This window comes from Pedobacter panaciterrae (genome assembly GCF_013204795.1).
In the GTDB taxonomy this organism is placed as follows: Bacteria; Bacteroidota; Bacteroidia; order Sphingobacteriales; family Sphingobacteriaceae; genus Pedobacter; species Pedobacter panaciterrae.
On record NZ_JABMKW010000017.1, the window covers coordinates 515372 to 571458 of the forward strand.

The 56087-nt window shown below is 37.5% G+C and carries 67 protein-coding genes (2 of these 67 running past the window's edge); 15 read left to right on the forward strand and 52 right to left on the reverse strand.

Annotated features, from left to right (window positions below):
• Positions 1 to 1933, forward strand: partial view of an aconitate hydratase gene (locus HQN86_RS13625; protein ID WP_172661492.1) — the 3' portion only. Its footprint begins 344 nt before the window's first position; the window shows 1933 of its 2277 coding nt (coding positions 345-2277); its start codon lies beyond the left edge, outside the window; the stop codon is at positions 1931 to 1933.
• 71 nt (positions 1934 to 2004) lie between these two features.
• Here HQN86_RS13625 and HQN86_RS13630 read toward each other — a convergent pair whose 3' ends face one another.
• Positions 2005 to 3969, reverse strand: a complete 1965-nt coding sequence (locus tag HQN86_RS13630) for a glycoside hydrolase family 97 protein (RefSeq protein WP_216854404.1) — start codon at positions 3967 to 3969, stop codon at positions 2005 to 2007.
• A 196-nt stretch (positions 3970 to 4165) separates the two neighbouring features.
• Between HQN86_RS13630 and HQN86_RS13635 the strand changes: the two genes are divergently transcribed.
• Complete coding sequence (locus tag HQN86_RS13635) at positions 4166 to 4603, forward strand: DoxX family protein (protein WP_172661493.1); 438 nt, start codon at positions 4166 to 4168, stop codon at positions 4601 to 4603.
• A gap of 11 nt (positions 4604 to 4614) precedes the next feature.
• Here the strand turns inward: HQN86_RS13635 and HQN86_RS13640 are convergent, their stop codons facing one another.
• The 3 genes from HQN86_RS13640 to HQN86_RS13650 all read right to left on the reverse strand — a co-directional run bounded on the left by HQN86_RS13640 (position 4615) and on the right by HQN86_RS13650 (position 8397).
• Entirely contained in the window at positions 4615 to 4923 is a 309-nt protein-coding gene (locus HQN86_RS13640) for a DUF2007 domain-containing protein (RefSeq protein ID WP_246269608.1), read from the reverse strand.
• A 252-nt stretch (positions 4924 to 5175) separates the two neighbouring features.
• Positions 5176 to 6519, reverse strand: a complete 1344-nt coding sequence (locus HQN86_RS13645; RefSeq protein WP_172661494.1) for a GH1 family beta-glucosidase — start codon at positions 6517 to 6519, stop codon at positions 5176 to 5178.
• Positions 6520 to 6555: 36 nt separating this feature from the next.
• On the reverse strand, positions 6556 to 8397 hold the full coding sequence (locus HQN86_RS13650; protein ID WP_246269610.1) for a MutS-related protein: 1842 nt from the start codon (positions 8395 to 8397) through the stop codon (positions 6556 to 6558).
• A 64-nt stretch (positions 8398 to 8461) separates the two neighbouring features.
• Here HQN86_RS13650 and rlmH point away from each other — a divergent pair, with 64 nt between their 5' ends.
• Positions 8462 to 8935 carry a 23S rRNA (pseudouridine(1915)-N(3))-methyltransferase RlmH gene (gene rlmH, locus HQN86_RS13655; RefSeq protein WP_172661495.1) on the forward strand — a complete coding sequence of 158 codons (474 nt, stop codon included), beginning with the start codon at positions 8462 to 8464 and terminating at the stop codon, positions 8933 to 8935.
• Positions 8936 to 8996: 61 nt separating this feature from the next.
• On the forward strand, positions 8997 to 9125 hold the full coding sequence (locus HQN86_RS27000) for a hypothetical protein (RefSeq protein WP_262889301.1): 129 nt from the start codon (positions 8997 to 8999) through the stop codon (positions 9123 to 9125).
• Between the two features lie 66 nt (positions 9126 to 9191).
• Here the strand turns inward: HQN86_RS27000 and HQN86_RS13660 are convergent, their stop codons facing one another.
• Together HQN86_RS13660 and HQN86_RS13665 are read right to left on the reverse strand one after the other, a co-directional pair.
• Positions 9192 to 9731: a DUF5606 family protein gene (locus tag HQN86_RS13660; protein ID WP_172661496.1), complete on the reverse strand. Its 540-nt coding sequence runs from the start codon at positions 9729 to 9731 to the stop codon at positions 9192 to 9194.
• A gap of 1 nt (position 9732) precedes the next feature.
• A complete protein-coding gene (locus HQN86_RS13665; RefSeq protein ID WP_172661497.1) occupies positions 9733 to 10170 on the reverse strand; it encodes a peptidylprolyl isomerase in 438 nt (145 codons plus the stop codon).
• A gap of 219 nt (positions 10171 to 10389) precedes the next feature.
• Between HQN86_RS13665 and HQN86_RS13670 the strand changes: the two genes are divergently transcribed.
• A complete protein-coding gene (locus HQN86_RS13670) occupies positions 10390 to 11571 on the forward strand; it encodes an asparagine synthetase B (protein ID WP_216854405.1) in 1182 nt (393 codons plus the stop codon).
• 185 nt (positions 11572 to 11756) lie between these two features.
• Here HQN86_RS13670 and HQN86_RS13675 read toward each other — a convergent pair whose 3' ends face one another.
• The 3 genes from HQN86_RS13675 to lpxK are packed head-to-tail and all read right to left on the reverse strand — an operon-like array spanning position 11757 to position 15620.
• Entirely contained in the window at positions 11757 to 13772 is a 2016-nt protein-coding gene (locus tag HQN86_RS13675; RefSeq protein ID WP_172661499.1) for a putative porin, read from the reverse strand.
• Positions 13772 to 14587, reverse strand: a complete 816-nt coding sequence (locus HQN86_RS13680; RefSeq protein WP_172661500.1) for a purine-nucleoside phosphorylase — start codon at positions 14585 to 14587, stop codon at positions 13772 to 13774. The genes HQN86_RS13675 and HQN86_RS13680 overlap by 1 nt, the downstream gene beginning before the upstream one ends.
• Positions 14559 to 15620: a tetraacyldisaccharide 4'-kinase gene (gene lpxK, locus HQN86_RS13685; RefSeq protein ID WP_172661501.1), complete on the reverse strand. Its 1062-nt coding sequence runs from the start codon at positions 15618 to 15620 to the stop codon at positions 14559 to 14561. Before lpxK ends, HQN86_RS13680 begins: the two co-directional genes overlap by 29 nt.
• A gap of 113 nt (positions 15621 to 15733) precedes the next feature.
• On the opposite strand from lpxK, the gene pruA reads away from it, so the two are divergent.
• Positions 15734 to 17362, forward strand: coding sequence for an L-glutamate gamma-semialdehyde dehydrogenase (gene pruA, locus HQN86_RS13690; RefSeq protein WP_172661502.1), 1629 nt, complete (start codon positions 15734 to 15736; stop codon positions 17360 to 17362).
• 78 nt (positions 17363 to 17440) lie between these two features.
• On the opposite strand, the gene HQN86_RS13695 is transcribed toward pruA, so the two are convergent.
• The 3 genes from HQN86_RS13695 to HQN86_RS13705 all read right to left on the reverse strand — a co-directional run bounded on the left by HQN86_RS13695 (position 17441) and on the right by HQN86_RS13705 (position 20140).
• Complete coding sequence (locus tag HQN86_RS13695; protein WP_172661503.1) at positions 17441 to 18112, reverse strand: carbonic anhydrase; 672 nt, start codon at positions 18110 to 18112, stop codon at positions 17441 to 17443.
• 6 nt (positions 18113 to 18118) lie between these two features.
• Positions 18119 to 19723 carry a SulP family inorganic anion transporter gene (locus tag HQN86_RS13700; RefSeq protein WP_172661504.1) on the reverse strand — a complete coding sequence of 535 codons (1605 nt, stop codon included), beginning with the start codon at positions 19721 to 19723 and terminating at the stop codon, positions 18119 to 18121.
• A gap of 78 nt (positions 19724 to 19801) precedes the next feature.
• On the reverse strand, positions 19802 to 20140 hold the full coding sequence (locus HQN86_RS13705) for a hypothetical protein (protein WP_048907414.1): 339 nt from the start codon (positions 20138 to 20140) through the stop codon (positions 19802 to 19804).
• 199 nt (positions 20141 to 20339) lie between these two features.
• On the opposite strand from HQN86_RS13705, the gene HQN86_RS13710 reads away from it, so the two are divergent.
• The 7 genes from HQN86_RS13710 (at position 20340) to HQN86_RS13740 (ending at position 28556) form a co-directional block, all read left to right on the forward strand.
• The gene (locus HQN86_RS13710; RefSeq protein WP_172661505.1) at positions 20340 to 21575 is read left to right on the forward strand and encodes a porin; all 1236 of its coding nucleotides are present in this window, start codon (positions 20340 to 20342) and stop codon (positions 21573 to 21575) included.
• A 25-nt stretch (positions 21576 to 21600) separates the two neighbouring features.
• A complete protein-coding gene (locus HQN86_RS13715) occupies positions 21601 to 23142 on the forward strand; it encodes an acyl-CoA carboxylase subunit beta (RefSeq protein ID WP_172661506.1) in 1542 nt (513 codons plus the stop codon).
• Positions 23143 to 24330 (forward strand): MFS transporter, encoded by a 1188-nt coding sequence (locus HQN86_RS13720; protein WP_216854406.1) that lies wholly within the window; start codon positions 23143 to 23145, stop codon positions 24328 to 24330.
• Positions 24331 to 24373: 43 nt separating this feature from the next.
• Positions 24374 to 24730, forward strand: coding sequence for a GNAT family N-acetyltransferase (locus HQN86_RS13725; RefSeq protein WP_246269612.1), 357 nt, complete (start codon positions 24374 to 24376; stop codon positions 24728 to 24730).
• Between the two features lie 51 nt (positions 24731 to 24781).
• Positions 24782 to 25897, forward strand: a complete 1116-nt coding sequence (locus HQN86_RS13730) for a M42 family metallopeptidase (RefSeq protein ID WP_048907419.1) — start codon at positions 24782 to 24784, stop codon at positions 25895 to 25897.
• Between the two features lie 108 nt (positions 25898 to 26005).
• Positions 26006 to 27550, forward strand: coding sequence for a helicase HerA-like domain-containing protein (locus HQN86_RS13735; RefSeq protein WP_172661508.1), 1545 nt, complete (start codon positions 26006 to 26008; stop codon positions 27548 to 27550).
• A 103-nt stretch (positions 27551 to 27653) separates the two neighbouring features.
• A complete protein-coding gene (locus tag HQN86_RS13740) occupies positions 27654 to 28556 on the forward strand; it encodes a nucleotidyltransferase family protein (RefSeq protein ID WP_172661509.1) in 903 nt (300 codons plus the stop codon).
• A 59-nt stretch (positions 28557 to 28615) separates the two neighbouring features.
• Here HQN86_RS13740 and dnaK read toward each other — a convergent pair whose 3' ends face one another.
• The 33 genes from dnaK to HQN86_RS13905 form a co-directional block, all read right to left on the reverse strand.
• On the reverse strand, positions 28616 to 30529 hold the full coding sequence (gene dnaK, locus HQN86_RS13745; protein WP_172661510.1) for a molecular chaperone DnaK: 1914 nt from the start codon (positions 30527 to 30529) through the stop codon (positions 28616 to 28618).
• A 164-nt stretch (positions 30530 to 30693) separates the two neighbouring features.
• Positions 30694 to 31884, reverse strand: a complete 1191-nt coding sequence (locus HQN86_RS13750; protein ID WP_172661511.1) for a class I SAM-dependent methyltransferase — start codon at positions 31882 to 31884, stop codon at positions 30694 to 30696.
• A 91-nt stretch (positions 31885 to 31975) separates the two neighbouring features.
• Positions 31976 to 32518, reverse strand: a complete 543-nt coding sequence (rplQ, locus tag HQN86_RS13755) for a 50S ribosomal protein L17 (RefSeq protein ID WP_172661512.1) — start codon at positions 32516 to 32518, stop codon at positions 31976 to 31978.
• Positions 32519 to 32609: 91 nt separating this feature from the next.
• Positions 32610 to 33602, reverse strand: a complete 993-nt coding sequence (locus tag HQN86_RS13760; protein ID WP_048907425.1) for a DNA-directed RNA polymerase subunit alpha — start codon at positions 33600 to 33602, stop codon at positions 32610 to 32612.
• Between the two features lie 76 nt (positions 33603 to 33678).
• Complete coding sequence (gene rpsD / locus HQN86_RS13765; protein ID WP_048907704.1) at positions 33679 to 34287, reverse strand: 30S ribosomal protein S4; 609 nt, start codon at positions 34285 to 34287, stop codon at positions 33679 to 33681.
• Between the two features lie 65 nt (positions 34288 to 34352).
• Positions 34353 to 34742: a 30S ribosomal protein S11 gene (gene rpsK, locus HQN86_RS13770; RefSeq protein WP_048907426.1), complete on the reverse strand. Its 390-nt coding sequence runs from the start codon at positions 34740 to 34742 to the stop codon at positions 34353 to 34355.
• 22 nt (positions 34743 to 34764) lie between these two features.
• Positions 34765 to 35142, reverse strand: a complete 378-nt coding sequence (rpsM, locus tag HQN86_RS13775; protein ID WP_048907427.1) for a 30S ribosomal protein S13 — start codon at positions 35140 to 35142, stop codon at positions 34765 to 34767.
• An 83-nt stretch (positions 35143 to 35225) separates the two neighbouring features.
• Positions 35226 to 35342, reverse strand: a complete 117-nt coding sequence (gene ykgO / locus HQN86_RS13780) for a type B 50S ribosomal protein L36 (protein ID WP_008244551.1) — start codon at positions 35340 to 35342, stop codon at positions 35226 to 35228.
• 1 nt (position 35343) lies between these two features.
• Positions 35344 to 35562 carry a translation initiation factor IF-1 gene (infA, locus tag HQN86_RS13785; protein WP_048907428.1) on the reverse strand — a complete coding sequence of 73 codons (219 nt, stop codon included), beginning with the start codon at positions 35560 to 35562 and terminating at the stop codon, positions 35344 to 35346.
• A 71-nt stretch (positions 35563 to 35633) separates the two neighbouring features.
• The gene (gene map / locus HQN86_RS13790) at positions 35634 to 36419 is read right to left on the reverse strand and encodes a type I methionyl aminopeptidase (RefSeq protein ID WP_172661513.1); all 786 of its coding nucleotides are present in this window, start codon (positions 36417 to 36419) and stop codon (positions 35634 to 35636) included.
• An 11-nt stretch (positions 36420 to 36430) separates the two neighbouring features.
• Positions 36431 to 37765: a preprotein translocase subunit SecY gene (secY, locus tag HQN86_RS13795; RefSeq protein WP_048907430.1), complete on the reverse strand. Its 1335-nt coding sequence runs from the start codon at positions 37763 to 37765 to the stop codon at positions 36431 to 36433.
• Positions 37766 to 37768: 3 nt separating this feature from the next.
• Complete coding sequence (rplO, locus tag HQN86_RS13800) at positions 37769 to 38215, reverse strand: 50S ribosomal protein L15 (protein WP_048907431.1); 447 nt, start codon at positions 38213 to 38215, stop codon at positions 37769 to 37771.
• Positions 38216 to 38326: 111 nt separating this feature from the next.
• A complete protein-coding gene (gene rpmD / locus HQN86_RS13805; protein WP_048907432.1) occupies positions 38327 to 38506 on the reverse strand; it encodes a 50S ribosomal protein L30 in 180 nt (59 codons plus the stop codon).
• A gap of 4 nt (positions 38507 to 38510) precedes the next feature.
• Positions 38511 to 39029 (reverse strand): 30S ribosomal protein S5, encoded by a 519-nt coding sequence (gene rpsE, locus HQN86_RS13810; protein ID WP_008244566.1) that lies wholly within the window; start codon positions 39027 to 39029, stop codon positions 38511 to 38513.
• Positions 39030 to 39047: 18 nt separating this feature from the next.
• Positions 39048 to 39401: a 50S ribosomal protein L18 gene (rplR, locus tag HQN86_RS13815; RefSeq protein WP_048907433.1), complete on the reverse strand. Its 354-nt coding sequence runs from the start codon at positions 39399 to 39401 to the stop codon at positions 39048 to 39050.
• Positions 39402 to 39406: 5 nt separating this feature from the next.
• Complete coding sequence (gene rplF / locus HQN86_RS13820; protein ID WP_172661514.1) at positions 39407 to 39964, reverse strand: 50S ribosomal protein L6; 558 nt, start codon at positions 39962 to 39964, stop codon at positions 39407 to 39409.
• A gap of 18 nt (positions 39965 to 39982) precedes the next feature.
• Positions 39983 to 40381 (reverse strand): 30S ribosomal protein S8, encoded by a 399-nt coding sequence (gene rpsH / locus HQN86_RS13825; protein WP_048907435.1) that lies wholly within the window; start codon positions 40379 to 40381, stop codon positions 39983 to 39985.
• A 112-nt stretch (positions 40382 to 40493) separates the two neighbouring features.
• A complete protein-coding gene (gene rpsN / locus HQN86_RS13830; protein ID WP_048907436.1) occupies positions 40494 to 40763 on the reverse strand; it encodes a 30S ribosomal protein S14 in 270 nt (89 codons plus the stop codon).
• Positions 40763 to 41329 carry a 50S ribosomal protein L5 gene (gene rplE / locus HQN86_RS13835; protein WP_216854407.1) on the reverse strand — a complete coding sequence of 189 codons (567 nt, stop codon included), beginning with the start codon at positions 41327 to 41329 and terminating at the stop codon, positions 40763 to 40765. Before rplE ends, rpsN begins: the two co-directional genes overlap by 1 nt.
• Positions 41329 to 41667 carry a 50S ribosomal protein L24 gene (rplX, locus tag HQN86_RS13840; RefSeq protein WP_048907438.1) on the reverse strand — a complete coding sequence of 113 codons (339 nt, stop codon included), beginning with the start codon at positions 41665 to 41667 and terminating at the stop codon, positions 41329 to 41331. Before rplX ends, rplE begins: the two co-directional genes overlap by 1 nt.
• Before the next feature lies 1 nt (position 41668).
• Entirely contained in the window at positions 41669 to 42037 is a 369-nt protein-coding gene (gene rplN, locus HQN86_RS13845) for a 50S ribosomal protein L14 (protein ID WP_008244575.1), read from the reverse strand.
• Position 42038: 1 nt separating this feature from the next.
• A complete protein-coding gene (gene rpsQ / locus HQN86_RS13850; RefSeq protein ID WP_048907439.1) occupies positions 42039 to 42293 on the reverse strand; it encodes a 30S ribosomal protein S17 in 255 nt (84 codons plus the stop codon).
• Between the two features lie 13 nt (positions 42294 to 42306).
• Positions 42307 to 42516 (reverse strand): 50S ribosomal protein L29, encoded by a 210-nt coding sequence (rpmC, locus tag HQN86_RS13855; protein WP_172661515.1) that lies wholly within the window; start codon positions 42514 to 42516, stop codon positions 42307 to 42309.
• A 74-nt stretch (positions 42517 to 42590) separates the two neighbouring features.
• Complete coding sequence (gene rplP / locus HQN86_RS13860) at positions 42591 to 43013, reverse strand: 50S ribosomal protein L16 (RefSeq protein WP_008244578.1); 423 nt, start codon at positions 43011 to 43013, stop codon at positions 42591 to 42593.
• 38 nt (positions 43014 to 43051) lie between these two features.
• Positions 43052 to 43900, reverse strand: a complete 849-nt coding sequence (gene rpsC, locus HQN86_RS13865; RefSeq protein WP_048907442.1) for a 30S ribosomal protein S3 — start codon at positions 43898 to 43900, stop codon at positions 43052 to 43054.
• A gap of 5 nt (positions 43901 to 43905) precedes the next feature.
• Positions 43906 to 44268 (reverse strand): 50S ribosomal protein L22, encoded by a 363-nt coding sequence (gene rplV / locus HQN86_RS13870; protein WP_037442604.1) that lies wholly within the window; start codon positions 44266 to 44268, stop codon positions 43906 to 43908.
• A gap of 7 nt (positions 44269 to 44275) precedes the next feature.
• A complete protein-coding gene (gene rpsS / locus HQN86_RS13875; RefSeq protein WP_008244581.1) occupies positions 44276 to 44542 on the reverse strand; it encodes a 30S ribosomal protein S19 in 267 nt (88 codons plus the stop codon).
• A complete protein-coding gene (rplB, locus tag HQN86_RS13880) occupies positions 44542 to 45366 on the reverse strand; it encodes a 50S ribosomal protein L2 (RefSeq protein ID WP_048907443.1) in 825 nt (274 codons plus the stop codon). Before rplB ends, rpsS begins: the two co-directional genes overlap by 1 nt.
• A 23-nt stretch (positions 45367 to 45389) precedes the next feature.
• Positions 45390 to 45680 (reverse strand): 50S ribosomal protein L23, encoded by a 291-nt coding sequence (rplW, locus tag HQN86_RS13885; RefSeq protein ID WP_172661516.1) that lies wholly within the window; start codon positions 45678 to 45680, stop codon positions 45390 to 45392.
• A 1-nt stretch (position 45681) separates the two neighbouring features.
• On the reverse strand, positions 45682 to 46311 hold the full coding sequence (rplD, locus tag HQN86_RS13890; protein ID WP_048907445.1) for a 50S ribosomal protein L4: 630 nt from the start codon (positions 46309 to 46311) through the stop codon (positions 45682 to 45684).
• A gap of 4 nt (positions 46312 to 46315) precedes the next feature.
• A complete protein-coding gene (gene rplC / locus HQN86_RS13895) occupies positions 46316 to 46933 on the reverse strand; it encodes a 50S ribosomal protein L3 (protein WP_048907446.1) in 618 nt (205 codons plus the stop codon).
• A gap of 180 nt (positions 46934 to 47113) precedes the next feature.
• Positions 47114 to 47506, reverse strand: coding sequence for a DUF1634 domain-containing protein (locus tag HQN86_RS13900; protein ID WP_172661517.1), 393 nt, complete (start codon positions 47504 to 47506; stop codon positions 47114 to 47116).
• Positions 47503 to 48339: a sulfite exporter TauE/SafE family protein gene (locus HQN86_RS13905; RefSeq protein WP_172661518.1), complete on the reverse strand. Its 837-nt coding sequence runs from the start codon at positions 48337 to 48339 to the stop codon at positions 47503 to 47505. The genes HQN86_RS13900 and HQN86_RS13905 overlap by 4 nt, the downstream gene beginning before the upstream one ends.
• Positions 48340 to 48469: 130 nt before the next feature.
• Here HQN86_RS13905 and HQN86_RS13910 point away from each other — a divergent pair, with 130 nt between their 5' ends.
• A complete protein-coding gene (locus tag HQN86_RS13910) occupies positions 48470 to 49078 on the forward strand; it encodes a hypothetical protein (protein ID WP_172661519.1) in 609 nt (202 codons plus the stop codon).
• A gap of 74 nt (positions 49079 to 49152) precedes the next feature.
• Here the strand turns inward: HQN86_RS13910 and rpsJ are convergent, their stop codons facing one another.
• From rpsJ to HQN86_RS13935, 5 genes are all read right to left on the reverse strand, one after another.
• Positions 49153 to 49458, reverse strand: a complete 306-nt coding sequence (gene rpsJ, locus HQN86_RS13915; RefSeq protein ID WP_008244591.1) for a 30S ribosomal protein S10 — start codon at positions 49456 to 49458, stop codon at positions 49153 to 49155.
• Positions 49459 to 49517: 59 nt separating this feature from the next.
• Entirely contained in the window at positions 49518 to 51632 is a 2115-nt protein-coding gene (fusA, locus tag HQN86_RS13920) for an elongation factor G (protein ID WP_048907450.1), read from the reverse strand.
• Positions 51633 to 51649: 17 nt separating this feature from the next.
• A complete protein-coding gene (rpsG, locus tag HQN86_RS13925; RefSeq protein WP_048907451.1) occupies positions 51650 to 52117 on the reverse strand; it encodes a 30S ribosomal protein S7 in 468 nt (155 codons plus the stop codon).
• 16 nt (positions 52118 to 52133) lie between these two features.
• The gene (gene rpsL / locus HQN86_RS13930) at positions 52134 to 52547 is read right to left on the reverse strand and encodes a 30S ribosomal protein S12 (protein ID WP_008244597.1); all 414 of its coding nucleotides are present in this window, start codon (positions 52545 to 52547) and stop codon (positions 52134 to 52136) included.
• Positions 52548 to 52830: 283 nt separating this feature from the next.
• A complete protein-coding gene (locus HQN86_RS13935) occupies positions 52831 to 53088 on the reverse strand; it encodes a VF530 family protein (RefSeq protein ID WP_394367893.1) in 258 nt (85 codons plus the stop codon).
• A 12-nt stretch (positions 53089 to 53100) separates the two neighbouring features.
• Between HQN86_RS13935 and HQN86_RS13940 the strand changes: the two genes are divergently transcribed.
• Positions 53101 to 53742, forward strand: a complete 642-nt coding sequence (locus HQN86_RS13940; protein WP_172661521.1) for a hypothetical protein — start codon at positions 53101 to 53103, stop codon at positions 53740 to 53742.
• 90 nt (positions 53743 to 53832) lie between these two features.
• Here the strand turns inward: HQN86_RS13940 and HQN86_RS13945 are convergent, their stop codons facing one another.
• Positions 53833 to 55797 carry a M1 family metallopeptidase gene (locus HQN86_RS13945; RefSeq protein ID WP_172661522.1) on the reverse strand — a complete coding sequence of 655 codons (1965 nt, stop codon included), beginning with the start codon at positions 55795 to 55797 and terminating at the stop codon, positions 53833 to 53835.
• A 75-nt stretch (positions 55798 to 55872) separates the two neighbouring features.
• Positions 55873 to 56087: the 3' end of a hypothetical protein gene (locus HQN86_RS13950; protein WP_172661523.1), read on the reverse strand. The gene runs 523 nt beyond the window's last position; the window shows 215 of its 738 coding nt (coding positions 524-738); its start codon lies off the right edge, out of view — the gene reads right to left on this strand; its stop codon occupies positions 55873 to 55875.

A 56087-nucleotide genomic window follows, 5' to 3' on the forward strand; every position in this document is an offset into this window, starting at 1 on the left:
CAAGGAAGTATTTGATTTCTTAGCTTCGGTTTCAAACAAATATGGTATTGGTTTCTGGAAACCAGGTGCAGGTATTATTCACCAGGTTGTTTTAGAAAACTATGCTTTCCCGGGTGGAATGATGATAGGTACCGACTCTCACACTGTAAATGCAGGTGGTTTAGGTATGGTTGCCATAGGTGTTGGTGGTGCTGATGCTTGTGATGTAATGGCAGGATTACCGTGGGAACTAAAATTCCCTAAATTAATAGGTATCAAACTTACCGGAAAATTAAGTGGATGGGTATCTGCTAAGGATGTAATCCTTAAAGTTGCTGGTATTCTTACTGTAAAAGGTGGAACTGGTGCAATTGTTGAATATTTTGGCGAAGGCGCAACAAGCATGAGCTGTACCGGTAAAGGAACCATTTGTAATATGGGTGCCGAAATTGGTGCTACAACTTCAACATTTGGTTACGACGAAAGCATGGAACGTTATCTACGTGCTACCAGCAGAGCTGAAGTTGCTGACGCTGCAAACGCAATAAAAGAACACTTAACCGGCGATGCTGAGGTATATGCAGAGCCTGAAAAATACTTTGATCAATTAATCGAAATTAACTTATCTGAACTTGAGCCTTATTTGAACGGCCCATTCACTCCGGATTTAGCTACTCCTATCTCTAAAATGAAAGAAGTTGCCGCAGCTAACGGATGGCCAATGAAAATCGATGTAGGATTGATCGGTTCTTGTACCAACTCATCATACGAAGATATTTCCCGTGCAATCAGTATTGCCAAACAAGTATCAGAAAAAGGCTTAACTGCTAAATCTGAATACTGCATCAATCCGGGTTCTGAGCAGATCCGTTACACCATTCAGCGTGATGGATTTTTAGACGTATTCAAAAGCATAGGCGCTAAAGTATTTACCAATGCCTGCGGACCATGTATTGGTATGTGGGACAGAGTTGGCGCTGATAAACAAGAGAAAAACACCATTGTACACTCATTTAACCGCAACTTTGCAAAACGTGCTGATGGTAACCCTAATACTTTTGCCTTTGTTGGTTCTCCGGAATTAGTAACAGCATTAGCTATTGCAGGCGATTTAAGCTTTAACCCTTTAACAGATACTTTAACAAACGATAAAGGCGAACAAGTAAAACTTGATGCCCCAACTGGATTTGAATTACCTACTAAAGGTTTTGCAGTTGAAGATGCAGGTTACCAGCAGCCAGCTGAAGACGGAAGCAAAGTAGAAGTACTTGTTTCTCCAACTTCACACAGGTTACAATTACTTGATCCGTTTACTCCTTGGGAAGGCACAGACCTTAAAGGACTTAAATTGCTGATCAAAGCAAAAGGAAAATGTACTACTGACCATATCTCAATGGCTGGTCCATGGTTAAAATTCCGCGGTCACCTGGATAACATTTCTAACAATATGTTAATTGGTGCTGTAAACTACTTTAACGACAAAACTGATTCAGTTAAAAATGAGCTTACTGGCGAATATGGTCCTGTACCAGCAACCCAGAGAGCTTATAAAGCTGCCGGATTAGGCTCTATCGTTATCGGTGATGAAAACTATGGTGAAGGATCAAGCCGTGAACACGCAGCTATGGAACCTCGTCATTTAGGTGTGCGTGCCGTATTGGTAAAATCATTTGCCCGTATCCACGAAACCAACCTTAAAAAACAAGGTATGCTTGGTTTAACCTTTGTTAACAAAGAAGATTACGATAAAATATTAGAAGACGATGTTATCGATATCATTGGATTGACAACATTTACACCCGATGTTCCACTTACTTTAGTATTAAACCATGCTGATGGAACTAAAGAAGAGATATCTGTTAATCACAGTTACAACGAGCAACAAATTGAATGGTTCAAAGCGGGTGGTGCATTGAATATCATTCGCAGAGAAGCAGCAGCTAAAAACGCTTAGTAGCTACATCTCTATACAAGAAAGGGGTTGATATTTAAGATATCAACCCCTTTCTTGTATAACTTGCTTGGTTACATAATTACCGCAGCCCATCCGCCATTGCGAACCATCTTAATATCAATCTTGTCTCCAGATTTAACCTGTATTGTTTTCTTTCTATAGTCCATTGCCTGGCGACCGGCATTAATTCCATCCTCAAAATAAGTCATTGTATAGGTTTTTCCTTTTTCAAGGAAATCGAAATTTAAAGAAACGTTTCTTTCTTTTTCCTTACCATTGGTTATTGCCCCTACAAACCATTTGTCCTTTTTACGCTTTGCCACTACAGCAACTTCACCCATTTTGGCTTCCAGAGCCTTCGTTTCATCCCATGTAGTTGGCACGCTTGTGATGAATTCTGTGCAATCAAGGTTTCTGTAATAAAGCGTAGGATTATCAGCCAGCATCTGTATTCCGCTTTCAAAAACAACAAACAAAGCTAGTTGATAAGCGCGCGTACCAATGCTTGCCGCATTTGGCCTATCAGCTCTATAAACATCAGGCTGCATGCTTATCATTGCACCAGGAGTATAATCCATAGGCCCCACAGCATTACGCATAAACGGCAGGTATAAACTATTATCCGGATAACATCCACCCATCTGCTCCATTCCCCTAACTCCTTCGTAAGAAATCACGTTTGGATATTTATACTCCAGGCCCGCAGGTTTGAATGCGCCATGGAAATCGACAAACAATTTATGCTTAGCCGCTTCTTTTGCAACGTCCTCATAGTAATTAACTATCCATTGATCACTGCGGTCCATAAAATCTATTTTAACCCCTTTTACACCCCATTCCTGAAAGGTCTTAAACAACTCCATGTTCTTATGAACAGTTAACCAGGTTAACCATAATACGACCCCTACGTTCTTCTCTTTACCATAACGGATCAGCTCATGCACATCAACATCTGGATTTGGGGTATAAGGATCAGTGGTACTCTTTGCCCAGCCCTCATCCATAATAATATATGGTATACCAAATTTAGCGGCAAAGTCTATGTAATATTTATAAGTTGCCAGGTTATAACCGGAAACAAAATTCACATCTGGGCCATAAGGTGCGGCATCATTCCACCACTCCCAGCTTGCCTGGCCAGGTTTAACCCAGCTAGGATCTTTAATCACACTTGACGAAGCTAGTTTTAAGGTCATCGTATTTTCAAGCAGTTGCTTATCGTTAGATGTGACCACAAAGTATCTCCACGGGAAATTACGGGTACCCGAAGTTTTTGCAATATAATCAGCCTCTTTAAGTATTTTTAGACTGCGATCGCCATCATCACCAAATTCAAGCGGAACCTTAGGAAAAGCTGCCGACATGCCATTATTCCCGGTTCCCTTGAGAAACATACAAGGATAGTCTGTCAAGTCTGATTCACTGATCAATATCTTATATTTCTTCTTTGTATCTATAAGTACTGGAAGGGTCGACATTTTATTTTCAGGCTTCCAGTCCTTTGACTGCACCTGCGAGTACAGCTCTTCATAAGCAGTTTTAAATCCGCCCGGCTGCTGCAAATGAAGAACGTATTCGCCCGGAAAGTTCACCGAAAATTCCTCATTCATCACCTCAATACTTCCTTTCTTTTTGGTAATAAAACGGTAAGCAATCCCATCATCAAAAGCACGAAACTCTACGGCATAATTACCTTTAAAATTAAATATCAACGAGTTATAGTTGCTTTTTACAGTAGAAAATTTCAAAGAAACATAGGGTTTAATGATTTCAGTACCCTGTCCTTTTTTGCTGCCGGTTAGTTTTGGATTTTGCCCTAAAATTTCATTTCTAAGGCTCATCTGCAGATGGTTATTTTCTAATAACAGATCCTCTCCGGAGGAAATGGAATAATATATTTTGTCGGATATATTAATGGAAACTTTCAATCCTCCATTAGGAGACTTAAGCTCAACACCTTTAGTTTGAGCGTTTAAAATCGCCGACAATCCAAACACGGCTACAATGGTTAGTACGAGTTTATTAATAAAATTCATGAAAATAGTGGTTTAATCTATATGGTTGAGTTTTGCGATTACGTTATATTTTGGTTCAGTTTTGTAAAATTAAAGGTAATGATTTATATGCTAAAACCATTTACTTGCAATATCTTTTCAATTCCATAACCAATTTTCTTAAAGCAAGGAATACATAATTTATTTATGTAAATTCATATAACCAAAATTCAAGATTATGAACGTGCTCACAAAAATTCAAAATTGGGGTAATCGTCATCACCCAAAATGGCTCGACTATTTTAGAATAATTCTAGGTTTAGTACTCATTTGGAAAGGTATTGCATTTGCATCAAATCTTCATGCCTTTACCAATATGATGAAAGATGCTATGTTGGGTGTAGCAGTGTCTATTAGCTTACTGGCGCACATAATTATAGTGCTTCACATCATTGGTGGACTCCTCATTGCTGTCGGCTCACACACACGATTATTTTGCTTGCTCAATTTACCAATACTTGTTGTGGCAGTGTTCTTTGTTAATTTGAGAGCAAACATATTCAGCCCATATGCAGAATTCTGGGTTTCTGTGATTGTACTGATCGGCCTGATCTGTTTCTTGATTGAAGGTAATGGAGTGCTATCTGTTGAACGGGATAAAAAGGCAGTAGTTTAATTTAATTGAAGCTAAAATTCGTACTCGCAATCAAAGCAATGATGAGTTTTCTTTGCATAAAAAGGATAGATCATTAGCGCGAAGGAAACGATCATAGTTAATAGGTTAAATCTCTTTTTTGTAGCTTGTACATACCCTACGTGATTAGAACCACAGTTAGGACAATTCTCAACGCCCGCCTCGGTCTCTTCCTGAGGCAACCGAATATTTTCATCCTGAAGAATGTCCTTTACCAAAGGGATGTCCTTTTCAAAAATGTGCAGTTTAACCCCACCAAGCGCCTGAGTATATAAAGGGTTTATGGTAATTGGATTTTTCATCTGATAAAAAACATTGAACACCGCTATCCATTAATCTTGCTTTCACAATATTGGCCTCAATTGGGTTATAAAAAGTTTCAAATACTACAATCTTATCCATTTAATATGCTTTGGATATAAATGTACAAAAAGCTTTTCATTTGGGATTTTATAATGCCACCTAACATATCTAGTTGCGCCCTGTCAAGTCACAATGAAATGAACTTCTGATGAATTATAAGAAACTCCAGACACGACTTTACTATTGCTGATTTATAAATCGGATGCCAAAAACTGCTGAAACCAGAACCCGGAATCTTTTATGATTCTGTGCTGAGTTTTAAAGTCTGTATGTACTAAACCAAAACGGGCATTAAAACCCTCGGCCCATTCAAAATTATCCATTAATGTCCAGGCCATGTAACCTGTAATATTTAACCCTTCACTTTTGGCTTTTAGGAGGGCCGCCAGATAAAGCTGAAAATAAGCTATGCGTTCCGGATCATGAACATGATTACCCGATACCTTATCATGATAGGCTGCTCCATTTTCAGTAATCATTAGTTTCTTAATACCCGGATAAGAAGCGAATTGCTTAATGATATTGTAAAAGCTATCGGCATTTATTTCCCATCCCATTGCAGTATGTGGTTTTTTTCTGCTTTTAGCTTTAACTTCCCATGCCTGCAAAACAGGGATAAAGGCGTTGTATTTAATGGTTAAGGGAAAATAATTTTGTAGACCAATAAAATCGAAGTCAAAAGTTAGTCTCTTAGTATGTCGCCAGGTAGAATGCTGAATCGAAAATTTCTCCATCAAATCCCAATCTGCTCCTGGATAACCCATTCCCAATGTAGGTTCAATAAATAACCTGTTCATCAAACAATCAATTCTTTTAGCGGCAGTTATATCGGCATCGCTTTGCGTATACGGAATAACTTCAGAGCAAGAGAAGCTTGTTCCAATGTTGGCGTTGGGCACTTCGGCTCTTAATATCCGGCCACCATCGGCTTGTGCTATTGCGGTATGATGAACGGCAGAAAAGAAATTGGTTAAGCCCGTTTTTCCGGGCGCATGTACTCCTAACATGTATCCCAGTGAAGTAAAACCGAAAGGTTCATTCAAAACTATCCAGTTCTTAACCTTATGACCATACTCTTTGGCGCATATAGATACGAAGTTATTAAAGGAATCATTGATGCTATAAGCAGTCCACCCGCCCTCATCTTCCAGCGCATCCGGCAAATCCCAGTGGTAAAGTGTTACATAAGGAATTAGCCCATTTAGCAGGCACTCATCTATCACTTTATGGTAGAAAAGAATTCCTTCTTTATTTATAGCTCCCTTCCCATAAGGAAGAATTCTGGACCAGGCTATTGAAAATCGAAAAACGGAGAAGCCAAGTGTTTTAACAAGGGCTATATCTTCTTTGTACTTATGGTAAAAGTCGCAGGCATGCTTGGGGTCGTGCCCTTTTTTTATTTTACCTGATCTTTTAGAAAAAGTATCCCAAATAGATGGCCCTTTGCCATAGCTCTCAGAAGCACCTTCAATTTGGGCTGCAGCTACCGCCACACCCCATAAAAAATCCTCACCAAAATCAGATGCTTTAATCATACCTGCAGTTATTAAAGGCAATATGGCATTATGGTATTAACTTAATGTTAAGCCTATTTGTTTGAGTAACAGGGCCGCATTAAAAGTTTTGCAAGGGCCATGTTTCAACTTGTAATCAAACTCCATCTCATCCTCTGCTATTTGAATATCAAAATGATAGTTCCTTACATTATCGCCATGATCTGCTTCCATTTCTGAGAGTTGTAAGTCGTGAGTAGCAAACAGTGCAGGTGTGCTTTGTGCAATTAATTTTTCTATAAATACTTTAGATCCAAGATATTTATCCTTACTGTTTGTTCCCCTAAGCATTTCATCGATCAGCACAAATGAATTTGCCGAAACATTGATGGCATCGAGTATCATTTTTAGCCTGTTGAGTTCTGCTTTAAAGGTTGAGGTATGATCGTTCAAAGAATCTTTGATACGCATATAGGAAAGTACTTTAAATATAGAAAGCGACATTTCTTTAGCGCAAACGGGCGCGCCTGCAAATGCGAGCACCATGTTAATACCAACTGTACGCAGAAATGTGCTTTTCCCTGCCATATTTGAGCCTGTAACAATATCAACTGTAGGATGGGCGCCCAGACTAAAATCGTTTACTACACGCTCTCTTTCGTGAATTAAGGGATGTCCTAATTCAATGCCCTTTAAGTTAAAATTATCAGCAATTGTAGGGAAGCTCCAGTCTGGTTGATTGTGGGTAAGTGTGGCAAACGAAATCAACTCTTCGAACTGACTAATCCTATACAGGCCGCCTACCAAGTTAGTTGATGATTTTATATACCATTTATTTAAATCGAATGAGCATTTTAGATCCAAGAGCAGAAACAGGTTTAAAAAAAAGCCTACAAATGGGTTAAGCCTGTTATCAAATGCTTTAATGATGGATGATAGTTGTTTGATCTGTTTACTTACAGGATCGTTTGTTATGCCGTCGCTATCATTTCCCTTAAAAAAATCTTTAATATAGGTGCTTTTCCAGGTAATTTCTTCTGTCCACTTTATTGTGCCAGAGAAGGAGTCTAATAAATTTGATCCCCCTGTAAATCCATAATAAACCAGGTTGATGTATTTCAGGTTGAAGAAAATGAGTGACATATTAAATAAGGCTACAAGGCCAAATATTTTCCATACATGACCACCGAATATTGCGCCAAGTATAAGCACCCCAAAAGTAATAAAAGGCCCTATTTTTACATATAATTGAAGCGTTTTATTGTGAGTAAACTTTAGCTGATTGGGCAGCTGATGTTCCAGTTTATCCTTAATAACGTCAAGCTGACCGGGTTTGTGATTTTGTAATTCGGCCCGGAAGTGAAAAGTTTTATCTATATGTTCAGTCATTTCGGCGATAGCTTCTTGTCGCTGCAAAATGACGTCCTTTCCATTTGGCCGACCCAGATTTTCTGCAAGGATATTTAAGCCATTATTTGTATTGCAACGATTGATATAAGAGAACAAAGTTCCTTGCCCGTAAATGTCCAAATCTGATGAATAAGAATGGTATTCGTTGCTATAGCGCTCTCCATCACTATATCCATTGGTATTTGAAGTAATATGATTCACTTCATTTTGGTAAACCCACAAAAGTTGTTCGGCGTAGGTTAGCTCTTGTTGTACTGCAATTTGCTTTTTCACCAAAATCATAAAAAAGATTACCGGTATAATAGTTAGCGCTATTAACACCCACGAAAAACCAATATTTATGATGAGCGCTATTATTATTACTTCGGCAATAAACAGACCCAAACGGGAGAATGATATTTTATTAAGCTTGCTCTTAAGGCCATCGATTTGAGTTTGCTGACTTGCTACATTATTTCTGTAATCGTTTAAAATGCTATCTTTTGTTCTTATCATTGTATTTTTCTCCATTGAACTGTTTTGCTTCGGCCCAGTTTGATAAATATAGGGAATTGATTATTACGCCGCTAATTAGATGAAGATTACACTACTTGTTACAGGAAAAACAGAAGAAAAATATCTTATTGAAGGTATTGAGAAGTATTTAAACCGACTAAAACATTATATAGGGTTTAATATGATCGTTATTCCTGATGTAAAAAACACTAAGAATCTAAGTGAGGCGCAACAAAAGGCAAAGGAAGCTGAAATGATGTTAAAACACATCAGTAATCCGGATACTGTAATTTTGCTTGACGAGAAAGGGAAAAAATATACTTCTGTACTATTTTCAAATTATTTGAACAAACAGATGATTGGAAGTGTTCAGCATTTGGTATTTGTAATAGGTGGACCTTATGGGTTTGATGAGTCTGTTTATAAAAGATCCAACGGGAGTATGTCGCTTTCTGATATGACTTTCTCTCATCAAATGGTACGTTTATTTTTTGTAGAGCAGCTATACAGGGCTTTTAGTATATTAAAAGGAGAACCATATCACCATGAATAATCTGTATTAATTTTATGGAAATTTAATCCCGCTCTCATCATTATTTAAAAGGAGATTTATTATGCGCTTACCATCAGAATATAAAAGAAATTACAAGTTTAAAAGCGACAGAGGAAAGGATCGTTTAAGCTATATTATTGCCATAGTTATATCGGCAATAGCGTTTTTACTGATCTGGTATTTGGCTTAAAATAACAAAGAGCCCGATCAACATTAACGTTAATCAGGCTCTTTATATCATATTGTAATTCGCTAACTACACACCTTTTTTACTGGTCATGCTTGCTTTTTTAGCTGGCTGTGATGTTTTAGCCGGTGCTTTTGCATTTGCTGGTTTTGGCGTAGCTTTTGGCTTCTTATCGATTTTTTCTTCAGCCTTTAAAGCTTCCTGTTCTGCACTTACTGATGGGGCATCCTCTGAAAACAAAGGCAGCTCTTTTAATAAATGGTACCAGGTAACAATCTTTTTCATATCAGAGGTGTATACTTTTTCCTCATCATGATCTGGCGCAACTTCTTTAAAGAATGCTTTTAAAGCGTTTGCGTCTGTTTTTGCATCAGGAACGTTTCCTTTAGCCGCAGCAATGTTAGCCAAAACATCCACAAGCTTCAGATCCTCATCTTCGCCATAAATGGTAATGTCTTCTAATGATGCAAGTTTAGTTGTAGTAATATTGGCTACAATTTTAACTTTTTGAGCATCAAGGCTCTCAAGAACGTATCCGCCTTTATTTTGCCCTACTAGTTTAAATAGCCCCGGTCTCCCAGATACTGCTACTATTCCTCTTAAATTCATATTAATCCTCTATTACTTCTATTCCTAAAATCTTGTCACCTTGTTTAATATCATCAACAATATCGACATTTTCTATTACTTTACCGAATACTGTGTGGTTTCTATCAAGGTGAGCAGTATTATCTCTGCTATGACAGATAAAAAACTGCGATCCTCCTGTGTTTCTGCCAGCATGTGCCATTGACAAAACACCACGGTCATGATATTGGTTCTCTCCAGAAAGCTCACAATCAATTTTATAACCCGGGCCACCTGCACCAGTTCCGGTAGGATCTCCACCCTGAACCACAAAATTTGGAATTACTCTGTGAAATATAACCCCATCATAAAATCCCTCGTTCGCTAATTTTTTAAAGTTAGCAACTGTATTTGGTGCATCCTGATCATAAAACTGAACAGTCATGTTCCCTTTCTCTGTTTTAATTATTGCTTTACTCATGTTGTTTTTTGTAAACGCCAAACTTAGATAAAATAGTTTTTATATGCAATTTATACTAAAAGCGTTATATGTACATTATAATTTTATATTGGTATGCAAAAAATATACATTCGTACTCACTGATACAACCACATGATTTTAAGCTTGAAAAAATTTGGCCTTCTGTTTTTTTTACTCGTAGTTACAATAGCTGCTAAGGCATCGTCTATTCTTATTTACATGGATGAGGACCAAAAAAACCATTTGAAAGCTTATGGTATAGCATATTGGGGTATTAAGCAAAAAGCGGATGTTAGCTGGCTCTTAAATTACAGAGGTGGTAGTTTTTTAATTGGCTATAACAAGGCTATTGAAGACGAGTGTAAAACCAGGGGGGTTTCTTATCAGATACTTGCCGACGGAAAGGTTACATCTATTTTAAATGAGATTAGCGACCCACAAGTAAATATGGAAATGGTGAAGCTTGAAAAAGCTCCAAAAATAGCGGTTTATTCGCCTAAAAGTAAATTACCATGGGATGATGCGGTTACTATGGTGCTTACCTATGCTGAAATTCCTTACGATGTGGTTTATGATGATGATGTTTTAAAGGATAAATTGTCGGCATATGACTGGCTGCACCTGCATCACGAGGATTTTACCGGCCAGTATGGTCGCTTCTGGAGTGCTTTTAGAAATGCGACTTGGTATCGTGAAGATGTTAAAAATCAAGAAGCTACTGCAAAAAGAAATGGTTTTACTAAGGTATCTCAATTGAAGTTGGCTGTAGCTAAACGGATAAAGGAGTTCTGTACTGGAGGTGGATTTCTTTTTGCAATGTGTTCGGGTACTGATAGTTTTGACATTGCATTGAGCGCCGAAGGTGTTGACATTTGTGAAAGTATGTTTGATGGCGACGGGGCCGATCCGCAGGCTCAAAGTAAACTTAATTTTAATAACACCTTTGCTTTTAAGGATTTTAAGCTTGATGAGAACCCTAATAATTACGAATTTTCTGATATAGATGCTACTCAAACCAGAACACTTACACAGGCTAATGATTTTTTTACACTGTTTGATTTTTCTGCAAAATGGGATCTTGTGCCAACTATGCTCACTCAAAACCATGATAAGGTAATTAAGGGTTTTATGGGCCAAACCACTGCATTTAAGAAACGTTTTGTAAAACCAAGTGTTACGGTTCTTGGTGAAAATAAAGGCGCCGAAGAGGTACGCTATTTAAACGGCGAGATTGGTAAAGGGCAGTTTACTTTTTATGGTGGACATGATCCGGAAGATTATCAGCATGCTGTTGGAGATCCTCCAACTGATCTAAATCTGCACCCTAATTCACCGGGTTATCGGTTAATTTTAAACAATGTTTTGTTTCCGGCTGCTAAAAAGAAACCGCAAAAGACTTAGTGACTTCGGGCAAAACTTAATACTGTTAAAAGTAGTAATGCCATGCTATATAGCTTAGCTCGTCATTTCGACGATAGGAGAAATCTCTTGGTTATGCCAATTTGCATTTGCAGCTACTTCGTGGTCAAGAGATCCCTCCTATCGTCGAGATGACGGAAGTTTAAAAACAACCGCTCATCAATAGTTTAATCGTAGAAATTCCAGCTTACTCCAAATTTGAATAATAAACGATCTGGCATTGGATAGCGATCAACTGTATAATATCCTTTATAAAGTAAGCCCTGGTTTACATAATCGCATTTCACAAAAAGGTTAGCTCTTCTTAAACTTGCTTTAACCCATACATCTACAATTGGCGTGGTATCAAACGTTACATCTTTACCAATATAGAACTGGCCAGTTGCAGTTGAATACGAGTATGCTTTGTATGGTGTGTTGTAACGGACATCGAAACCGACATTGGTTTTTAACACCTTAAAAAAGGTGTGATCCAGATAAAAACTATTGAAGGTATAAACTTCAGGAGTACGTAACTTATCGGGATTATCTGTTTTTTGGTAAACAACATAACTCTCCAGATTAAACTTACCGAATCTGAATTTTTTACCTGCAGTTATTTTAAAGAGGTTTATAGAGGAACCTAACTGAAGTGGTTCTATTCCGCCTTTGTCATCCTGACCAAAATAAAGATACTTATCTATTAAATAGTACTGTGCACCTGCATCAAACCCAAATTTTTCGTTGATAAAATTAAAGGACAGGTTGATGGTTTTAGTACGATCGAAATTATTTTCCCAACGGTAGTGGTTGCCAAAGTAATTGGTATAGGTTTCTTCAGGTGACTTGTTTTGGAAATAAGCACCTAGAACTATACGACCAACAGATTTACTTAAGAGCACGTTACTTTTGGCTTCGTATAAAAAATCACCTACGTTTCGTCCTTGAAAGATTTGTTGTAAATCGACATTAAAATCTATTTTGTTACTTAACCGATAGCCGGCATTACCCAACAAACTAACATTTTGGAAAGTAGCTGAATAATCATAAAACCGGGTTCGGTCTCGATAAAGCACCATCTGGTTATAATTATAAAAGTCGTGCTTTATACCTACATCGAGCTTTAGCTCATTTTTGATAATTGAACTTCCTTTTGCCCTAAGGAAAAAGCTGTAGATAAACTCATTCTGTATGTGGGTATATCTTGTACTATCATTAGTGAAAGTAGTATCTGCCAAACCAATACCATTTGGGAAAACAGATTCCCTGACACGTTCTGAAGTAAAGCCCTCATCCTTTTGGAATGCATAGGAATTTGCATCATACTTTAAAGTATAGGATATCTTGTTTGTTGGGAGTATTTTTTTTGTTATTTCCTGGGCAACGCTATCTATCCGCCCCACAAAATAGGTCTGCTTAAGCATAAAACCAGTTTGCCGCCATATTCGTTTACCAGTTTGCAGCCTAACAGGTTCTGTAAGTTTATCTACAGAATTGTTTGTACCTGTATAAATAGAATCATTAAGTATGGATCCATTTTCTTGAGTTTTAAGGGTATTAAACACTACACTAGCCCATAGATTATACCTTTTGTTTGGCGATTGGTACCAGCTAAAGAGCGCGCCATTCAGGTCGTCTCCCCTTTGCCTTCTGTAATAACCATTTGCCCCTATCCTATTAAAATTGAGGCCCACATTAAAGTTCGGCTTAATATTCTGAGAGTGTATTACTTTAAAAACTTGCTCAGCTTCGCCGGCGCTAACATAATAAAGACTGGTAAATGGTGTTCTTGCCTGGTAATACCTAACATCGTCGTGCGTCATTGCGTAATAATCAAGCGAGTGCATACCAATGTCAAAACCTATTGTTTTAGACGGCTCAAAAAGCATTGGTCTGGCGGCCAGGCCTAAGTTACCAACCCCAACTGTTGGTGTTCTTGGTTGTATAAGTATGTTAAAATTTTGAAAGCCTGTTAGTGTTGTGTCCAGAGGTATAGTTTGTATGCTATCCTTTGTAAGTTTAAGGGTAGTATATCTGATAAATCTTGAGGTGAATACTATAGAATCTCTTCCTTCTTCTTCTTTCTTTCTTAAGGAGTCCATCTCCTTATTATCATTAACGGTAGTTTTTAAATCCTGCGCGAACAATTGTGCACCACCGAAGATGACAAAGCAAAAAACAAGAAAGGCAATGTTTTTATACATTATAAAGTTGAAATTAACTGGCTCAATATTTTTGTCATTTTAGGCTCGGCTATCTTTGCTGTTTCTATTATTTCTTCAAGACTAACCGGTTCAAGTACTTCAGGGAATCCCTCATCCGTTAAAACAGAAATTGCAAATACAGGGATGCTCATGTGGTTGGCTACTATAACCTCGGGCACAGTACTCATCCCTACAGCATCGCCTCCAATAATTCTCAAATAATTATATTCTGCTTTAGTTTCTAAATTGGGTCCTGTTACGGCAATGTAAACGCCTTGATGGCACTTAATGTTGTTGTCCTTAGCAATATTAATTGCTTGCTTTATTAATGCTCTATTATAAGGCTGACTCATGTCGGGAAAACGAGGTCCCATGTCTGAATCATTACTACCACGTAAAGGACTCTCTGGCTGCAAATTGATGTGATCATTGATCACCATTAAGTCGCCTTTTTTAAATTCCGGATTTAACGATCCCGCAGCATTTGAAACAAATAAGTGGGCTATCCCTAAAGCTTTCATTGCCCTGATCGGGAAAGTAATTTGCTGCATAGAATAGCCTTCGTAATAATGAAGCCTTCCTTGCATTGCAATTACTTTTTTGCCATTGAGCTTTCCGAAGATTAGCTTTCCGGTATGAAATTCGAGTGTCGAGATTGGGAAATTAGGAATATTAGAATACATCAACTGGTATTCAACTTCTATATCGTTAACAAGACCACCAAGGCCAGTTCCTAAAACAATTCCAATTTCCGGAAGGAAATTATCAGTTTTTCGTTTTATATATTCAACGGTTTCGTGTAGTGCTTGAAACATAATCTAAAATCTTTTGATCAAATGTAGCTTTATCTTCTTCCTGTAATGTTATTTTAACAGGCAAATAAAAGACAGGCAAATTTAAAAGTAATTCTTTTAATACATCATCTAATAAACGTTGTGCATCTTTTTCTGTTGTTATTATTATTTTTTCTTCTGAAGGTTCGTTCTTAAAGGCATTTACAAGTTGCTGAATATTTTGCAAAGTAAAGCGATAATGATCAGGATAGTCATGGTGATCTATACGCTGCGTATATTTTTGCAACTGAGTTAACAAAGGTAAAGGGTTAGCTATCCCGGTTAATAAGAATACAGAAGTAGTACCTGAAATTGAGGATAGGGGCCGCTGTTCTTTTGAAATAAGGTTTGTAAGGCTACTATAAGTTAAAAAAGAAAAGGATAGCTTTTCTTTTGCTGGTGTATCAAACCTATTTAAGCAAGCTTGCTTTTGATGCACATCTATCTTTTCTGGTCCTTTGGTAACCAGCAATGCCTGTGCCCGATGGTATCCAGAAAAAGGTTCTCTTAAATTTCCGGCAGGAAGCAAAAATTGCGGACTTAGTAGTTTTTGATATTCAAAAAGAAGGATGTTAAAACCGGGTTTTACACTCCTATGCTGAAAAGCATCGTCCAGTATTATAATATCGTGATTACTTTTTAAAAGATTAATACCGGTTACCCTGTCTTCGCAAACTGCAACTGTAACTGTTGGAAACTTGTTGTAAAACTGCATTGGTTCGTCGCCTATTGTTTCTGCATTTGAGTTTGCATCTGCAAGGATATATCCTTTAGTTTTACGGCCGTACCCCCTGCTTAGGATGGCAATACGCTTATCAGATAACAGATTTACGAGGTACTCGGTTACCGGACTTTTGCCAGCCCCCCCAACAACAAGGTTCCCTACACATATCACCGGTAAGTCAAAATTTGTTTGCTTAAACACACCTGTATCGTATAGCTTATTCCTGATGAGAACTACTAAGCCATAGAGGACAGAAAACGGAAGTAATAATAATCTGAGGTATTTAATCATGTGCCGTTTCAAAAATAAGAATTATTACCTCGCATTTTATCACGTTTATACGGATTGCCATTTACCTGTGTAATAAATAAAAGTTTACCTTTGTAAAAATAACTTATTATAACATGCTTAAAGGATTTTTTAACGTACCCGCTCCTGTAAATGAGCCCATTTTGGGTTATGCACCAGGGAGTAAAGAACGTGAACTTTTAAAGGCCGCTTTAGCCGATGCCCGTTCCAAACAAATTGAGATACCGATGTATATTGGTGTTGAGGAAGTGCATACAGAAGTTAAAGGAAAGGTTACCCCTCCGCACGATCATCAACATGTATTGGGTAAATATAGTATTGGAAATAAAAACCACGTAAAGCAAGCTATTGATGCTGCTTTGGCAGCTAAAGCTGATTGGGAAAATTTGGCGTGGGAACATCGTGCTGCAATTTTTCTGAAGGCAGCCGATTTAATTGCAGGTCCGTATCGTTATAAATTAAATGCTGCAACAATGCTTGGGCAGTCTAAGAATGCTTACCAGGCTGAAATTGACTCGGCATGTGAGCTGATTGATTTCCTTCGTTTCAATGTTAGTTATATGGCTGAAATCTATAAGCAACAACCCCCTGTTTCGCCTAAAGGATCTTGGAACAGAGTTGAGCAACGCCCATTGGAAGGTTTTGTGTTTGCTTTAACCCCGTTTAACTTTACTGCCATCGCAGGGAATCTTCCTACATCAGCAGCTATGATGGGGAATGTTGTGGTATGGAAACCAGCAGATACTCAAATTTTTGCAGCTAATGTATTAATGCAGATATTCAGAGAAGCGGGATTACCTGATGGTGTGATCAACCTTGTTTATGTTGATGGACCTGAAGCTGGCGAAGTGATTTTTAGTCACCCTGACTTTGCCGGAATTCACTTTACTGGTTCTACTGCAGTTTTCCAAAACATCTGGAAAACTATTGGTAATAACATTCATAAATTTAAAACCTATCCGCGTATTGTTGGAGAAACCGGTGGTAAGGATTTTATCCTTGTTCATGGTTCTGCAGAACCGGAAATATCAAGTACAGCAATTATTCGTGGTGCTTTTGAATATCAAGGTCAGAAGTGTTCTGCTGCTTCTCGCGTTTATGTATCGAAAACCGTATGGCCTGAGATTAAGGATTTAATGATCCGTGATCTGGCTACCTTTAAAATGGGTGGAACTGAAGATTTCAGTAATTTCATTAATGCAGTTATTGACGAGAAATCTTTCAATAAACTGGCTAAATATATTGATGAAGCCAAGCAAGACAAATCTGTAGAGATTATTGCAGGAGGAAACTACGATAAATCTAAAGGTTACTTTATTGAGCCCACAGTTCTTGTTGTTAAAGATCCAAAATATACCACAATGTGTGAAGAGCTTTTTGGCCCTGTATTAACAATATACGTTTACGAGGATAAAGATTTTGATAAAGTTCTGGACATTATAGATACTACTTCTATTTATGCCTTAACAGGTGCTGTTATTGCCCAGGATCGTTACGCGATAGAAAAGGCTACTCAACGTTTAAGAAACGCTGCCGGTAATTTCTATATTAATGATAAATGCACCGGTGCTGTTGTTGGACAGCAGCCTTTTGGTGGTGCCAGAGGATCGGGTACAAATGATAAAGCCGGATCAATGATTAATCTATTGCGCTGGGTTTCTCCTCGTACTATTAAGGAAACTTTTGATCCACCAAAGGATTATCGTTATCCATTTTTAGGATAGATACTAAATAAAAAAACTCCCGGCTCATCGCCGGGAGTTTTTTTATTTAGTAAATCAGCCTTTAGCTTAATTGAAAAGTTATTTTTCTGTATTCATTTTAAATACCGGAGAAATATCCTCAGCACTTGAAGCACTTACTTTTAAATCGGTGATTAAACCTGATTTTAAACTATAAACCCAGGCATGCACACCAAGTTCCTGACCCGATGCCCATGCGTTTTGTACAATTGAAGTACTCATCACATTTGCAGCTCCCTCTATGGCATTCAACTCCACTAAACGGTCAGACCTCTTTTGTGGATCTTTAATGGTCGACATTTCACGCTCGTGTATGCGAATCACATCTTTAATGTTTCTTAACCAGTTGTCAATTAACCCCACTTGTTTATCTCCAAGTGCAGCATTTACACCCCCACAGCCATAGTGACCGCAAACAATGATATGTTTTACTTTAAGAACATTTACTGAATAATCCAGAACACTTAATAAATTCATATCTGTATGCGTAACCACGTTTGCAATATTGCGGTGTACAAAGATATCACCAGGCATTGTGTTCGTGATCTGATTAGCCGGCACACGACTATCTGAGCAACCTATCCACAATACAGGCGGAGCTTGACCTGCAGAGAGGCGTTCAAAGAAAAGGGGGTCTTCTTTAAGAGTCTCAGCAACCCACTCTTTATTTCCATTTAATAAGCTATCATAAGTAATCTGATCTGTATGTTGTTTTTCTAATTTCGCGCACATAATAATTTAATTATTAATTTCTTCAATGATTTTATTGTTCAATTTTGGCACGGTATATTGTTCTTTAATATTTTCTAAAATTACAATAATACCCTTAGTATAAGCATTGTGCTTATAATTAAAAATGGTTTCCAATACGTCGGGGTCTATATACCGTGAATTGGATCCATCAATGATCACGTTAGTTTCTTTAGGTATTTTATTTAATACCACCTGAATGGCAGCCTTGTTTAAGAAAGATACTTCTTCGGCCAATTTTATTCTCAAGTTCTTTTTATTACCCTCTTCCTGTATTTTGTAGAAGTATGGATTACGCATATTGGTACGTAATAAATAGAATATTGAGAACAGCATACCTATTGCAACACCTTTTAACAAATCTGTTAGCAAAACAGCTACAATAGTAATTACAAATGGGACAAACTGATCCCAGCCTTTGTGGTACATATGTTTAAAAAGCTCTATACGTGCTAATTTATACCCTGTTACCAATAGAATTGCAGCCAGACATGCCAAAGGAATCATATTGATAATACCCGGTATAAAAAGCAGGGATAAAAGCAACCATACTCCATGAAAAATAGCTGACATCTTTGTTCTTCCACCTGCATTTACGTTTGCAGAGCTTCTTACAATTACCGATGTTAAAGGCAATCCGCCTAACAAACCACTAACCATGTTTCCTGTACCCTGAGCAACCAGTTCCCTATTTGTAGGCGATACACGCTTAATTGGATCTATCTTGTCTACCGCTTCAATACTTAATAGCGTTTCAAGACTGGCAACCACCGCAATTGTTGCAGCAACAACCCAGACTTTTCCATTCGTTATCTGTGAAAAATCTGGTGCGGCAAATAAACCCGTAAATTCCGACCAGCTGTTCACAACTGGAATCTCTACCATTTGTTTTGCTTCCAAAGCATAATTCCCGCCCTGAAAAACAATTGTAAGCACAACTCCTATTACTACCACTACCAGGGGAGCGGGAACAACACTTAATTTTTTAAATTTTGGCCAAAAGACCAAGATTAAAATTGACAATACACTTATTACAATAGCAGCCAGACTAAAATGGCCTAATGCCCCACTAATGGCTGAAAATGTATTTTCATTATCTTTTTGGAAGAAACTTTCATCACCAAAAAAATCTGAATCTACCCCGAGCGCATGAGGAAGTTGTTTAAGTATCAAGGTTAATCCGATTGCGGCAAGCATCCCTTCAATTACACTTGAGGGAAAGTAATTACCGATAGTTCCGCCCTTTAACAATCCAAGTATTATCTGAATTACACCTGCCAAAACTACTGCAAGTAAAAAGGTCTGATAAGCGCCCAATTGGCTGATAGCTCCCAGAACGATTGCGGTTAATCCAGCCGCAGGCCCACTAACACTTAATTGTGATCCGCTTAAGCTGGCAACTACAACGCCACCAACTATACCTGTTATAAGACCCGCAAACAGAGGTGCGCCTGAGGCTAAAGCTATCCCTAAACATAGGGGGAGAGCAACAAGAAATACCACAATACTGGATGGCAAATCACGCTTCAGATTCTTTTTTAATATATATTTCTTCACTTCCAATCTTGAAAAGATTGAGTTTCCACTTTGCATAAAACTATGTTTTAATCTTTTAAACTAATTTTTAAAAATTGCATACCGCTCCCCCTTTGGGTGGTAACACATAATAAATTAGCTCAGGTTAGGAGGCGGTGTGGGTACAGACGGATGGAATGGATCGAAATACCGTTTGAAATTATCTATAAAGCTATTCTTTATACCGTAAAGATGTAGGACAGATGACCATACGTAGTCGTGCTGAAAGTCAATCTTATAATCAAAGAGCTTTACTTTTGCCTTTCCCGGATCTCCATCACTGCTATGTTCGGCTTCGATTTGCATGATTACAGAAATCATGATGTTCTTATCAATATGACTAAAAAATACAGGCGCACCGGAAATTACCATCTTCGCCGAGAAGATACTTAAGAAGGTAATAACTATTAATATACGGTACTTTCTTAGAAACATTTGTTTTTATTCTTTCACCTAACTCTCCAAAAATAGCTCCAAACATTGCTTATTTACAAATTATCATGTAAAAAAAATGTAATTTAGTTGTTGCTTTATCATATTTTGGACTTCTATTTTTTAAAAATCTGAAGCCATTTTAAAGAAAAATGCTTCATTTACCGTAATTTAGGCGATCAAAATTCTTTTTTACTCATTCATGAAAAAAACACTGTTAAGCCTGATATTTCTTTATCCGGTTGTCCTTTTTGCCCAAAGTAATAATGCTCCCTCAACTTATGACCCTCATGAAATTGCGATAACAGGCTATCTGCAAACACAATTTCAAAAAGCTCAATCTGGTGGCATTTCCTCCTTTTCGGGCGGAGATTTCTCAAAAAACTCCGACAGTCGTTTCATGATTCGCAGGGGTAGATTGAAAATTGATAGGGCTGATAAGTATTCGAGCATTGTTTTCCAAATAGATGCTACGCAAAATGGCATTCAATTAATGGACGCCTTTATACAGTTGCATCAACCTGATTCAAAGGAACTATTGTTAACTGCTGGCTTGTTTAACCGCCCCTTTGGTCACTCTATTGTTTACTCTTCGGGATATAGAGATTTCCCTGAAAGAGCGAGAGTTTTCCAAACGTTGATGCCCAGGGAGCGTGATATTGGTGCCATGGTTACTTATCACCCCAGTAAAATATTTAATTTTCTGACAGCAGAATTAGCTGTAATAAATGGAAGCGGATACAATGCCAGAGATTATGACTCAAGAAAAGATATTATAGGCAACCTTGGTTTTAAATTCGACAGTTTGGCAAATAAAAAACTTCATATAGGCTTTGGAGCATCTATCTATGAAGGTTGGGTACGTAACGATACTGAAAGCTATTATTCTTCTACAGGATCTGGATTTCGAAAAAACACCGGCCCCGACAATGTTGGCTACTTTGGTAAACGCGAATATTATGGAGGTAACTTACAGCTTCAATACGACAATACTTTTGGCCGAACCATATTTAAAGCTGAGTATCTTCAAGGAACACAACCTGGGGTAGCTGCTACTGCCAGCATATTAGGTCCAGTTGCCAGTACTAGTTTCTCTGCACAACCAGCAACAGATCTATATCTACGTCAGTTTTCTGGTTATTACTTATGGTTAACCCAGCAGATTGCAAAAAGTAAGTTTACTGCACTGGTATCTTATGATGTGTACGACCCAAACAGAGAAATAAGTGAATCGGAAATTGGCATTGCAGGCAACAATACTTCAGCTGGTGATATTAAATTTAGCACCCTTGGTTATGGCCTGACCTATCTAATAAATTCAAGATTTAAACTTACATTGTACAACGAGCACGTTGTTAACGATGCGACTAAGTTGCCAGACTATACGGCCGACTTAAAAGATGATGTGTTTACTACCAGATTACAGTATCGCTGGTAAATAATTAAAATTATTAGTGTTTAAAATGAAGAATAAAATAGATGTACTTCAGGACAAAATAAAAAAAGCGAATGAAGGTGGCGGTGCAGCGAGAATTCAAAGTCAGCATAAAAAAGGAAAACTAACGGCCAGAGAGCGAATCCATTTTTTATTGGATGAGAATTCCTTTGAGGAAATTGGCATGATGGTAACCCATAGAAGTGTTGATTTTGGCATGGAACGGGAAAAATATTTAGGAGATGGTGTTGTAACTGGCTATGGAAACATAAATGGCAGGCTGGTTTATGTGTTTTCACAGGATTTTACCGTTTTTGGCGGCTCTCTTTCTGAAACACATGCCGAAAAGATCTGCAAAATAATGGACATGGCCATGAAAAACGGAGCTCCCCTGATTGGCTTAAATGATAGTGGTGGTGCGCGGATACAGGAAGGTGTGGTTTCTTTAGGCGGTTATGCCGATATATTTTATAGAAATGTTCAGGCATCAGGAGTTATCCCACAACTTTCAGCAATAATGGGACCTTGTGCCGGGGGCGCAGTATATTCGCCTGCCATTACCGACTTTATTTTAATGGTAGAGAATACCTCGTACATGTTTGTTACGGGACCAAATGTTGTTAAAACTGTAACCCACGAAGAGGTAAGTTCTGAAGAACTTGGTGGTGCATCTACTCATGCTACAAAATCGGGTGTAACTCATTTTGCGTGCTCAAATGAATTAGATGCTATTAATCATGTTAAGAGATTACTGAGTTATATGCCTCAGAATTGTGAAGAGATCCCATTGCAATTGCCCTATACTTTGACTGATGAAAGTCGTTTATCTCTTAATGGCATTATGCCCGAGAATTCGAATCAGCCTTATGATGTTAGGTCTATAATAAGCGAAGTGGCCGATACAGATAGCTTTCTAGAAGTACATAAAGATTATGCAGAAAATATTGTGGTCGGATTTATCCGTTTGGCAGGAAGAAGTATTGGTATTGTTGCTAATCAGCCTGCTTATCTTGCTGGGGTATTGGACAATCATGCTTCAACAAAGGCCGCCAGATTTGTACGCTTTTGCGACTGCTTTAATATCCCATTGCTTGTTTTCGAGGACGTTCCCGGTTTTTTGCCAGGTACAGACCAGGAATGGAATGGAATTATTACCAATGGCGCTAAATTATTATATGCTTTTAGTGAGGCAACTGTACCCCGTATTACTGTAATTACAAGAAAAGCCTATGGTGGTGCATATGATGTGATGAACTCTAAACATATTGGAGCAGACTTAAACTATGCATGGCCTACTGCAGAAATTGCAGTTATGGGTGCAAAAGGTGCTGCCGAAATAATTTTCAAGAAGGAAATTACCAGCGCAGAGCACCCTGAAGAAAAATGGCTGGAGAAAGAAAAGCTCTATTCAGATATTTTTGCTAATCCTTACAGAGCCGCGGAACGTGGCTTTGTAGATGAGGTTATAGAACCTGCCCAAACCAGGTCTAAACTAATAAAGGCATTTAAAATGTTAGAGAACAAAGTTGTAAACAGACCTCGTAAAAAACACGGAAATATCCCTCTATAAATGAAACTTAGTCGTACTGATGTGCTATTGATGGCCTTTTGTACAGGGCTTATCGTGGCAAATATTTATTACTGCCAGCCTCTGGTTATTTTAATCGCTAAAGAGTTTGGTTTAACAGAGAGCCATGCCGGTAAAATTACATACCTAACACAAGCTGGCTATGCCCTAGGACTATTTCTATTGGTTCCTTTGGGTGATATGTTTGAAAGGAAGAAACAAATACTTTTAATAACATGTCTTGCTATTGGGGCATTGCTGTTGGCAGCTTTTGCCCACTCCTTCTTATTATTGGAAATTGCTTGTGTATTAATTGGCGCAAGCTCCATTATTCCTCAGCTTGTTTTACCAATGGCTGCAAATCTTAGTTCAGACGAAGATCGCGGTCCTACGGTAGGTATAATTATGAGCGGCTTACTTATTGGCATCCTTGCATCAAGAGCAGTTAGTGGAAGTATAGGATTTTTATGGGGATGGAGAACAGTTTATTTTATGGCTGCTGGCATATGTTTCCTTTTATTACTGCTTATGGCCAGACGCTTTCCACAAAGCAGACCGTCATTTAAAGGCACTTATAATGAATTAATGTCATCTATGTGGTATTACATAAAAACTGAGCCCGTACTACGCGAAGCTTCTATTATAAACTTTCTGGCTTTCTCTATACTCAGCGCGTTCTGGACAACGATGGTATTATTCCTTGCCAATCCCCCGTTTAATCTTCAAACGCTGCAGATAGGTCTTTTCGGCATTGCCGGTGCTGCAGGAGCTTTAGCCGCTCCATTAGTTGGAAAGTTTAGTGGTGGCCAAAACCCTCGTAAGAATCTGCTGGTCGGGTTAATTCTGCAATTACTTAGCATTGCTGCCTTTTACCTTACCGGCAGCCACCTTTACCTATTTGTAGCTGGCATTATTTTAATAGATATTGGTCAGCAAGCTATCCATGTAACCAATCAAACCCGGATCTATGCTATACTACCGGAAGCTCGTAATCGTTTAAACACTGTGTTTATGTCTGTGAGCTTTATTGGAGCGTCTTTTGGTTCCGCCTTAGGTTTATGGCTTTGGGAACAGGGTAAGTGGCCATTATTCTGCTGGGGATGTGGGGCCGTTATTGTTCTAAACATTTGCATATACAAGTTTTATAGTGGTAAAATAAAGATTAACATTGATGCAGGAAATTCAAATTGAACAAATCAGACCTGATTTAACTTGGAGGATAAGACATGAAGTTATGTATCCAGACCTACCTCTTGATGCTATAAAGTTGGCTAATGATAATGATGGAATCCATTTTGGGCTATTTGCAAATAACCAACTAACTTCTATAGTTTCTTTGTTCAATTCGGGCAATATTTATCAATTCAGAAAATTCGCGACAATTGTGGAGTCGCAGGGAAAAGGATATGGATCATTATTATTGGATCATATAATTAACTATGTTAAATCCTTTGGAGCTGCAAAGCTATGGTGCAATGCGCGCGTTTCGGCCATTCCTTTTTATAACAAATTCGGCTTCGTTCAAACAGACAAATTTTCTACAAATAACGGTATCGACTTTGTCATTATGGAGTTAGAACTCAATAATTAACTTGGTGCTTAGGCAGTAGTTTCTATATTTGTTTAGAATAAAAAATATACAATGGCAAAGAAAAAAGAAGATAAAAAGAAACACGTAAGTGTAGTAAATAAAAAATCGCTTCAATTTTTTGAAAAATATATCAATAACCCATCTCCAACAGGTTTCGAATACCCTGGTCAAAAATTATGGCTAGATTATTTAAAACCATATATAGATGAAAGTTTCATCGATAATTACGGGACTGCAGTTGGTGTGATTAATCCCAAAGCAGATTTCAAAGTAGTTATTGAGGCTCATGCCGATGAGATCTCCTGGTTTGTTAATTATATCACTCCTGATGGCTTAATTTATGTAATCCGCAATGGAGGGTCAGATCATCAGATAGCTCCTTCTAAGCGCGTAAACATACACACCGACAACGGTTTGGTTAAAGCCGTATTTGGATGGCCTGCTATTCACACCCGTAGCGGTGGCGAGAAAGAGGAGGCTCCGGCGTTAAAAAACATCTTCCTTGATTGTGGATGTACATCTAAAGAAGAAGTTGAAAAACTTGGTATTCATGTAGGTTGCGTAATTACCTATGAAGATGAATTTATGGTATTAAACGACCGCTATTATGTTGGCCGTGCACTGGATAACAGAGCCGGTGGATTTATGATTGCCGAGGTTGCCAGACTGCTTCAGGAAAATAAAAAGAAATTACCTTTTGGGCTTTACATTGTAAACTCAGTACAGGAAGAAATTGGATTAAGGGGAGCCGAAATGATAGCCCACAGAATTAAACCTAACGTGGCTATAATTACTGATGTTACTCATGATACCACTACCCCAATGATCAATAAGATCACTCAGGGAGATTTGGCTTGTGGCAAAGGTCCGGTAGTTTCTTATGCACCTGCTGTTCAAACAAATTTAAACAAATTGCTTATTGAAACAGCTGAGAAGAATGATATCCCTTTCCAACGTCAGGCATCATCCCGCTCAACCGGTACAGATACTGATGCTTTTGCTTATTCTAACGGAGGTGTTCCATCTGCATTAATTTCTTTACCATTAAGGTATATGCATACCACAGTTGAAATGATTCATAAAGAAGATGTTGACAATGTGATCAACCTCATTTATCATTCTTTATTGAACATTAAAAAAGATCACGACTTTACTTATAAGAAGTAGTTTTAAATAACCTTATTTTTAAAAGGGTGTATCATGAACTATGATACACCCTTTCTTTTGTTTGTATTTCGGGTGCTTTTCTTACTTTTATAAAAACTATCTTTTCCTATGAGTGATCAATCCGCAAAATTTACAGAAAAAATTAAGGCCTCTTATACACCAAGTGGTTCATACATATATCTTGGAGCTGGTATTCTGGATGGGCAAGTAATCGCTGAAGCTGAAGTTAACTTGTCTTTAAAAATGATGAATAGGCATGGGCTTGTTGCAGGCGCAACAGGGACAGGAAAAACCCGCACATTGCAGTTGCTATCAGAACAATTGTCTGATGCAGGTGTACCGGTGTTTATGCTTGATGTAAAGGGCGATTTATCAGGCCTTAATCAACCAGGACCAATCAATCCAAAAATAGAGGAAAGAGCAGGTCAACTGGGCAAGCCTTTTAATCCTTCTGGATTCCCTGTCGAGATTTTTTCCTTATCTGGCAAATTAGGCGCTCAAATGCGGGCTACTGTTCTTGAATTTGGGCCTACCCTACTGTCTAAAATCCTCGATCTAAATGATACACAGGCAGGTGTTTTAGCTGTGATCTTTAAGTATGCTGATGATAGCAAACTACCAATTATTGATCTTAATGATCTTAAAAAATTAGTTTCATACCTGGCCGAAGGGCAAGGTGCCGAAGAGATTAAAAGTTCTTATGGTAAAATATCCACTGCCACTTCAGGAACAATATTAAGAAAGATAGTTACCATTGAGCAACAGGGACTGAGCGCTATGTTTGGCGAACGTTCATTTGACATCGAAGATCTTTTTACTAAAACCGACGGTAAAGGAGTAATCAGTTTACTCAATATCTCAGATGTCCAAAATCAGCCGGTTCTTTATTCCACTTACCTGTTAAGTTTACTTGCAGAAATTTTTTATAGCATGCCTGAAGTTGGAGATTTAGATAAACCTAAGCTGGTTTTCTTTTTTGATGAGGCGCATTTGTTATTTAAAAATTCTTCAAAAGCTTTTCTGGAACACATAGAAACTATTATCAGATTGATCAGATCAAAAGGTATAGGTGTATTTTTCTGTACTCAAGCCCCTAGTGATGTCCCTGAGAGTGTATTATCTCAACTAGGAAATCGTGTTCAGCACGCTTTGAGAGCATTTACACCAAATGATGTTGATGCGCTTAAAAAGACTGTAAATACTTATCCAAGATCCGAATTCTACGAGATCGACAAAATGTTGACTTCATTAGGAACCGGACAGGCTTTGATAACAGTGTTGAACGAAAAAGGTATCCCTACAGAAGTGGCAGCAACTATGCTTACACCTCCAAGAGCAATCATGGGACCACTCGGTGCGGCGGATTATAATAACCTTGTCCAATCAAGCGAGCTTACTACTAAATACCAGGAATCAATTGATCCTGAGAGCGCCTATGAAATCTTAACCAAACGTGTAAATGATAAACTAACCGAGGAAGAAGAAACAAAACAAGAAGAGGCTCCTAAAAAAGGTGAGAAGAGTTTAGTTGAACAGGTAATGGGCGCAACTATAACCAGACAAATAGGAAAAGAAATAGTGCGGGGATTATTTGGTATGCTTACAGGGAAAAAACCTCGCAGCAGCGGCGGAAAGGGAATATTTGGATTTTAACTACCTCAATATCCATGCGATACATTGAGAACCGTTATCAGACTAATGAAAAAACTATCTCACTTTTTACATTGAATATAAATTGAATCATTATTTTCGCTGCATGAAAAAACCTACCTTATTAATATTAGCAGCTGGTATGGCAAGTCGCTATGGCAGCATGAAACAGATTGATGGCTTTGGCCCCAATGGAGAAACAATTATTGATTATTCTATATACGATGCAATTAAAGCTGGATTCGGCAAAGTAGTCTTCATCATCAAGGAAGAATTTGTAGAAAACTTTAAAGCCATATTTGAACCTAAACTAAATGGTAAAATTGAAACTGATTATGTATTCCAAAATTTCGATTTGAAACAATTTGGCATTGAAGAGGAAATTTACCGCGAAAAACCATGGGGAACTGCTCATGCCATTCTATCTGGCAGAAACGCCATTAAAGAGCCTTTTTGCGTAATCAACGCAGATGATTATTATGGTTATGATGCGTTTAAAAAAATGGTAGACTTTTTAAATAATGAGGCAACTGACAGCAACTATTCTATTGTTGGCTATCAAATTGGGAAAACACTATCTGATTTTGGATCTGTATCTCGTGGGGTTTGCAAAACCAATGATGCTGGATTCCTTGAAGAGATTACTGAACGTACTCAGGTTTATAAAAAAGATGGTGGAATTGTATATGAAGAAAATGGTTCTGAATATCCTTTAGAATATAACACTCCGGTTTCAATGAACTTCTGGGGCTTTACTCCAGCTGTTTTTAAATTAACTGAAGACTTATTTAGAGTATTTGCTTTAGAAAATAAAGACAAACCAAAAGCTGAGTTCTTTATCCCTTTGATTGGCGAAAATCTTGTAAAAAGTGGTGCAGCCTCTTTCAAAGTTATACCTACAGATAGCCAGTGGTTTGGAGTAACTTATAAAGAAGATAAGCCTTTTGTACAGGAATGTATAGATCAGTTAGTAAAAGATGGGACTTATCCTGAGAATCTTTGGAACTAGACAAGCAATAAAAAAGCCCCTTGATAATTTATCAAGGGGCTTTTTTATTGCTTAAAAGACTATTTTTTATCGTCTTTTACTTCTTCAAAATCAACATCAGTAACGTTATCGCCACCATCAGCTGACTGAGCGCCATCCTGAGCTTGAGCACCTTCAGGTTGTGCACCGTCTTGTCCTGATTTATACATCTCTTCTGAAGCTGCATTCCACGCATTTTGCAATTCTGCTTGTGCTGTGTCAATATCAGCAAAGTTTCTTGCAGCATGTGCATCTTTAAGTTTTTTCAAACCTTCTTCAATAGGAGCTTTTTTATCAGCAGATAGTTTTTCTCCGAATTCTTTTAATTGTTTCTCAGTTGAGAAAATTAAAGCATCAGCACCGTTGATTTTTTCTGCTTCTTCTTTAGCAGTTTTATCAGCTTCTGCATTTTTCTCAGCTTCATCTTTCATTCTTTTGATCTCTTCATCAGTTAAACCTGAAGAAGCCTCAATACGAATCTTTTGCTCTTTACCGGTTGCTTTATCTTTAGCACTTACATGCAAGATACCATTTGCATCAATATCAAATGCTACTTCAACTTGAGGAACTCCACGAGGTGCTGGCGGAATACCATCTAATATAAAACGACCAATAGTACGGTTTTGAGCTGCCATAGGACGCTCTCCTTGTAAAATATGGATCTCTACTGAAGGTTGATTATCAGCTGCTGTAGAGAAAGTTTCTGCTTTTTTAGAAGGTATGGTTGTGTTAGCTTCAATTAATTTAGTCATTACACCACCCATTGTTTCAATACCTAAAGAAAGAGGTGTTACATCTAATAACAATACATCTTTAACTTCTCCGGTTAAAACACCACCTTGAATTGCAGCACCAATAGCTACTACCTCATCAGGGTTTACACCTTTAGATGGTTCTTTACCAAAGAAAGCTTTTACTGCTTCCTGGATAGCTGGAATACGTGTAGAACCACCAACTAATATAATCTCATCGATATCACTTGTTTTTAAACCTGCATTTTTCAAAGCTGATTTACAAGGATCAATTGTACGTTTAATTAAATCACCAGCTAATTGCTCGAATTTAGCACGGGTTAATGTTCTTACCAAGTGCTTAGGTCCTGTTGCATCAGCAGTGATGTATGGCAAGTTGATCTCAGTTGAAGTTGTGCTTGAAAGCTCAATTTTGGCTTTTTCAGCAGCTTCTTTAAGACGTTGTAAAGCCATTGGATCCTGGTGAAGATCCATGCCGTTTTCATTTTTAAATTCAGCAGCTAACCACTCGATAATGATATGATCAAAGTCATCACCACCTAGGTGAGTATCACCATCTGTAGATTTTACTTCAAATACACCATCACCTAATTCTAATACAGAAACGTCATGAGTACCACCACCGCAGTCAAACACAACAATTTTCATATCCTTGTGTGCTTTATCTAATCCATAAGCTAAAGCAGCTGCAGTTGGCTCGTTAATAATACGTTTAACAGTTAAACCTGCAATTTCTCCAGCTTCTTTTGTTGCCTGACGTTGAGCGTCATTAAAATAAGCAGGAACAGTAATAACCGCTTCAGTTACTTCATGACCTAAGAAATCTTCTGCAGTTTTTTTCATTTTCTGCAAAATCATCGCAGAAATTTCTTGTGGTGTATATTTACGGTCGTCAATTTCAACCCTTGGAGTATTGTTATCACCTTTAACTACCTTATAAGGTACACGTGATGATTCTTTAGAAACTTCAGCAAAGCTGCTTCCCATAAAGCGCTTTATTGAAGATATTGTTTTTGTTGGGTTAGTAATTGCCTGACGCTTTGCCGGCTCGCCTACTTTACGCTCACCATTTTCTGCAAAAGCAACAATGGAAGGTGTAGTGCGTTTACCCTCGCTGTTGGCTATAACTACAGGTTCGTTACCTTCCATTACGGCTACGCAAGAGTTTGTTGTTCCTAAGTCTATACCAATAATTTTTGACATGCTATTTTATCTATGTTTATGTTTATGAAATCTTATTATTTACATCTGTTCAACAAGCAATGTGCCAATAGGGTTTTGGCAGAAAAAATAGTTTTTCTGTAAGATTTTCAATATAAAATTGTCCGAATTACATCATAAAAATGTGACAGTATGACAGAATGTTGTTACATTTCGTCTTTCAAAAGTCTTTCCAAATGATGGTAACCAATTCCGAAATAACTCTTAGTCTGCTGTATCTGAGCTAGTATTTCGGTTTTTCTACTCGTAGCAATCTCTCCTTTTATACCAACTACCAAAACATTCTTTGGAGTATGAACATCCGAAATGAATTCGAATATTTTAGTTTTATAACCAAAATACTCCAGTACCAGTGCCCTGATCCCGTCAGTTATCATTTCTGCCTGGCGCTCCATGAATATTCCATATTTAGTTAAAAAAGAAACATCGTTTTTAGTTTTACCTTTTTCCATTTCTCTTCTGATCTGCTTATGACAGCAAGGTGCAACAACAATTAATTCTGCATTAGTCTTAATTCCTTTATAGATCGCATCATCAGTAGCCGTATCACAAGCATGTAAGGCAATTAACAAATCAATTGAATCAGTATTATAATTATCAATGGTGCCTTCTACAAACCGCAATTGATTAAAGTTCGATTTATCAGCAATGCTATTGCATAGCTGTACCATGTCTTCTCTAAATTCAACGCCTACCATATTCACATTTTGATTAAGTACATTATGTAAATAATCATAAAGGGCAAAAGTAAGATACCCCTTACCCGACCCCATGTCCACAACATTTCGGACCTTAGCATCTGGCAGTTCTTTAATCAAAGAACTTAAAATTTCAATATACTGATTAATCTGTCTGTACTTATCCTGAGAATTTTTGAATACATTCCCCTCCTGATCAGTAACCTTTAGCTCTTGTAAATAAGTTTTTCCTGCTGGCTTTATAATTCTCTTCTTCTCTTTATCATGAGACAAACTCGGTTTAATATTAGAAGCATTTTGTCTTTCTCTTAAAGAAATGGTTCCCTTTTTCCCATGCTCTATAATTACTTCTTTATTTGTGGTGAAAAGGGTACAGATTCTAAAATCATTACTAATCAAATTCTTAATTAGATCAGTGCCATCCTGTATGCTTAGGTTCTTAAATATATCGCGGGTTTTATAACGATAATTAAAAGAAAGCATCTCAACTCGCTTAATCTTTACTCTTCGAACGTAGATATTCTTAAGTTCTTTTTCATTTCCATGGTAATTCCCTAAAGACGCTTTTAGAAATAGATTTAATGAAATACTTTCTGATAATTGATCCAGAAATAGCTGGATACTAAGTTGATTCGACATGAAATATTATTACAGTACAAAGATAGGTTTTGAAAAGCAAAAAAAAAGTCGGTTCAAATTGAACCGACTCTTATATTCTGACTAGGGAATATTATTCTCCTTTATCTTCTTTTGTTTCTTCAGCAGCTGGTGCTTCTTCTACAACTTCTTCGGCCTTAACCTCTTCGGCTTTAACTTCTTCTGTTTTTGCTGCAGGAGCATCAGATTTTTTAGCTTTGCTTCTACCACGACGAGTAGTTTTCTTTTCAGCTGAATCTGCTTCTTTACCGTACACTTCGTTATAATCAACTAGTTCGATTAACGCCATTTCAGCATTATCACCTAGACGATTGTTTAACTTAATGATCCTAGTGTAACCACCTGGACGGCTAGCAACTTTAGCCGCAACATCACGGAACAATTCAGTAACAGTTTCTTTATCTTGTAAGTAACCGAAAACAATACGACGAGAGTGCGTAGTATCAGTTTTTGATTTTGTGATAAGAGGTTCAACATACATACGCAAAGCTTTTGCTTTTGCTAAAGTTGTCGAGATTCTCTTATGTTTAATTAACGATGAAGCCATGTTAGCCAACATCGCCTTACGATGTGAATCTGTTCTTCCTAAGTGATTTACTTTTCTACCGTGTCTCATTTTTAAATTTATTCAGTGTATACCGTCTCTATGAAATTAATCTGAGGGAATTATACACTATTAACAATATATAATTTATGCTTTTAGCTTATTATTCCTCGTCCAATTTGAACTTAGACAAGTTCATTCCAAAAGATAAACTCTTAGATTTAACAAGCTCTTGTATCTCTGTTAAAGATTTTTTACCGAAGTTTCTGAATTTTAACATATCAGCAACATCATAAGAAACCAAATCAGCTAAAGTACGAATATCAGCTGCTTTTAAGCAGTTCAATGCACGAACTGATAAGTCTAAATCTACTAATTCAGTTTTCAGGATCTTACGCATATGCAAGATTTCCTCATCAACTTCTTTAGTTTCTTCTTTAGCTTGAGATTCTAATACTAAATTCTCATCAGAGAACAACATAAAGTGCTGGATTAAAATCTTAGCAGCTTCTTTTAGCGCCTCTTCAGGATGGATAGATCCATCAGTAGAGATATCTAGTATTAATTTTTCGTAATCTGTTTTTTGTTCAACACGATAGTTTTCAATCGTATATTTTACATTTTTCATTGGAGTGAAAATCGAATCTATCGCTATAACTCCAACTACAGCATCATTAATTTTATTCTCTTCTGCTGGTACATAACCACGTCCTTTATTAATGGTCAATTCCACCTCTAAAGTAACAGATTTCTCCATGTTACAGATAACGAAATCTGGATTAAGAACCTCAAAGTTATTAGAGAATTTAGTAATGTCTCCTGCAGCAAATTGCTCCTGGCCATTTACTACAATAAAAACCTTCTCAGAATCACCTGAATCACCTACTTTTTTAAAACGCACTTGTTTTAAATTAAGGATAATTTCAGTCAAATCCTCTACAACACCTTTCATTGTAGAAAACTCATGAGATACGCCAGAAAAACGAATACTTGTAATGGCATAACCTTCTAAAGAAGAAAGTAATATTCTTCTTAAGGCATTACCAATTGTTACACCGAAACCGGGCTCTAAAGGACGAAATTCAAATATACCATCGAAATCAGTTGATTTCTGCATGATTACCTTATCGGGTTTCTGAAATGCTAAAATTGCCATTTATAATGTTTTTAGATCGTTATTAAAATTATGCAACGTAAAAAATTAATTGCCCGTAGGCAATTAATTAAATATATTACTTAGAGTATAACTCTACTATAAGGTTTTCTTTGATGTTTTCTGGTATCTCATCACGATTAGGATAAGCTAAAAATTTACCAGTTAACTCATTCGCATTCCAATCTAACCAATTGAATTTATTGATTACTCTTCCTGCTACAGAATTAGTGATTGCTTCTAATGTTTTTGATTTCTCGCGAACTGCAACAACATCTCCAGCTTTTAATTGATATGAAGGGATATTTACTACTTCACCGTTAACTGTTACGTGTTTATGGCTAACTAACTGACGAGCAGCTGAACGTGTAGTAGCAATACCTAATCTGTATACTGTATTATCTAAACGAGCCTCTAATAATTGCAATAAGTTATCACCTGTAATTCCTTCACGAGAAGACGCTTTGGTAAACAAGTTACGGAACTGACGCTCCAATACACCATAAGTATATTTAACTTTTTGCTTTTCCATTAATTGAACTGCGTATTCAGATTGTTTTCCTCTTCTTTTTGAGGCACCGTGTTGCCCAGGAGGATAATTTTTTCTATCTAATACTTTATCAGGGCCAAAAATTGGCTCTCTGAATTTACGCGCGATTTTGGACTTCGGTCCTGTATATCTTGCCATTGCTTTTTGTTTTAAAGTATCATGCAACCTGAAGCTGCAGACTCTTAGCTTTAAAAATTAATAAATTAAACTCTTCTCTTCTTAGGAGGACGACATCCATTGTGTGGAAGCGGCGTAATATCTTTGATAGAGGTTACTTCGATACCTGAAACCTGCAATGTTCTAATTGCAGACTCACGACCTGAACCTGGACCTTTAACAAAAACTTCTACTTTACGTAGACCTAAATCAAATGCTACTTTACCGCAATCAGATGCAGCTTGACCTGCTGCATATGGAGTGTTCTTTTTAGAACCCTTAAATCCCATTTTACCTGCAGAAGACCATGAAATAGTTTGACCGTTGTTATTTGTTAGGGTAACAATGATATTGTTAAAAGTAGCATTGATGTGCGCCTGACCAACAGGCTCAATAACAACAATACGCTTTTTGGTAACTTTTTTACTCTTAGCCATAATTATTATTCAGTACTAATTTTTATTTAGTAGCTTTTTTCTTGTTCGCAACTGTTTTTCTCTTGCCTTTACGTGTACGAGAGTTGTTTTTAGTACGCTGACCACGCACAGGTAAACCTTTTCTGTGACGTAAACCACGGTAACAACCAATGTCCATTAAACGTTTGATGTTTAATTGAACCTCTGAACGTAAAGCTCCTTCAACTTTTACGCCGTCGTTTATAATGGTACGGATTGCTGATAATTCATCATCAGACCAGTCCTGTACTTTTTTGCTTAAATCGATACCTGCCTCAGTTAATATACGTTGTGCAGTTGATCTACCTATTCCGAAGATATAAGTTAATCCAATTTCGCCTCTTTTGTTTCTTGGTAAATCAATACCTGATATCCTTGCCATATTTGTACTAAATGTTTGATTATTTGATTAAACGACAGATTGAGTAACCTGTACATTCAATCCAATCATACTTCAATAATTTCTTAACCTTGACGTTGCTTAAACTTAGGGTTTTTCTTGTTTATAACGTAAAGTTTACCTTTACGACGAATAACCTTGCAATCAGCACTACGTTTTTTAATTGATGACCTAACTTTCATTTTATTTATATCTATAAGTAATCCTGCCCTTTGATAAATCGTAAGGCGACATCTCTAATTTTACTTTATCTCCGGGTAAAATTTTGATGTAGTGCATCCTCATTTTCCCCGAAATATGAGCTATTATCTCATGTCCATTCTCTAGTTCAACTCTGAACATGGCATTCGATAATGCTTCTTTTATTACACCGTCTTGTTCAATTGAGGCTTGTTTAGCCATATAATATTGATTTTTACTTAATTAGCTGCTATTAAACAGGGTTGCAAAATTAAATAAAAAATTTTAATTATTTACTTTTTTTCTATTAAAACTTCTTCAATTAAAGAAAAGGTTGATAAAACATCTGCTTTTCCTTTTTTTACAGCCACTGTATGTTCAAAATGTGCAGAAGGTCGATTGTCATTACTGGTTACTGTCCAGCCATCAGACCAAAACTTCACTCCGGCTGTGCCGGCATTTATCATTGGTTCTATTGCTATAACCATCCCTTCTTCCAGTTTAATCCCACTACCACGTTTACCGTAGTTAGGAACCTCTGGCTTTTCATGCAACTTAACTCCTACTCCATGCCCTACCAGCTCTCTTACTACACCAAAACCATTCTTCTCTGCCAGGTCCTGAACAGCAAAACCAATATCTCCAATTCTGGAACCTACAACTGCCTTTTCTACAGCCAGTCGTAAACATTCCTGAGTTACTTCTACCAACTTCTTCTTCTCGGCACTTACTTCTCCAATTGAAAATGTATATGCTGAATCACCAAAGTAGTTGTTTTTAATAACCCCGCAATCCACTGAGATAAGATCACCTTCCTGAATCACATAATCGCTCGGAAATCCATGAACAACTTGTTCATTAGGTGAAATACAAAGCGAATAAGGAAAGCCATTATAATTCAAAAAAGCAGGTATTGCGCCATGATCCTTAATAAAAGTCTCAGCCAGCTGATCTAACTTTTTGGTTGTAACACCTGGCTGAATAACTTTTGCTACTTCAGCTAGTGTCTTTGACACTAACAAAGAGCTTTCTCTTATTAATTCTATCTCCTCGAGGGATTTATAATAGATCTTAGACATTCTTTCTTCTACTATATCACTGCATTGCTTCCGCTAGCAGCTGGAATTCCTGTTCTTCCAGTAACACGACCTGTCTTCATCAATCCATCATAATGACGCATTAACAAATAACTTTCGATCTGTTGCAATGTATCCAAAACCACACCTACAAGAATTAGCAAAGAAGTACCGCCATAGAAATGAGCGAACTCAGATTTAATTCCAAACTTAACAGCGATTGAAGGAAGAATAGCGATGATAGCTAAAAAGACAGCACCCGGAAAGGTAATCTTTGAGATCACATCGTCTATAAAAGATGAGGTAGACAATCCAGGTTTAATACCAGGAATGAACCCACCGTTCTTTTTCATATCATCCGACATCTGAGTAGGATTAACTGTAATAGCGGTATAGAAAAACGTAAATGCAATAATTAAAAAAGCAAATGTTAAACTATATGCTAATGAAGTATAATCACTAAACTGAATTAGCCATGTATTTTGTAGTGAAGGAAAAAATTGCGTTAAAGTTGCCGGAATAAACATTAATGCCTGAGCGAAAATGATTGGCATTACACCTGCAGCATTCACCTTTAATGGTATGTACTGTCTTACACCACCAAATTGTCTGTTACCAACAATTCTTTTGGCATATTGAACTGGTACTTTACGTACACCCTGTACGATCATGATAGTGAACATAACTACTGCAAAAAGTGCAACTATCTCAATCACCAAAGCGATAAGTCCACCATCACCTACAAATCTAGAGCTGATCTCTTGTTGTAAAGCGATAGGTAAACGAGCGATAATACCAACCATAATGATCAGTGAGATACCATTACCGATACCTTTATCAGTAATTTTCTCTCCTAACCACATTACAAATAATGTACCTGCGGCCAATACAAACGTAGCCAGAACAAAGAATAATGTATGATTAATGATAATTGCCTCTGGCGGAACCTGAGTTTTTACATAACCAACTGCTTGTACAGCTGTAATAGCAACAGTTAGATAGCGTGTAATTTGATTCAGTTTATTTCTTCCACTTTCACCTTCCTTTTGCATTTTCTGAAACGAAGGTACAGCAATACCTAATAGCTGAACTACAATTGATGCAGAAATATAAGGCATAACTCCCAAAGCAAGAATAGATACTCTGGAGAATGATCCCCCAGCGAACATATCCAAAAGGCCCAAAAGGCCAGACTTCTCATTATCGCCTAAAAGAGTCGCATCAACACCTGGCAAAACCACATGCGATACAAATCTATATACCAAAAGAATCATGAGCGTAAATACTATACGCTCTTTTAATTCTTGAATTTTCCAAATATTACTTAAAGTAGTAAACAGCTTCTTCATTAATTACAATTTTTCGATTGAGCCTCCAACAGCCTCAATAGCTTTTTGTGCAGTAGCAGAAAAAGCATGTGCTTTAACTTCTAATTTAGATTTAACCTCACCACGACCTAATACTTTTACCAGATCATTTTTTGAAGCCAATCCGTGTTCTTGCAAGATAGCAAAATCAATGCTTGTTAAGTTAAACTTCTCAGCCAAACCTTGTAAAACATCTAAGTTTACACCTACATATTCAACACGGTTAATTGGTTTGAAACCTACCTTAGGCACACGACGTTGTAACGGCATTTGACCACCTTCAAATCCAATCTTAGTTGAATGTCCTGAACGTGATCCAGCACCTTTATGTCCACGTGTCGAAGTACCACCACGACCAGAACCAGTACCACGACCTATCCTCTTACTATTTTTAGTAGAACCTGCTGCAGGTTTTAAATTACTTAAGTTCATTTTTAAAACTTATTGTGTTGCCCTTCGCTTTCACTAATCAGGGACAACGGTTAAACAATATACAAAGGTTGCAAATGTAGTCATATAACTCACATCTGCAACCTTAAATAATTATATACTCTCGATAGCTATTAAGTGATTAACTTTTCTTACCATTCCAATAATGGCAGCAGTTGCTTCTACTTCTACACTTTGGTTCATTTTAGTTAAACCTAAAGCTTGCATCGTTCTTTTTTGGCGTTCGCTTCTATCGATAATGCTTTTTACCTGGGTTATTTTGATCTTCGCCATAATATTATCCGTTAAAAACTTTATTTAAATCTACACCACGTTGCTGAGCTACAGTATAAGCATCACGCATCTTAGTTAAAGCATCAACAGTTGCTTTTACCACGTTATGTGGATTAGATGAACCTTTTGATTTGGCCAATACGTTATGTACTCCGGCACTCTCTAATACAGCACGCATTGCACCACCAGCAATTACTCCGGTACCTACTGCAGCTGGTTTGATTAAAACAAAACCACCTGAGAATTTACCAATTTGCTCGTGAGGAACAGTACCATTTAACAAAGGAACTTTTACCAAGTTCTTTTTAGCATCATCGATGCCTTTTGCAATTGCTTCTGTTACCTCTTTAGCTTTACCCAATCCGTAACCTACGATTCCGTTTTCATCTCCAACAACTACGATTGCTGAGAAGCTGAAAGTACGACCACCTTTGGTTACTTTGGCTACACGCTGTATGCTAACTAAACGATCTTTCAATTCGATTTCGCTAGTCTTAACTCTTTTTATATTGATAGTTGACATTCTTATCCTATTTTCAGATTAAAATACTAAACCAGCTTCGCGAGCACCTTCTGCCAACGATTTTATACGTCCATGGTATAAGTAGCCGTTTCTATCGAAAACAACTTCTTTAACACCAGCTGCGATTGCTTTCTCTGCAACTAATTTACCTACAGCTACAGATTGCTCCGATTTGTTTCCAGTACCTGAAAAATCTTTAGATAAAGATGAAGCTGATACAATTGTACTACCGGTTACGTCGTTAATGATTTGAGCATAAATTCCTTTATTGCTTCTATAAACCGATAAACGTGGACGGCTTTCAGAACCTGTTAATCTTTTTCTGATTCCTTTTTTTATACGATCTCTACGAGATAATTTTTTCCCTGCCATGATGATTATTTTTTAGAAGCTGATTTACCTGCTTTTCTTCTTAACACTTCTCCTACAAACTTGATACCTTTACCTTTGTATGGCTCTGGTGCACGTAACGAACGGATTTTCGCTGCTACTTGTCCTATCAGTTGTTTATCAATACTTTCCAAAATAATTTTTGGAGTCTGACCTTTTTCTGAAGTTGTCGTTACCTTAATTTCTTCCGGCAATTGGAATACATAGTGGTGAGAATAACCTAAAACAAGATCCAAAGTATTTCCTTGGTTAGTAGCACGGTAACCCACACCTACTAATTCTTGTTGAATTTTATAACCTTCTGTTACACCAACAACCATATTGTTTAACAAAGAACGATACAAACCGTGTAACGCTTTGTGTCTTTTTTGTTCTGAGGGACGTTGTACAGTTAATACACCATCTTCCTGACTTACTGTGATATCTGAATCTACTGCTTGAGTTAATTCACCTTTAGGGCCTTTAACAGATACTACGTTATCTTTAGATACAGTAATTGTAACACCTGAAGGGATACTAATTGGGGCTTTTCCTATTCTTGACATTTTGCTATCCTCCTTTAATTAATAAACGTGACACAAAACTTCGCCACCAATGTTTAGTTTAGCAGCTTCTTTATCAGTCATAACACCCTTAGATGTAGATAAGATCGCGATACCTAAACCGTTTAATACTCTTGGCATATTCTCTACGCCAGCATATTGCCTTAAACCTGGTTTACTGATACGTACTAATGTACGGATTGCAGGTATTTTCGTAATAGCGTTATATTTTAAAGCTATCTTGATTGTACCTTGAGCAGTAGTATCCTCAAATTTGTAATTGGCAATGTAACCTTTATCAAAAAGTACTTTAGTAATTTCCTTTTTAAGGTTTGATGCAGGAATCTCTACAATTCTGTGATTTGCCTTGATGGCATTTCTTACCCTTGTAAGATAATCTGCTATTGGATCTGTATTCATTTTTTATATAGTTGTGATAGTGGTTTCCTTCCTGACCTATTCGGGACGACCTGCCATCGGTTAATATTTATTTTCTACTCAAGGAAAAAACCTTAAGTACAAAGAAGCTGTGTTACCAGCTTGCTTTTCTAACTCCAGGTATTTTACCTGCTAAAGCCATATCGCGGAAAAGTACCCTTGATATACCGAAAGTACGCATATAACCACGAGGACGTCCAGTCAATTTACAACGATTGTGTAAACGTACAGCAGATGAGTTTTTTGGTAACTTATCTAATCCTTCATAATCACCAGCAGCTTTAAGTTCAGCACGTTTGTCTGCATACTTAGCTACTAATTTCTGGCGCTTAACTTCGCGAGCTTTTACTCCTTCTTTTGCCATTATAGATTTGTATTTTGATTTTTAAACGGTAATCCAAATTGTTTTAAAAGTTCCAATGCTTCAACATCAGTAGTAGCAGTAGTTACAAAAGTAATGTCCATACCTAAAATCTTGCTGATTTTGTCGATGTTGATCTCTGGGAATATGATTTGTTCGGTAATACCTAAAGTATAGTTACCTTTTCCATCAAAACCTTTATCATTGATACCTTTGAAATCACGGATACGTGGCAAAGCTACGGAAATTAAACGATCTAAAAACTCATACATGTTATTATCACGCAAAGTAACACGTACACCTACTGGCATACCTTTACGCAACTTAAAGTTTGAGATATCTTTTTTAGATTTTGCTCCAACTGCTTGCTGACCAGAGATAGTAGTCATCTCCAAAATAGAGCTGTCCATTATTTTCTTATCAGTTACAGAGAAACGCCCAACACCTTGGTTAATAGCGATTTTCTCTAACTTAGGAACTTGCATAACGCTTTTATAATTGAACTTATCTTTAAGTGCAGTTACAATTTCCTCTTTATATTTACTTTTTAATCTTGGTATGTAAGCCATTATTTGATCTCCTCTCCTGATTTTTTACTAACCCTAACTAATTTCCCATCAGCATTAAGCTTTCTGCCAACGCGTGTTATATCACCTGATTTAGGATCTATTAACGCAACGTTAGAAATATGAAGAGCAGCTTCTTTTTTAATGATACCACCATTTGGGGTAGCAGCATTTGGTTTTGTATGTTTTGATACAAGGTTAACACCTTCTACAAGGATTCTGCTTTTAGTAATTAATACTGAAAGAACTTTACCTTGTTGGCCTTTTGAATCGCCAGCTATAACCTTTACTAAATCTCCTTTACGGATTTTTACTTTTGGTGTAGTTACTTTATTTTTCATTTTATAATACCTCCGGTGCTAATGATACAATTTTCATGAATTGTTTTTCACGCAGTTCTCTTGCTACCGGGCCAAAAATACGTGTACCACGCGGCTCATCTTGTGCATTTAATAATACTGCTGCATTGTCGTCGAAACGGATGTAAGAACCATCTTTACGTCTGATCTCTTTCTTTGTTCTTACAACAACTGCTTTAGAAACGGTTCCTTTCTTGATGTTTCCAGAAGGCAATGCACTTTTAACGGTAACAACGATTTTGTCACCAATAGAAGCATATCTTTTTCCAGTACCACCAAGGACACGGATAACCAATACTTCTTTTGCGCCGCTATTGTCGGCTACGTTTAATCTTGATTCCTGTTGTACCATGTTATTTAGCCCTTTCTAAAATTTCCACTAATCTCCAGTTCTTGTTTTTACTCAGCGGACGAGTCTCCATGATCAGTACTGTATCACCAATACCGCAATCGTTTTTCTCGTCATGAGCCATAAATTTGGTAGTTTTCTTAACAAACTTACCATAGATCGGGTGTTTCACTTTACGTTCTACCGCTACAACAATAGATTTATCCATCTTGTTGCTTACCACTAACCCGGTTCTTGTTTTTCTTAATTGTCTTTCCATTTCGACTCTAAAGTTATTTAGTTTCACTAGCTGACTGAGCTTTACGCTTAGTCACTTCAGTATTTAATCGGGCGATATCTCTTCTTACCTTTTTAATGCGGGTAGGATTCTCTATAGCCGAAATTGTATGCGCAAATTTTAACTTTACTAAGTTTTCTTTTTCTTCTGCAATCCTGACTACTAGTTCTTCTTGTGAAAGCCCTGTGATTTCTGAGTTCTTCATTTTATTAATTTTTATGTTGTGGGCCTAGCGGTTGTAATAACAAGTTACTTACAACATTCAACCCATAACTTTTCTTATGCCTCTACGTAATCTCTACGTACTACAAATTTTGTTTGGATCGGTAATTTTTGAGCTGCCAATCTCATAGCTTCTTTAGCAATTTCTAAAGGAACTCCTTCGGCTTCAAAAATAATACGTCCTGGTCTAACTACGGCTACCCAGTATTCCGGAGCACCCTTACCTTTACCCATACGTACTTCGGCTGGTTTCTTAGTTACCGGTTTGTCCGGGAATATTCTAATCCAAACCTGACCTTCACGTTTCATGAAACGAGTCACGGCAATACGGGCTGCCTCTATCTGACGACTGGTAATCCATGTCGACTCTAAAGATTTAATCCCGAAAGATCCGAATGACAATTCAGCACCACGAGTTGCTAAACCTTTCATTCTGCCCTTTTGCATCTTTCTGAACTTCGTTCTTTTTGGCTGTAACATTTTATCTTAATATTATCGTTAAACGATCTGTTAACTAATTATTTACGAGGACCTCTATTCTGAGTATTTCCGCCTCTATTATCTCTTCCTGCACCAGGACCGCCTTGACCAGGACCTCTTCCGCCACGACCTTTGTCGTTTCTTCTGTCGCCACCGCCACGGTTATCTCTGTCTCTACCACCACCTGCAAAAGCACCTTCTGGTCTTCCACCTTTGCCTGGAGCATTGCTCGTAGCACCGATGTTTGGAGAAAGATCACGTTTACCGTAAACTTCACCTTTACAGATCCATACTTTAACACCTATTTTACCATAAGTAGTTAAAGCTTCTGCTAATGCATAATCAATGTCTGCACGGAAAGTATGCAAAGGAATTCTTCCTTCTTTATACTGTTCGCTACGAGCCATCTCAGCACCACCTAAACGACCAGAGGTCATAATTTTGATACCTTCAGCACCCATACGCATTGTTGATGCGATAGTAGACTTCATTGCTCTACGGAATGAAATCCTTGCTTCTAATTGTTTTGCAACACCTTCTGCTACTAATTGTGCATCAAGCTCAGGACGTTTAATTTCAAAGATGTTGATCTGAATTTCCTTCTTAGTCAATTTTTTCAACTCTTCTTTGATCTTGTCAACTTCCTGTCCTGCTTTACCGATCACAATCCCCGGACGAGCTGTATGAATAGTAACAGTGATACGTTTCAACGTACGCTCTATTACCACTTTAGCTACACCGCCTTTTGCGATACGTGCAGAAAGGTATTTTCTTATTTTTTCGTCCTCAACTAATTTATCAGCATAGTTGTTGCCACCGAACCAGTTAGAATCCCAACCTTTGATGATTCCTAACCTGTTACCTATTGGATGTGCTTTTTGTCCCATTTCTGTTAATTAGTTTGAGTTTCAACGTTTTTACTATCTACTATCAAAGTTACGTGGTTTGAACGTTTACGTATTCTGTAACCGCGTCCTTGAGGTGCTGGTCTTAATCTTTTTAACTGACGACCACCGCCTACCATTATCGTTTTCACGTATAATTGGTTTTCTTCAGGGCGAGAACCTTCATTTTTAGTTTCCCAGTTTTTGATAGCCGATAATAATAGTTTCTCAACTCTTATTGCTGCTTCTTTATTGGTAAACTTTAAAATATGTAAAGCTTTCTCAACACGCTCACCTCTGATAAGATCTACAACCAAACGCATTTTACGTGGTGAGGTTGGACAATTGTTTAATTTCGCTACTGCTTCCATCTCTTAATTATTTTTTCTTTTCAGAGTGACCCCTAAATGTTCTGGTTGGAGCAAACTCTCCCAGCTTATGACCAACCATGTTTTCTGTTACGTATACCGGTATAAATTTATTACCGTTGTGTACTGCAAATGTATGACCCACAAAATCTGGTGAAATCATTGATCTGCGTGACCAAGTTTTAATTACAGACTTCTTGCCTGAATCATTCATAGATACTACTTTCTTCTCTACGTTATGGTCAATATAAGGTCCTTTTTTTATCGAACGAGCCATTATTTCTTCCTTTTCTCTATGATGAAACGATTTGAGTATTTTTTAAGTGTACGGGTTTTGAAGCCTTTAGCATACATACCGTTCCTTGAGCGAGGCTGACCTCCTGATGAGCGACCCTCACCACCACCCATAGGGTGATCGACTGGGTTCATCGCTACTGGACGTGTTCTTGGACGACGTCCCAACCAGCGGCTGCGACCTGCTTTACCTAATACCTCATTTGCATGATCTGAATTGGAAACTGCTCCTATTGTAGCCAAACATGCAGTCAAGATTAATCTTGTCTCACCTGAAGGCATTTTCAATGTAGCATATTTACCATCACGAGCTGCTAATTGTGCATAAGCACCTGCACTACGTGCTAACTGTGCTCCACGGCCTGGATGAATCTCTACATTGTGCACAATAGATCCCAAAGGAATATTAGCCAATTTAAGAGTGTTTCCTACCTCTGGAGTAGCTGTTTCTCCCGAAACTACTGTTTGTCCTACTTGCAACCCTTCAGGTGCAATAATGTAACGCTTCTCGCCGTCTGCATAATGTAATAGTGCAATACGTGCGGTACGGTTTGGATCGTATTCAACAGTAGCTACTGTTGCAGGAATATCAAATTTCTCACGTTTAAAGTCAATCAAACGATAAGATTTTTTGTGACCACCACCCATGTAGCGCATAGTCATCTTTCCTGTATTGTTACGTCCTCCCGATTTCTTAGAAGATACAACCAATGATTTTTCGGGCTTGGTTGCTGTAATCTCCGTAAAACTGGCACCAACTCTAAAGCGGGTTCCCGGAGTAACTGGTTTAAATTTTCTTAAGCCCATAGTTATAAATAATTCAATTCTTATTAAATATTCGCGTAATAATCTATTGTTTCACCTGCTTTCAAGGTTACAATAGCTTTTTTATATTTCGGGGTACGACCACTAACTAATCCACCTTTAGTATTTCTAGATTTAAGTTTACCATTTACTACCATTGTATTGATAGCTAAAATGTTAACACCATACATCTTTTCAATAACTTGCTTAATCTGCAATTTATTGGCTTTATGATCTACTTGAAAAGTAAAGCGGTTAGATTTTTCTGTTAATGCCGAAGCTTTTTCTGTTAATATTGGTTTTCTTAAAAGTTCCATATTACTTGGCAAATGCCTCCTCCAATGTTTTAAGAGATTCAGTCGTCAACAAAAGCTTACCGCAATTTAATACATCATAAGTATTCAATTGATCTGCAGTAATAACTTTAGCTTTCTGAATGTTTCTGCTTGATAAATAGATATTGTTATTTTGCGAAGGTAAAACCAACAATGTCTTTTCGCCAGCTAAATTTAATGCGCTAACTAAGTTCAAGTAGTTTTTAGTTTTGATTGAATCAAAAGTGAAACCTTCTAAAACCACAACACTTTGATCTTGTGCTTTGTATGATAATGCAGACTTACGAGCCAACACTTTCAGTTTCTTATTCAATTTAAAACTATAATCGCGTGGTTGAGGACCAAATACACGACCACCACCATTAAACAATGGAGATTTAATACTTCCGGCACGAGCACCACCAGTACCTTTTTGTTTATATAATTTACGGGTTGAACCTGCAATCTCATTACGTTGTTTAGACTTGTGAGTACCTTGACGTTGATTAGCCAAATACTGTTTAACATCTAAATAAATTGCGTGGTCAACAGGCGTTATGCCAAATACCGACTCAGGAAGCTGCACCTTGGCACCTGTCTCTTTTCCTGAAATGTTTAATACTTTAACTTCCATCTGCTTACTTATCTAAGATTACGTAAGAACCCTTAGCTCCTGGTACGGAACCACTAACTACAACTAGATTTTGATCAGCATAAACTTTCAAAACTTGTAAGTTCTGAACTTTTACTCTATCTCCACCCATTCTTCCCGCCATACGCATGCCTTTAAATACACGTGAAGGATAAGAAGCAGCACCTAATGAACCTGGCGCACGCATTCTGTTATGCTGTCCGTGAGTTTGACCACCAACACCGCCGAAACCATGGCGTTTAACAACACCTTGGAAACCTTTACCTTTTGATGTACCAACTACATCCACAAAATCTCCTTCGTTAAAGATGTTTACCGTTACAGTATCACCTAAATTTAACGATTCTTCAAATGGCTCAAATTCAACCAATTTACGTTTTGGAGTGGTGTTTGCTTTCGCAAAGTGCCCTTTTAGAGGCTGAGTGGTGTTTTTTTCTTTAGCTTCGTCGAAACTCAACTGAACTGAAACGTAACCGTCTTTTTCTTCGGTCTTTACCTGTGTAACTACACAAGGCCCAGCTTCGATCACCGTACAAGGAATATTCTTTCCCTCGGCGTCGAAAATGCTGGTCATTCCTACTTTTTTTCCAATAATACCTGACATTTTCTATTTTAATTTAACACCCATCGAAGCAGTAGGGCTTCGTTCAAGGTGGATACACATCCCTATTAAGGGAGGGCAAAAATAAGAAAGAAATCTTAATTTTCAAATAGTTAGCTCATTATTTTTTCAAATAAATGCAAAAAAATAATTACATGCGGTAACGTGCAATTAAAACAACATTTACCCAACCAACTTATTACTTAAACTAAATAGAATTACACATAAAACGAATGCTCCAATCAAAACGTATAAATAATCACGCTCAATTAAGAAGCTAAAAATCGAAAAAACCACGCGCATGATTGGTGTAAATATCAGCAAGAGAACTCCAAATTGAATAATAGCACTTCCTTTTAAATGCCCCAATCCTATAAAAATATCTGATACAGTAGAGAAGCCGGCCTTAACAGAATCAAAATGGCTATAGTTTACCATTTCAGAATGATTAAAGGCAAGGTACACCAAACCTCCTATAAAAACCACTGTCATAGAAGCAATTACACCAACCCTAAGTAATGTCCCAAGGATGATCTGAATATCCCTGTCTGCAAAGAAGTTCTTCTCTTTACTCATAATCTACCAGTTAATCCATTATAAATCATTTGCAGCGCCAAAAAAGCAACAACAACAGCAAAGATAATTTTAAGTTTATCTGTTTTAGTCTTTACCAATATTTTCGAGCCAACCGTTGCTCCTGTTAAAACACCTAGTGCCACAGGCATCGCAATTCCCGGATCAATCTGTCCTCTATGTAAATATACGATAGCACTGGCCGCCGCAGTAACCCCCATCATGAAATTACTTGTTGTAGTAGATACCTTAAAAGGGATACGCATTATGTTATCCATTGCAATAACCTTTAGTGCTCCGGAGCCAATTCCAAGCAATCCGGAAATTATACCCGCAACAAACATCATCAAAAAACCACCAATCACATTATGCACTGCATAATTTTGCATACCGTTTTCTGTCGGATAAGTACCGTTCAATTTTAAAAAAACTGCTAATCTCCCCGATGTATCATTATCAGAATGGTCAATTTTTTTCCTTATCATCATTACCGCCGAGAACAACAGAATAAGACCAAAAATTATTGCAATATAGCTGGGGTTAATATATACTGTAACAACTGCACCTATAATTGCGCTTATTGTGGTAGCAATCTCCAGGAACATCCCAATTCGAATATTGGTGATCCCCTCTTTTACATAAGCAGCCGCAGAACCTGACGAGGTAGCTATAACGGAGATAATTGAAGCTCCTATTGCATAGTGAATATCAACACCCAATACCAGGGTCAACAATGGAATGATAATTACCCCTCCCCCCAAGCCGGTAAGAGACCCAACTAATCCGGCCAAGAAAGCTCCCAGCAGGACAATAATTGTAAATAGTAATACCGACATTGCTGCAAATATACTATCTCCAAACAAAACACAATAAAATTAAAATATGAATGTTAAATTAGGGGTGAATCACTTGTGAAACCGCAAACTGAATAAACAACTACCAATATTTAAAAACAAAATACCATCAATGAGAAAAATCTTACTACCAATCATCACTATTCTATTAATTAATTTTACGGCTCAAGCGCAGTTAAAAGCGGATACAAGTAAAATTGATCCCTCTTTAAGGGGGCAGTACCAGCTTCTGCTGTCAAAATCTAAAACCTTAAATGGCTATAAATTAGTAAATCCATCCAGGTTATCGGTATTCTGGCAAAATGTGAGAGATAGTTTAAACACAGATCGCAAACAATTAGTGATAACAAGAAAAAAAATCGAGGATCAAGGAAAAGAGATCTCAGATCTAAAAAAGCAAATTTCTGGCACAGAATCATCACTTGCCAATTCCAATGCTAAGTTAAATGAGATCAGCTTTCTTGGAATAGGTTTTACCAAATCAAACTATAACCTGGTTGTATGGGGCCTAATAATTGCCTTAGGCGCAGCTTTGGCTATTATCATATTAAGATCAGCTAAGCATATCCATGAAGCCAAATACAGAAGCACCTTATATGATGAGATATCACAAGAATATCAAAACTATAAAGTTAAGGCTAATGATAAAGAGAAAAAGCTGGCCAGAGAACTGCAGGATGAACGTAATAAACTGGACGAGCTTAAAAATCGCGGTAAATAAACAGTTTGCTGCAATAACAAAAAAGCCCTTGAAAATAAATTTCAAGGGCTTTTTTGTTAACCGTTAAAGTATAGTTATACTTTAATTTCTACTTCAACACCGCTAGGTAATTCAAGTTTCATTAAAGCATCAACTGTTTTAGAGTTAGAGCTATAAATATCTAACAAACGTTTGTATGCGCATAATTGAAACTGCTCACGTGCTTTTTTGTTCACGTGTGGTGAACGCAAAACTGTGAATATTTTCTTTTCTGTTGGCAACGGAATCGGTCCGCTAACCACTGCACCCGTAGGTTTAACAGTCTTTACGATTTTCTCAGCAGATTTATCTACCAAGTTGTAATCGTAAGATTTTAATTTAATTCTGATTCTTTGGCTCATGGTATTTATTTAATTAAGGCGCCGGTTAGAGCTATTAATAACCGGCTGCCAATTTATTTTTATTCTACAGATTTAATTCTGCCTTTTGATTTAGCAATTACTTCGTCCTGAACGTTTTTCGGAGCTGGCTCGTAGTGATCAAACTCCATTGTAGAGGTTGCACGACCAGAAGTAATAGTACGTAACTGAGTTACATAACCAAACATCTCAGAAAGAGGTACAGTTGCTTTAATTACTTGAGCACCATTACGTGTATCCATTCCTAAAAGTTGACCACGACGACGGTTCATATCACCGATTACATCTCCCATGTTTTCTTCAGGAGTAAGGATCTCGATTTTCATGATTGGCTCCATCAATACAGGGTTACATTTAGGTAATGCCTCACGATATGCCATTTTAGCTGCAAGTTCAAAAGATAAAGCATCTGAATCGACTGCGTGGAATGAACCATCAATTAAGCGAACTTTCATGTCTGGTAGTGGGTAACCAGCCAATACTCCGTTAGCCATAGATGCAGCAAATCCTTTTTCTACAGATGGGATAAATTCACGAGGAATTGAACCACCGGTAATTTCGTTAACAAACTGCAATCCACCTTTTTCCCAATCAGCATCGATAGGAGAAATAACAACTTGGATGTCCGCAAATTTACCACGACCACCAGATTGTTTTTTATATGTCTCACGATGTTGAACAGTTCCATTAATTGCTTCTTTGTAAGCAACTTGTGGCGCACCTTGATTAACCTCAACTTTGAACTCACGTTTTAAACGATCGATCAAAATATCTAAGTGAAGCTCACCCATACCAGAGATAACAGTCTGGCCAGTTTCCTGATCAGTTTGAACTCTAAAGGTAGGATCCTCTTCAGCTAATTTAGATAAGCCCATACCTAATTTATCAATATCAGCTTGAGTTTTAGGCTCAATTGCTAAACCGATAACCGGCTCTGGGAAATCCATTGATTCAAGAACAATTGGATGTTTCTCATCGCAAAGTGTATCACCTGTTTTGATATCTTTAAATCCTACTACCGCAGCAATATCACCAGCACCTACATTAGGAATTGGATTTTGCTTGTTAGCATGCATTTGGAAGATACGAGAAATACGCTCTTTGTTTTCAGAACGTGCATTATAAACGTATGAACCAGCTTCTAGGTTACCTGAATAAACACGAATAAAGCACAAACGACCTACGAAAGGATCCGTTGCAATTTTAAATGCTAAAGCTGCAAAAGGCTCGTTAATGTCTGGCTGACGAGTTACTTCCTGACCAGTTTCTGGGTTAGTACCTGTAATACCATCCACATCCATTGGCGAAGGCAATAGTTCCATTACCAAATCAAGCATGGTTTGAACACCTTTATTTTTGAAAGATGAACCACACACCATAGGAACGATTTTAGCATCTAAAGTAGCTTTACGCAATGCATCAAGAATCTCACGCTCAGTGATTGAACTCGGATCTTCGAAGAATTTCTCCATCAAAGACTCATCGTAATCAGCAACAGCTTCTAATAAATTCTCTCTCCATTCAGCAACTTCATCAACCATATCTGCAGGAATTGGAACCTCAGTAAAGGTCATACCTTTATCGTGCTCATTCCAAACAATACCACGGTTATTGATCAAATCAACTACACCAGTAAAGTTATCTTCAGCACCAATTGGTAACTGCAAAGGAACAGCATGACTGCCCAACATATCTTTAACCTGTTTAACAACTTTTAAGAAGTCAGCTCCAGAACGGTCCATTTTATTAACGAAACCGATACGAGGAACTGCATAGTTGTTAGCTAAACGCCAGTTAGTTTCAGATTGAGGCTCAACACCATCAACTGCTGAAAATAAAAACACCAATCCGTCAAGTACACGCAATGAACGGTTTACCTCTACGGTAAAATCCACGTGTCCAGGAGTATCGATAACGTTTACCTGATATTTATTACCACGGTAAGGCCAGAATACAGTTGTTGCAGCAGACGTGATTGTTATCCCGCGTTCAGCTTCCTGTACCATCCAGTCCATGGTTGATGCACCTTCGTGTACCTCACCAATCTTGTGGTTTACCCCAGCATAATAAAGGATACGCTCTGTTGTTGTAGTTTTACCTGCATCAATGTGAGCTGCGATCCCGATATTTCTAGTAAATTTTAAATCTCTTGACATTATAATAATTTCAAATATTAGAAACGGAAATGTGAGAACGCTTTGTTAGCCTCAGCCATTTTATGCGTATCTTCTTTCTTTTTCACTGCTGCACCTTCACCTTTAGCTGCTGAAACAATTTCACCTGCTAATTTTTCTTTCATGGTTTTTTCACCACGTTTACGAGCGTAAGAAATTAACCATTTCATGCCTAAAGCAATCTTACGGTCTGGTCTTACTTCTGTAGGTACCTGAAAGTTAGCACCACCAACACGGCGTGACTTAACCTCTACTGCAGGCATTACATTTGCTAAAGCACGTTTCCATACTTCTAAACCGTTCTCACCAGCTTTTTTCTCAGCTAATTCAACAGCATCATAAAAAATATCATATGCGATAGATTTTTTTCCATCGTACATCATATTATTTACAAATCTCGTCACCTGAACATCGTTAAATTTTGGATCAGGAAGGATAATTCTCTTTTTTGGTTTTGACTTTCTCATTTTTCTTTCCTCCTAATTATTTCTTTTTACCTTTTGTTGGTGCCGCTGCTACTTGTCCTGGCTTAGGACGTTTAGTACCATATTTTGAACGACGTTGGTTACGACCAGCAACTCCTGAAGTATCTAATGCTCCACGGATGATGTGATAACGTACACCTGGTAAATCTTTAACACGTCCACCACGTATCAATACGATTGAGTGCTCCTGTAAATTGTGACCTTCTCCAGGGATGTAGGCATTAACCTCTTTACCATTGGTTAAACGTACACGTGCAACTTTACGCATTGCTGAGTTTGGTTTTTTAGGGGTAGTGGTATATACACGTGTACATACACCTCTTCGCTGTGGACAGCTGTCCAACGCCGGAGACTTACTCTTGAACTCCAGTGCTACTCTACCTTTTCTAACTAATTGTTGAATGGTTGGCATTGTTCTTTTTTGTTTTTCTTATTTTATGTTTAAAAACTTTACCCCTCAATAAGGGACTGCAAAGGTAAGACAATACATTTTATAAATCAAGGGGTTAACACAAAATTATTCAAACCATAAGATTCACAGAATAAATAATAAGGGTTCTATATGGCGTATTTGGGTTTGGGATGAAAGCAGATTAAGAATTGGTATGGGATCCTTGTGGAAAACAGACGCTTTTTTCAAAAGCATCCTCGAACAAACCTCGAAGCAGCATCGAACCTGTCTTAAAGTAATCGCGTTAATGAAAGGTGTTTAAGTATAATTTCTCTACTTTCTTCCTGGCCCAGTCAGTTTTACGTAAAAACTTAAGGCTCGAATTCATAGTAGGATTATTATTAAAACAAGCAATTTTAACAAGAAGACCCAATTCTTCCCAGCCATAGTGCCATACAAGTTGTTTTAGAATAAACTCGAGTGTTTTTCCGTGTAATGGATTATTTTTCTGCTCTTCTATGGCCATGCCACAAAAATAATAAGAATAACTAAATTTGGACATAAATAAAAATATATGAATTTCAAACTAGGAGACTTTGTTCGTTTTGTTGACGAGAATTTAGAAGGGTACATTACCAGAATTATCGACAAAGATACCATCGGTGTTACTGATGCCAATGATTTTGAAATACCGGTTTTGGCATCTAAAGTAACATTAGTACATGGTGAAATTATAGAAAATGACATTGTTAGCAACCGCCCTGCCCCTGTTATACCTCAGGCAGAGTTTATAAAAGATGGTGTATTTCTTGCCATTGTAACAGATCAGCACAGTAATTCTGTAGCACACTTTCATATCGTGAATGAAACGTCTTTCCAATTACTTGTTAGTTTAACTACTGAAAAAGGTGGAAATTTTAAAGGTGAGTTCGCAAACATTTTGGCTCCTCATTCAGCTAAAAAAATCTATTCAGATCAACTTGGCGACATACAGATCTGGCCTAAGTTTAATATTGAAGTGTTGTTTCATACAACAGCTAATGTTGAACCTAAACCTCCTATCGTTATAAATAGAAGCATAAAAGGCAAGGATCTTTCTGTTGCTAAAGAAGATATTAGTTTGCTGAAGCAAAAAGGATGGTTAATTCGTCTCGATGAGCCTGAACCATTAATTGATGCTCAAAAGCTGAAAGAAAGCTTTTTCAAAAGCCACTAAATAAAAGTAACTGCGTCATGCTGCAGCACAAACCGTCATCTCCTTTGGTTAATCAAAGGAGATGACGGCCGCTTTAAAAACAACCCATTATTAGTTTTTCTTCCATTTATTATTATCGTTATTCACATCGGGTAATAGATTCTCCGGATCCAAAACAACCGACACTACCTCTTCAGTTGTAGGGTAAGGTACGGTCCATACATTATTCCGCATCCAAACATCAACCGGGATTTTTACATGGTCAGTTTTACCACTTTTGGTTTTAATCTCCAAAATAATCGGCATTGGCATTTTTTCCAGATTGGCAACAACTATGTTATACCCTCTGGCCTCATCCCTGTTAGATTCTGTTACGCTAACAATAGCCTGATCCATTTTCCAGTTTTCAAGAAACCATCCTCTCCAGAACCACGAAAGGTCTTCTCCTGCACCATTTTCGATAGAACGGAAAAAATCATCTGGCATTGGGTGCTTAAAAGCCCAATGATCTATGTATTGTCTAAAAGCATAATCAAAACGATCCGCCCCTAGTATTACGTTTCTCAATATATTCAATCCCTGAGCGGGTTTATAGTATAAATTCCCTCCAATATTACGTTCTCTCATAGCATCGGGGCTCAGCATTATATATTCTACTTCCGGACTTTGCTGCTTGTCGGCAATCTTATGCATATCATCAGGAGTTTTTTTGTACTCGCCATTATTAAATGCAGCCGATGAAATTCCATTAATAAAAGTATTAAAGCCTTCGTCCATCCAGCCATATTTACGCTCATTACTGCCCACAATCATAGGAAACCAGGTATGCCCAAATTCATGATCTATAACTCCCCAGGCACTCCCTTTTTTGGCTTTCCAGCCACAAAAAACAATTCCCGGATATTCCATCCCCCCAACATTACTGGCAACATTTACAGCCATAGGGTACGGGTATTCAAACCATTTATCAGAATAATGCTCTATTGATGTTTTAACATATTCAACCGCTCTGCCATAACCATCGCTGCCGTTACTTTCAACAGGATGAGCAGAAACAGCCAGTGCTTTCTTGCCACTTGGCAAATTGATACGTGCAGCATCCAAAACAAATGCTTTTGACGATCCCCAGGCAACATCCCTGGCATTTTTAATTTTAAATTTCCAGGTGAGTTTATCTTTAGCAGGGCGGGATTTTGGATCCTTAACTTCAGATTCAGATCTTATAGATATTGTTTTATCGCTATCCTTTGCTTCATTCCATCGTTGTAATTGCACAGGCGTAAAAACCTCTTGTGGATTCAACAACTCACCAGATCCCATAACAATATGATTTGCTGGCGCGGTTACAGCGAAATCAAAATCACCATACTCGCAATAGAACTCCCCTGCTCCCCAATAAGGTAAGGTATTCCATCCTAGAACATCATCATACACACACATGCGAGGGAACCACTGCGCTATCGCGAATATTTCACCATTTTTAGTTGTTAAATGCCCCATACGATCAGACCCATTAATGGGAATAACGAAAGAGAAATTCATTTTTATTGTTACTACATCTCCTGCAGCAGCCATTGGTTCGGCTAGTCGTATTTGCATACGGGTATCTTCTATCAAAGAGGTAAACTTAACTTCTTTCTGTTTTTGCAATACAGTTAAGCCTTCTATTTTATATCCGCCGTTTAGCTTTTCACCTCTGGCCCCATACCTACTTCCTGCAGCGATAAGTGCATTTCCTCTAGAATCCGGTGCAAATAGATTTTGGTCAAGCTGTAGCCATAAATAAGGTAATTTATCTGGGCTATTATTTTTATACATAATAGTAACGGTACCAGTTATTTTATTATTTCCTTCATCCAAATCTGCACTAATAGAATAATCGGCATGATTCTGCCAGTATTTTGGCCCCGGATAACCACTTGCTGATCTGTATTCATTTCCATTTTTAGTATAAAAAAGTGGACTAAATGCAGCATGTGCATCGTAATTACCAGCATTTGGATCTGTTTGCTGCGCTACTGTAGTCAAAGCAAATGCGCACAACAATACCACTAGTATGGTTGACTTGTAAGACATATAAAAGTTTAAGTTTATAGATTTGGAAATAAAGGTATAAAATCCAACTTATCCCCAGGTAATGTAACGACTTTATTAATTTTTCTTTAACCTTGGTACCTGAGGTGGTTTTCTTTGAGATGGAGGCAATTTTAGCCACTTATGGTAGGCCTGAACAGTATAATATTTATAGTCGAATGGCCTGTTGCTTTGCACTGTTGCAACAGGTGGCCTGTACATGGTCATAAAATCTTTTAACTCCTGACCCTTTAACTTTACCAGATCTGAAACATAGGCTTCAGTAAAAACAC

Excerpts from the sequence above, each read along its gene's own strand:
- rpsC (WP_048907442.1), bottom strand. The coding sequence starts at position 43,900 with ATGGGACAAAAAGCACATCCAATAGGTAACAGGTTAGGAATCATCAAA.
- rplE (WP_216854407.1), bottom strand. The coding sequence starts at position 41,329 with ATGGCTTACATACCAAGATTAAAAAGTAAATATAAAGAGGAAATTGTA.
- infA (WP_048907428.1), bottom strand. The coding sequence starts at position 35,562 with ATGGCTAAACAAGCCTCAATTGAACAAGACGGTGTAATAAAAGAAGCA.
- HQN86_RS13940 (WP_172661521.1), top strand. The coding sequence starts at position 53,101 with ATGAATTTCAAACTAGGAGACTTTGTTCGTTTTGTTGACGAGAATTTA.
- rplW (WP_172661516.1), bottom strand. The coding sequence starts at position 45,680 with ATGGAACTTTTAAGAAAACCAATATTAACAGAAAAAGCTTCGGCATTA.
- HQN86_RS13670 (WP_216854405.1), top strand. The coding sequence starts at position 10,390 with ATGGATGAGGACCAAAAAAACCATTTGAAAGCTTATGGTATAGCATAT.
- rpsG (WP_048907451.1), bottom strand. The coding sequence starts at position 52,117 with ATGAGAAAGTCAAAACCAAAAAAGAGAATTATCCTTCCTGATCCAAAA.
- rpsK (WP_048907426.1), bottom strand. The coding sequence starts at position 34,742 with ATGGCTAAGAGTAAAAAAGTTACCAAAAAGCGTATTGTTGTTATTGAG.
- rlmH (WP_172661495.1), top strand. The coding sequence starts at position 8,462 with ATGAAGATTACACTACTTGTTACAGGAAAAACAGAAGAAAAATATCTT.
- rpsD (WP_048907704.1), bottom strand. The coding sequence starts at position 34,287 with ATGGCAAGATATACAGGACCGAAGTCCAAAATCGCGCGTAAATTCAGA.
- rplO (WP_048907431.1), bottom strand. The coding sequence starts at position 38,215 with ATGAACTTAAGTAATTTAAAACCTGCAGCAGGTTCTACTAAAAATAGT.
- fusA (WP_048907450.1), bottom strand. The coding sequence starts at position 51,632 with ATGTCAAGAGATTTAAAATTTACTAGAAATATCGGGATCGCAGCTCAC.
- rpsS (WP_008244581.1), bottom strand. The coding sequence starts at position 44,542 with ATGGCTCGTTCGATAAAAAAAGGACCTTATATTGACCATAACGTAGAG.
- rplN (WP_008244575.1), bottom strand. The coding sequence starts at position 42,037 with ATGGTACAACAGGAATCAAGATTAAACGTAGCCGACAATAGCGGCGCA.
- rpmC (WP_172661515.1), bottom strand. The coding sequence starts at position 42,516 with ATGAAGAACTCAGAAATCACAGGGCTTTCACAAGAAGAACTAGTAGTC.
- rpsQ (WP_048907439.1), bottom strand. The coding sequence starts at position 42,293 with ATGGAAAGACAATTAAGAAAAACAAGAACCGGGTTAGTGGTAAGCAAC.
- rplP (WP_008244578.1), bottom strand. The coding sequence starts at position 43,013 with ATGTTACAGCCAAAAAGAACGAAGTTCAGAAAGATGCAAAAGGGCAGA.
- HQN86_RS27000 (WP_262889301.1), top strand. The coding sequence starts at position 8,997 with ATGCGCTTACCATCAGAATATAAAAGAAATTACAAGTTTAAAAGCGAC.
- HQN86_RS13905 (WP_172661518.1), bottom strand. The coding sequence starts at position 48,339 with ATGTCGGTATTACTATTTACAATTATTGTCCTGCTGGGAGCTTTCTTG.
- HQN86_RS13740 (WP_172661509.1), top strand. The coding sequence starts at position 27,654 with ATGAAAAAACCTACCTTATTAATATTAGCAGCTGGTATGGCAAGTCGC.
- rpsN (WP_048907436.1), bottom strand. The coding sequence starts at position 40,763 with ATGGCAAAAGAAGGAGTAAAAGCTCGCGAAGTTAAGCGCCAGAAATTA.
- rplF (WP_172661514.1), bottom strand. The coding sequence starts at position 39,964 with ATGTCAAGAATAGGAAAAGCCCCAATTAGTATCCCTTCAGGTGTTACA.
- rplC (WP_048907446.1), bottom strand. The coding sequence starts at position 46,933 with ATGTCAGGTATTATTGGAAAAAAAGTAGGAATGACCAGCATTTTCGAC.
- secY (WP_048907430.1), bottom strand. The coding sequence starts at position 37,765 with ATGAAGAAGCTGTTTACTACTTTAAGTAATATTTGGAAAATTCAAGAA.
- HQN86_RS13645 (WP_172661494.1), bottom strand. The coding sequence starts at position 6,519 with ATGATTAAAGCATCTGATTTTGGTGAGGATTTTTTATGGGGTGTGGCG.
- HQN86_RS13660 (WP_172661496.1), bottom strand. The coding sequence starts at position 9,731 with ATGAATTTAAGAGGAATAGTAGCAGTATCTGGGAGACCGGGGCTATTT.
- HQN86_RS13760 (WP_048907425.1), bottom strand. The coding sequence starts at position 33,602 with ATGGCAATTTTAGCATTTCAGAAACCCGATAAGGTAATCATGCAGAAA.
- rpsH (WP_048907435.1), bottom strand. The coding sequence starts at position 40,381 with ATGAATACAGATCCAATAGCAGATTATCTTACAAGGGTAAGAAATGCC.
- HQN86_RS13700 (WP_172661504.1), bottom strand. The coding sequence starts at position 19,723 with ATGCAAAGTGGAAACTCAATCTTTTCAAGATTGGAAGTGAAGAAATAT.
- HQN86_RS13730 (WP_048907419.1), top strand. The coding sequence starts at position 24,782 with ATGGCAAAGAAAAAAGAAGATAAAAAGAAACACGTAAGTGTAGTAAAT.
- HQN86_RS13935 (WP_394367893.1), bottom strand. The coding sequence starts at position 53,088 with ATGTCCAAATTTAGTTATTCTTATTATTTTTGTGGCATGGCCATAGAA.
- lpxK (WP_172661501.1), bottom strand. The coding sequence starts at position 15,620 with ATGATTAAATACCTCAGATTATTATTACTTCCGTTTTCTGTCCTCTAT.
- rpmD (WP_048907432.1), bottom strand. The coding sequence starts at position 38,506 with ATGGCGAAGATCAAAATAACCCAGGTAAAAAGCATTATCGATAGAAGC.
- rplX (WP_048907438.1), bottom strand. The coding sequence starts at position 41,667 with ATGAAAAATAAAGTAACTACACCAAAAGTAAAAATCCGTAAAGGAGAT.
- HQN86_RS13735 (WP_172661508.1), top strand. The coding sequence starts at position 26,006 with ATGAGTGATCAATCCGCAAAATTTACAGAAAAAATTAAGGCCTCTTAT.
- HQN86_RS13635 (WP_172661493.1), top strand. The coding sequence starts at position 4,166 with ATGAACGTGCTCACAAAAATTCAAAATTGGGGTAATCGTCATCACCCA.
- pruA (WP_172661502.1), top strand. The coding sequence starts at position 15,734 with ATGCTTAAAGGATTTTTTAACGTACCCGCTCCTGTAAATGAGCCCATT.
- HQN86_RS13710 (WP_172661505.1), top strand. The coding sequence starts at position 20,340 with ATGAAAAAAACACTGTTAAGCCTGATATTTCTTTATCCGGTTGTCCTT.
- rpsM (WP_048907427.1), bottom strand. The coding sequence starts at position 35,142 with ATGGCAAGGATATCAGGTATTGATTTACCAAGAAACAAAAGAGGCGAA.
- HQN86_RS13680 (WP_172661500.1), bottom strand. The coding sequence starts at position 14,587 with ATGTTTCAAGCACTACACGAAACCGTTGAATATATAAAACGAAAAACT.
- rplQ (WP_172661512.1), bottom strand. The coding sequence starts at position 32,518 with ATGAGACACGGTAGAAAAGTAAATCACTTAGGAAGAACAGATTCACAT.
- HQN86_RS13705 (WP_048907414.1), bottom strand. The coding sequence starts at position 20,140 with ATGTTTCTAAGAAAGTACCGTATATTAATAGTTATTACCTTCTTAAGT.
- rplR (WP_048907433.1), bottom strand. The coding sequence starts at position 39,401 with ATGGCAGGGAAAAAATTATCTCGTAGAGATCGTATAAAAAAAGGAATC.
- rpsL (WP_008244597.1), bottom strand. The coding sequence starts at position 52,547 with ATGCCAACCATTCAACAATTAGTTAGAAAAGGTAGAGTAGCACTGGAG.
- HQN86_RS13665 (WP_172661497.1), bottom strand. The coding sequence starts at position 10,170 with ATGAGTAAAGCAATAATTAAAACAGAGAAAGGGAACATGACTGTTCAG.
- rplV (WP_037442604.1), bottom strand. The coding sequence starts at position 44,268 with ATGGAAGCAGTAGCGAAATTAAACAATTGTCCAACCTCACCACGTAAA.
- rplB (WP_048907443.1), bottom strand. The coding sequence starts at position 45,366 with ATGGGCTTAAGAAAATTTAAACCAGTTACTCCGGGAACCCGCTTTAGA.
- map (WP_172661513.1), bottom strand. The coding sequence starts at position 36,419 with ATGTCTAAGATCTATTATAAATCCCTCGAGGAGATAGAATTAATAAGA.
- HQN86_RS13640 (WP_246269608.1), bottom strand. The coding sequence starts at position 4,923 with ATGAAAAATCCAATTACCATAAACCCTTTATATACTCAGGCGCTTGGT.
- dnaK (WP_172661510.1), bottom strand. The coding sequence starts at position 30,529 with ATGTCAAAAATTATTGGTATAGACTTAGGAACAACAAACTCTTGCGTA.
- ykgO (WP_008244551.1), bottom strand. The coding sequence starts at position 35,342 with ATGAAAGTTAGGTCATCAATTAAAAAACGTAGTGCTGATTGCAAGGTT.
- HQN86_RS13630 (WP_216854404.1), bottom strand. The coding sequence starts at position 3,969 with ATGAATTTTATTAATAAACTCGTACTAACCATTGTAGCCGTGTTTGGA.
- HQN86_RS13945 (WP_172661522.1), bottom strand. The coding sequence starts at position 55,797 with ATGTCTTACAAGTCAACCATACTAGTGGTATTGTTGTGCGCATTTGCT.
- rpsJ (WP_008244591.1), bottom strand. The coding sequence starts at position 49,458 with ATGAGCCAAAGAATCAGAATTAAATTAAAATCTTACGATTACAACTTG.
- HQN86_RS13725 (WP_246269612.1), top strand. The coding sequence starts at position 24,374 with ATGTATCCAGACCTACCTCTTGATGCTATAAAGTTGGCTAATGATAAT.
- HQN86_RS13715 (WP_172661506.1), top strand. The coding sequence starts at position 21,601 with ATGAAGAATAAAATAGATGTACTTCAGGACAAAATAAAAAAAGCGAAT.
- HQN86_RS13720 (WP_216854406.1), top strand. The coding sequence starts at position 23,143 with ATGAAACTTAGTCGTACTGATGTGCTATTGATGGCCTTTTGTACAGGG.
- rplD (WP_048907445.1), bottom strand. The coding sequence starts at position 46,311 with ATGGAAGTTAAAGTATTAAACATTTCAGGAAAAGAGACAGGTGCCAAG.
- HQN86_RS13695 (WP_172661503.1), bottom strand. The coding sequence starts at position 18,112 with ATGTGCGCGAAATTAGAAAAACAACATACAGATCAGATTACTTATGAT.
- HQN86_RS13650 (WP_246269610.1), bottom strand. The coding sequence starts at position 8,397 with ATGGAGAAAAATACAATGATAAGAACAAAAGATAGCATTTTAAACGAT.
- HQN86_RS13900 (WP_172661517.1), bottom strand. The coding sequence starts at position 47,506 with ATGAGTAAAGAGAAGAACTTCTTTGCAGACAGGGATATTCAGATCATC.
- HQN86_RS13675 (WP_172661499.1), bottom strand. The coding sequence starts at position 13,772 with ATGTATAAAAACATTGCCTTTCTTGTTTTTTGCTTTGTCATCTTCGGT.
- HQN86_RS13750 (WP_172661511.1), bottom strand. The coding sequence starts at position 31,884 with ATGTCGAATCAACTTAGTATCCAGCTATTTCTGGATCAATTATCAGAA.
- rpsE (WP_008244566.1), bottom strand. The coding sequence starts at position 39,029 with ATGTCAACTATCAATATAAAAAGAGTTAAGACTAGCGAAATCGAATTG.
- HQN86_RS13910 (WP_172661519.1), top strand. The coding sequence starts at position 48,470 with ATGAGAAAAATCTTACTACCAATCATCACTATTCTATTAATTAATTTT.